The following is a 57,671-nucleotide window of genomic DNA, read 5'->3' as shown; positions in this document are numbered from 1 at the left end:
ATGGTCAAGGAGCTGGCCGACCTGGGCGTCAAGCTGATGGTGTCGATCTGGCCGACGGTGAGCCCCTACAGCGAGAACTACCGGCAGATGGAGGCCGAAGGGCTGCTCGTCGGCACCGAGAGCGGCGTGCCGCACCACGCGCCGTGGAAAGACAAGGGGTTCGAGGTCGAGATGCCGGTGGCGTTCTACGACGCCACCAACCCGCGGGCCCGCGAGTTCGTCTGGTCGCGCGTCAGGGAGAACTACTACAACCTCGGCGTGCGGGCATTCTGGATCGACGCGTGCGAGCCAGAGATCCGCCCGAACCACCCGGGAAACCTGGCCTTCCACGCCGGGCCGGGCAACGAGGTGTTCAACCTGTACTCGCGGGAGAGCGCGCGCACGTTCGCGGAAGGCTTCGCCGCCGAGGGCGACGACGAGTTGGTACTGCTCTGCCGGTCCGGCTGGGCGGGCGGTCAGCGGTACGGCGCGGCATTGTGGTCCGGTGACATCGGCGCGACGTTCGACTCGCTCCGGCGCCAGGTGCGCGCCGGCCTCAACGTGGCGATGTCCGGCGTGCCGTGGTGGACCACCGACATCGGCGGGTTCCACGGCGGCGACCCGGACGATCCCGAGTTCCGCGAGCTGATCGTGCGGTGGTTCCAGTTCAACGCCTTCTGCCCGCTGTTCCGGCTGCACGGATACCGCGACCCGAAAAAACCATTCGGCCCGGACATGACGGGCGGGCCCAACGAGGTCTGGTCGTTCGGCGACGAGGCGTACGAACACATCACGGCCGTGCTGGAGCTTCGCGAGCGACTGCGGCCCTATCTGGCCGCGCAGCTGACGGTGGCGCACGAAACCGGCGTTCCACCGATGCGGCCGCTCTTCGTTGACTTCCAGGACGACCCGCGCGCCTGGGAGATCGACGACCAGTTCCTGCTCGGTCCCGACGTGCTGGTCGCGCCGATCACCGAGTACGGCGCCCGCTCCCGTTCGGTGTACCTGCCGGCCGGCGCCGAGTGGATCGACCCGTGGACCGGCGCCAGCCACCCGGGTGGATCGACACTGGACGCCGACGCGCCGCTCGGGCGCATCCCGGTGTTCCTCCGAAATGGAGCCCAGGTCCCCGTGGCACCGTGACGCCACCCCGTTGCCGGCCAGCCGGTTGCGGGACCGTGCCAACCTGGCGGTAACAGCGCGGCTACGCAGCGCCGCACACCGCGGGAGGTCCCGTTGCCGACCAGGAGGCCGCACGCATCCGGATTCGAGTTGTACTACCGGCGGCTGTCCCGGTTGAGTCCGGCGTGGGAGGTCTGCAACGAGGCCATCCTGGATCTTCGGGCATTCGGCGGCATGTCGACGCTCACCGTTGTCGTCCCCGTGAACTGGGCGCCAAAGCCGGACGAGCGAGCGGTGGTCTGCGTTCTGCAGTCGACATGGCGGCACGGAGACCCCCTGACCATCGGATCCGGCGACACGGCCCCGATGACGCTGCGGATCGTCAGCCACTCGGAGAACCTTGCCGATGCCGAGTTGCGCCGGACAGATGCGGGCATCGAGCTTTCTGTGCGATTCAACGCCTCACCCGGGGGCAGCGTGGGCAGTATTCGGGTTGAGATCGAGGCGACCGATCTCATGATGCCCATGCCGGAAAGAACGCCGGTGAACCGGGCAGCTTGCGGCCTGAGAATCCGTTGGTACGAAAGGTTCCGACACCGCACGCGCCTCATGATCCACCGCTCTGCTGGCGGCATTACGTGCTTCACCAAGGGCAACTACGCCATGTCCTTCCCAAGTCGTCCAGCGACAGACGGTATGAAGACCCTGATCCTGTACGCGGACCCGCGGACCGTGGAGCTCCTTTATGGATTCGTCCGTGATCCGTCGACCGCACTGCTCCGATCGGCGTCCAGCCTGGTCTTCGCGGGCCTGGGGTTTCTCGCCGCCTGGCTCATGGCACAAGCGGTCGTCGCCGGTACCGAACCTGAGGTGGCCCAGTACCTGGCCATGCTCGGTGGACTCGCGATTCCGACGGTCACCGCGTTTGGCGAAATCGTCGCCCACGACCGCCATTCGCTGTACGCCAGACGGCGCGACCTTGGCTTCACTGTCACGCTGATAGCAATCACGGCCGGTGTCGCCGGCATCGCCGGCGCCGCATACCTCAGCCTCGCGTCCGACTTCGGCTCGTCCGACGTACCCGAACATCTGTCGCCGTTGCCAAGGTGCTTCGCCGTCACCGGCGTGCTACTCCTGGCCGGCGGCGTCGTCCTGCTGACCGCCTACCGGAGCGGTTTACTAATTCCATACGTCTGCGACAACGCCGCCTGCATCAACCGCTTGTACCTGCGCTACCGCCGGCGCGACTGCTACGCGACCGGCCGAATCCTCTGCGGGTCCTGCGAGTCGACGGTCTGCATGCCGTGTCCCCGTAATTTCTGGCAGCGAGGTCTCGCGGTCATCGACGACGTCGGACGCGACCCGGTCGAACGCTGGCAGTACAGGTGCCTCGACGGAGGAGATCGTGCTCAAACTGGCGCTCCACGATGATCTTCTGGTCATATTGACCGACTCGGTTGCGGTCCCCGGTGCTGACACCACCTGCCTGGCCGCATACTCGGATCGGATCGCATGCCGGGACACGCTCGTAGTCGGATGTGGAGCCGGCCTCCTGGCCCTTCGCCTGGCCCGGCGCGGGGTACGCGTGCATGCGATCGACATAAACCCAGAGGCGGTCCGGCTGTGTCAACGCAACGCGGTTGTCAACGACCTGTCCGACCGCGTCATGGCTACCGTGACGGACGCCACGACGGCTGCCGATCTTGGGCCGTTCGACCTCGTGATCTCGAACCCACCGCAGTTGCCTACCGCGTATCCGGCAGGCGGGGCGTCTTGGGTCCGACTGGCGAATGATGGGGGCCCTGGAGGCAGGGATTTCATCGAATGGCTCTGCCGAAGCGCCGCTGGGCTCCTTCGCCCAGCCGGTGTACTTCTGTTCACCCACTTCGGCTTCCTCGAACCCGAAGCCACCGCGGAACTGCTGCGCCGCGACGGCTTCGAGGTTCGGGTCGAGTACGCCTTGACGAAGTCCGCGGGCATCCTGTCGGGCGAACGGCTGGCTCGGCTCGGCACACCGATCACGGAGTATGGCGTATACATAGTTGAAGCTCGCAGGCTCGCACTTCCACAGGAGACGAAAGAGTGGACCACGACCGACGCATCGACAAAGTAGATTTGATTCTGGCCGAGGAGTTCGAAGAACTGGGCACGGAGGTCAGGCGCCGAGTCGAGACCATGCATGGGCTGTCCGCCTTGAGGACCAAAATCGACGGCGACACCACTCACGCCTTCGACACAATGGCTGAACAGCGGATAGTCCGGGCGCTCGAACGCTCCGGTATCAGCGCCGTGGTGAGCAGCGAGGAGTCAGACGATTTTGTGATCGGGGGCGGCGATGATTACCTGGTCATCGTCGACCCGATCGATGGCTCGGACATGGTCGCGCGAGGCTATCCGCTCGCGTCGACAGCCATTTCGCTCATCGATCGGAGCAGAGGTGTTCCGATCTACTCGCGGATCTACGAGATTTTTACCGGATGTCATTTCGTCGCGAAGAACGGCGCGGCGACTCGGAACGGCCGCGTCATGGCTCCCTCGAAGATCGACGACCTCGCGTCAGCCTTCATAGTGTCCTATTCCGCGACGTTCACACGCCGAACCACTTCTGCCATGCAACGGATTCTGGGCACCCGGTCAAGCCTTTTCCTCAACTACGGTGGTCCGCTCGACATCGCAAAGGTCGGCTCTGGTCAGTGCGAGGCGGTGGTCGAGTCGATCAAGGGCTTTCCGCCCCGTGATCTGATACCCGGGCTCCACATCGCTACGTGCGCCGGCGCCGTCGCTACCGACCTGGACGGCGACCCGCTCCCCCTCTCGTTCGACCGCGATAGTCGCATCACCTTCGTCGCCGCCGCCAACACCGCGCTGTTGGATCAGTTGCTCGCTGCCGTGACCGTGGCACCGTGACGCCAAACGGGTACACGTGTTGACGGGCTCGCGGCACAGGAAAATACTCCGTGTATGGGCACGGACACTGAGGGAGAACCCTTCTCGTCGTTCGGCCCGGTATCTTTCCGTACGTCCGACGTGGACGAGACGCGCGCCCTCTGTCACGAGTTCTTTCACCCGCTGACCCTCGACGTGCCGGCCGGCGGCACGGGGTTCACGTTCGACATCACCGTGACCCGGCTCGGCCCGGTGACGGTGGGCGACGTCGGCTTCGGCACCGAGGTGTCGATGGCGTGCGAGCACCGCCAGTCGTACCACCTCAACGTGCCGATTCTCGGCTTCCTGGAGAGCGAGCACGGCGGCCGGGCGTTTACGGCGGGCCCGGAGCGCGGCTCGCTCTACCAGCCGGAAGGTTTGGTACGCCTGCCATGGATGAGCGCCGGCCTGCGGCTGCTCGCCGTCAAGATTGACACCCGGGCGCTGGAGGCGGAACTGGAGAGCATGCTGGGCCGCGCGATCCAGGGTCCCCTGCGACTCGGACCGGAGGTCGACCTCACGACCGGGCCGGGCCGGAGCCTGGCGCGGCTGCTCACCCTGGTGCGGGCGGAGATGGACAACCCCGATGGGTTGATCAGTCAGCCACAGGTCGCCAGCCAGCTCACCCGCAGCGTGCTGGCCGGGCTGCTGATGACCGCCGACCATCCGTACCGCGAGGAGCTGTGCCGGCCGGCGCCGCCGCCCCGGCCACCGAGCGTCCAGCGGGCGGTCGACGCGATCGAGGCGACGCCGGACGCGCCGTTCACGGTGAACGATCTTGCCAAGGTCGCGGGCGTGAGCGTGCGCAGCCTCCAGGAGGGATTCCGGGAGTACATGGGTATGCCGCCGATGGCGTATCTGCGCCGGGTGCGGTTGGAGCGGGTACACGCCGACATGTCCGCCGCCGGTCGCGGGCCCGCGACCGTCGCCAGCGTGGCGCACCGGTGGGGGTTCACGCATCTGGGTCGCTTCGCGCGGGCGTACCGCGCGCAGTATGGCGATCTCCCCTTCCAGACGCTGCGCCGCAGGACCGGATGATCGAGGCGCAGTCGTACCGCGGGTCCACCGTGGAGGAGACCAACTTGCCGCTCGCTACTCCCCCGGGTCGCCTTGGGAGGTAAGGGCCAGTGGGCGCACCGGTAGGCCCTCGATGCCCTCGACTTCGCCCACCAGCGCCCGGACGTACGCGGCGACTCGGGCGATCGCCAGCCGGCCGTCGCGCACCGTCAGCGTCAGTGGTGAATCCCAGCCTGGCGCCATGCCGAGCAGCGCGGCATGCGCCTCGTCGTAGCGGTCGAGGAACTGCTCGGCCCGCTCCAGCGCCAGCGTGGCCCGGGAGAGGTCACGCTGCAGTTCCATTTCGTCAATCATCCCTTAACGCCCCCTTACTAGGAACGTTAGGCAGGTGACGCCTGGCGGTCGAGCCGGTCCGCGCGGAGCATGTCCACATTGCGCAGCGGGGCTGGGTCTACCCTAGGCCGGCTGCCTTGCCTGGCGCGGACATCCGGAAAACCACGTCGGCGGTGAGGGCACGCAGGCCGTCCGCGAGCTCAGGGTGGTACCGGAGCGCGTCGTCGAGACGGGCGCGCCACTTGGCTGTCTCGAGGAACGGCGCGTCCTCGCGCTCCGCCAACCGGACCAGCCACCGCGATTCACTGAGCGCTTCGCGGTACGCCGGCCCGAGCAGTGTCGCGAGCCGGCGACCCAACCACGGGTACAGGTGGTCGGTGTCGGCAGCGGCGACGAACGCGCGGGCGCCATCCCACGCCAGCCGCGGCTGATGAATGATCTCGTGCCCCATAGCGGCCTCCCGTGACAGCCATGCGCCTGTGAGCCATGACCGTGCTAGCTGGCGCTCGCTCCGCCCGCACGGGTCATGCGCCTTGCGGCGGCTCATAACCATCATCGATTGCCGCCGCCACGACCACAACCTGACCGATTGGCCGGATCGTCCCCAAAAACCCGTCGAGACAGTAAACTCACGGCGGCATGCGTTCACGCTATGTATAGCTCTGCTTCGTGGTGAACCGGCGGGGGCGCCGCAGCGTAAGGCGGCACAGGGGGTCCTGAACTTCGCACAGGAGGAACGGAACAGATCGTGGTCGGTGCGTCACACCGCGCGTGGCTGTCCGTCTTGGCCGGTGGCCTCGCCCTGGTGCTCGTCGCGTGGTGGCTTCCCGGCCGCTGGGCCGCCCCGACCTGGACCCTGACCCAGTTGGTGGCGCTGGCGCTGGCGACGTACGCGCTGACCCGCCGCGACGCCCGGCACCGCTCCGGCTGGTGGGTCGTGCTCACGAGCTCGGGCCTCGGCATGGCGAGCGCGGCGCTGCACATCGTGCCCGCCGCCGACCTGTCCGAGTGGGCGTGGGTGATCGCGCTGGCCACGCGGTACGCGTTGTTCCTCGTGGGGCTCATCCTGCTCTTCGGGGTACGCCGTGCCCAGCCCACCGAGCAGAACTTTCTCGACGCCGGCATCGTCGCGGCCGGGCTCGCGATCGTGGCGTGGGCGTTCCTGATCGAGCCGTCCCTGGGTGAGCGGACGCCCAACTCGGCAGAGGCCGGGGTCGCGGTCTCGTTCGCGGTGCTCGACCTGCTGATGCTGAGCTGCGTGGTCCGTGTCGTGTCGGCCGCCCGTTCGCGCACCGGCAGTATGTACCTGCTCGCCGCAGCCGGGGTCACGGTGCTCGTGGCCGACCTTTTCTCGATCACCCGGCTCGGCAGCGATGGCTTCGACGCCTTCCAGCCGGGAGGCCTGATCCACGTCGCGTGGCAGGTGGTCGGCGTGCTCGTGGCGGCCGCCGCGCTGCACCCGTCGTACGGCGAGGGGTATCGGGCGCTGGACACCGACCTTCCCGAAGACGGCCTGCCGCGCATCCGGTTCGTCACCTTCGTCCTGCTCGCGCTGCTCGCTCCCGTAGTGCCCCTCATCGGCCTGCTCACCTCCGGCGGCCTGGTATCGCCAGACGCGGTGCCCGCGCTCGTCGGCGCGTCGGTACTTACCTGCCTGCTACTTGTGCTGCTCGTGGTGCGGCTGGGGCTGTTCGCCAGGCTCGCGAGCCGCCGGGCGGACGCGATGAACGTCCAGTCCGCCGCGCTCGTGGTGCAGTCGAACGCGCTCCAGCAGGCGCTCGAAGAGCAGCAGTCGCTCCAGCGCGAGCTGGCCCACCGGGCGCACCACGACCCGCTCACCGGCCTCGCCAACCGGGCGGTCCTCGCCGAGCGGTTGGAACGCCTGATGCTCGAACCCGACCGGCCGCCCGCCGGCCTGCTGCTCGTCGACCTCGACGGCTTCAAACACGTCAACGACACGCTCGGCCACCCCGTCGGCGACGAGCTTCTGGTACGGGTGGCGCAGCGCCTGCACGCCGCCGCTGGCATCGTCGACACGATCGCCCGGCTGGGCGGCGACGAGTTCGCACTGCTGTTCGTCGACGTCACGCCGGCGGCCTGTCACCGCGCCGCCGCCCGCGTCATTGAGTCGATCCGCGAGGCGTACCCGCTCGCCGGCCGCCAGATCTACCTGGCCGCGAGCGGCGGGCTGCTCGTCCTCGGCCCGGAGCGCACCGACCCCGCCGAGGCGCTCCGCGACGCCGACCTCGCGCTCTACGCGGCGAAGGAGGCCGGCAAGAACCAGGTTGTGCAGTTCTGCCCGGCGATGCTGGAGGCCCGCCTCCAGTACGCCGAGCTGGCCGCCGGCCTGCGCGCGGCGCTCGCTGGCGACGCGCTCACCGTGGTGTACCAGCCGATCGTCGACCTGGTCAGCGGCCAGCCGGTGGCTCTGGAGGCGCTGCTGCGATGGTCCACAGCGGACGGACGTCAGGTGCCACCCAGCCAGTTCATCTCGGTGGCCGAAGACGTCGGGCTGGTCGTCGAGGTCGGCGCCAAGGTGATGCGAGACGCGTGCGCGCACGCCAGTCGATGGCATACGCGCCACGCGGTCGCGGTCAGCGTCAACGTGTCGGGCCGGCAGCTCGCGGCACCCGGGTTCGCACCGGATGTGCTGGCGATGCTCCGCGAGCAGGACGTCCCGCCCGAGGCCCTGATCGTCGAGATCACCGAGACCGTGCTGGTGGGCGCCTCGAGCACGACCGGCCAGCTCGCCCAGCAGAGCCTTACTCAGCTGCGGGAGCACGGCGTGCGGATCGCGGTCGACGACTTCGGCACCGGGTACTCGTCGCTGTCGTACCTCCAGCGGCTGCCGATCGACATCTTGAAGATCGACCACACGTTCACCGCCGCTCTGGAGGCCGGCGGCGAGCGCGGCGCGATGTTCGTCGGCGCCATCCTCGGCCTGGGGTCGAGCCTCGGTGTGCCGACGGTCGCCGAGGGCGTCGAGACGCCCCGCCAGGCGGCCCTGCTGCGAGAGCTGGGCTGCCAACTCGCGCAGGGGTACCACTTCGCGCCGCCTGGCCAGCCCGACGAGGTGGGCGACTATCTCGCGACCCCGCGGCGGCTGCGCTCGGGCTCCATCACGGGCTCGATCACAGGTCCTTGAAATACCAGCGGCGCGGGCTGGCGCGCGTGGCTCGCGGTGATGTCGACGTCGCGGGTCTCCCGCGACAGCGCGAACGCGACGAGCGACACCAGCGCCGTCAGCACGATCCAGCCAGCCACCAGCCAGGGCGAGCCGCCGCCGGCTGCGAGCAGCGCCGCGGCCACCAGCGGCGAGAAGCCGGAAACCGCGGCGCCGACCTCGCGGGAGGCGGCGAAGCCCGTGTATCGCACACCGGCACCGAACAGCTCGGCGTAGAAGATCGGCTGTACCGCGATCATCGGCGCGAAGCCCAGCGCGGTCGCCACGATCAGCGCCAGCCAGATGACCACTGGCTGCCCGGTATCGACCAGCAGGAAGAGCGGAAACGCGAATGCCGCCGTGAAGAGCACGCTGAAGATGTTGAGCGGGCGCCGGCCGATGCGGTCGGCGAGCGCGCCGTACACGGGCTGAAGCGCGATCACCACCAGGCTGAACAGGATCACGCCGGTGAGCGCGACCGTGCGGCTGACACCGATCTCGGTGGTCAGATACGTGATCATGAAGGCGCTGTAGATGTAGACGACCGCCGTGTCGCAGATGTGCGCGCCGACGCCGATCAGGAAGCTGCGCGGGTAGTGGCGCAGCGTGTCGCGCACCGGGGTCTCGACGACCGTGCGGTCACGCTCCATCTCCAGGAACACCGGAGACTCCGCGACCCGCAGTCGCACGTACAGCGAGACGAACACCATCAGGAAGCTGGCCAGGAACGGGATGCGCCAGCCCCAGGCCAGCATGGCCGGCTCGCCCAGCAGCCCGACCAGCAGGAACGCCACCGTGCCGGTGAGCAGGCCGACCTGTACGCCGGTCTGCACGAAGGAGGCGTAGTAGGCCCGGCGCCCGCGTGGCGCGTGCTCGGCCAGCAGCGTGGACGCGCCGCCGAACTCCGCGCCCGCGCCGAGGCCCTGGCATATCCGGGCCAGCACCAGCAGCACCGCGGCCCAGATGCCGATCTCCTCGTACGTCGGCAGCAGCCCGATCAGACCGGTCGCGAACCCCATCAGCAGCGTGGTCAGGACCAGGGTGGAGCGCCGGCCGAGCCGGTCGCCGAGCCGGCCAAAGAAGAAGCCACCTAACGGGCGGAACAGGAACGCCACGCCGAACGTCGCGAACGACGCCAGCACGGCCACCGAGTCGTCGTACGAGGGGAAGAAGATCTTCCCGAAGACCAGCGCGGCGGCGGTGCCGTAGATGAAGAAGTCGTACCACTCTAGGGCGGTGCCGACCAGCGACGCCGCCACCACTCGGCGCAGCTCGACGCTGGCCGGTACAGGCTCGACGGTGGCGGTAAGGGCGGTCAATCCAGGGCGCTCCGGCGGGGCAAGGGGTGGTTGCAAACAGGGTGCCAGGTTTGGGGCCCGTATACGCCCCTTCCCGGGCGTGTCAGTTCCGTTGCGTCGGCGAGCGGTTGTATCCCGGCGGTGACCGGCACCCACGCAGTCGATGGAGGATGATGCGGGCATGGCTATCGACGCTGCTCTTGCGATTACAGGTGCAACCGGGCGGCTCGGCGGGCGCGTGGCCCGCCAGCTGGCCGAACGCGGGGTCAACCAGCGGCTGGTGGTGCGCGACCCAGACCGTGCGCCCGCGCTCGACGGCGCCGAGGTCGTCCGGGCCAGCTACGACGACGCCGGCGCGGTGCGGCGGGCGCTGGAGGGCGTGGAGACGGTGTTCATGGTTTCCGGCGCCGAGCAGCCCGACCGGGTCGCCCAGCACCGGACGTTCGTCGACGCGGCGGCCGCCGCCGGGGTCACCAGGCTCGTGTACACGTCGTTCTTCGGCGCCGCGCCGGACGCCACGTTTACGCTTGCGCGCGATCACTGGGCCACCGAGCAGCACATCCGCGCCAGCGGGCTGGCCTTCACGTTCCTGCGCGACAACCTGTACATGGACTTCGTACCGATGATGGCCGGTGACGACGGAGTGATCCGCGGGCCGGCCAGTAATGGGCGCGCCGCCGTGGTGGCGCAGGACGACATCGCCGACGTGGCCGTGGCGGTACTCCTGGCCCCCCAAGCGCACGAGGGCGTCACGTACGACCTCACCGGCCCGGAGGCGCTGAGCATGGCCGAGATGGCCGCCGCGCTCACCGAGGCGACCGGACGGCAGGTGACTTTCCAGGACGAGAGCATCGACGAGGCGTACACCTCGCGCGCCTCCTACGGTGCGCCGAAGTGGCAGGTCGACGCCTGGGTCAGCACCTACCTGGCGATCGCGTCCGGGGAGTTCCTGCCGGTCAGCGACGCGGTGGCCAAGGTGGCCGGGCACCCGGCGACCAGCCTCGCCGAGCTGCTCGCCCGGCCCGCATGAGCCGGCCGCGCATCCAGCCGGTGGTGTGGTCACCACCGGCGGCCCCGCCGCGGGCGCGTCAGGCGGCCAGCGAGCCACCGATGCCGGCGCCGCGCCTGCTCCCGGTCGACGGCGCAGGCCCCGAAGACGTCGCCATCCACCCCGACGGCACGGTCTACACCGGCGTCGAAGACGGCCGCATCCTCGCGCTGCCCGCGGACGGCGGCGCACCCCGGCGGGTAGCCGAAACGGGTGGGCGACCGCTCGGCGTCGAGATCGCCGCCGACGGCGCGCTGCTGGTCTGCGACGCGTACCGCGGGCTGCTGCGCGTCGATCCGCGGTCGGGCCGGGTCGAGGCCCTGATACCGGCCGGCGACGCGCTCACCGTGTGCAACAACGCCGCGATCGCCACCGACGGCACGGTGTACTTCAGCGACTCCACGCGCCGCTTCCCGCTCGCGTACTGGCGGGCCGACCTGCTGGAGCACTCCGGCACCGGCCGGCTGCTGCGCCGCACGCCCGACGGGGCGGTCGACGTGCTGCTGGACGGGCTGCACTTCGCCAACGGCGTGGCGCTGGCCGCCGACGAGTCCTATGTGGTCGTTGCCGAGACCGGCGCGTACCGGCTCAGTCGACTGTGGTTGACAGGGTCGCGGGCGGGGCAGCGCGACACGCTCGTCGACAACCTGCCGGGGTTTCCCGACAACCTGAGCACGGGGTCAGACGGCCGGATCTGGATCGCCATCGGCAGCCCGCGCAACCGGCTGCTCGACTGGGCACACGCCCGCACACCGCTGATCCGCCGCACGGTCTGGGCGCTGCCGGAACGCCTGCAACCCGGCCCGGAACGCACGGCGTGGGCGATGGCGGTCGACGGCACCGGCCGGGTGGTCGCCGACCTACAGGGCACCGGCGACCGGTACCACTTCGTTACTGGGGTCCGCGAGCACGGCGGACTGCTCTACCTCGGCAGCCTGGTGGAGAGAACGATAGCTGTCGTCGACCTTTTGTGAACCCCTTGAATATGGGTCCTGATTAATGTTAGGAAGGGTGCGGAGTTGTCGGGCTATGTTCGGGTCTGTGTGATCCGGTTTGGGGAGGCTGTCGATGTCGCGCCGTGCTGTGCTGGCTTCCCTAGCGATCACCGTCCTGCTGTGGCCCGGCGGCGCACCCGCCAGCGCCGCGCCGCCACCGGCCACCGGCCCAGCCACAGTGGACGACGTCTACCGGTACCTCGACGACCCCGGCATGACCGGCGAGGGGCAGCAGCCGCCACACGCGCTCCTGCGGCCGTACGCGGACGCCCGAACCGCCGCCGCTGACATCACCGACCACAGTGCACGGTCGCGGTGGACCGCCTCGCTCAACGGCGACTGGAAGCTCACCATCGCCGACCGCCCCGGCGACGTGCCCGCCGGCTTCCACGGCGAGGAGTACGACGTCTCCGGCTGGCCCACCGCCACCGTGCCACACACCTGGCAGTCCGACTTCGTCGACCACCCGATGTTCCGCAACATCCCCGAGGAGATCTGGCCCGACGACCCGCCGAGGGTGCCGCGCGATGTCAACCCCACCGGCGCGTACGTGCGCTCCTTCCAGGTGGCGCCGTCGTGGTCGGGCCGGCGGAGTTTCCTGCGCTTCGAGGGCGTCACCAGCGGGTACTTCGTGTGGGTCAACGGGCGGTACGTCGGATACGACCAGGGCGGATACACGCCGGCCGAGTTCGACGTCACCGACTTCACGCACGCCGGCACCAACCGCGTCGCCGTGCAGGTGCACCGCTGGGGCTCCGGCGCCTACCTGGAAGACGTCGACCAGTGGCGCTACAGCGGCATCTTCCGGGACGTCTGGCTGTACAGCACGCCGCAGACGTACCTGCGCGACGCGTACATCACCACCGACCTCGACCAGTCTTATGTGGACGCTTTGCTGACGGCGCGGGTGTCGGTGGCCGGCCCGTCGGATGGATACACCGTGCGGGGCACGCTGCTCGACGCCCGAGGCCGCAAGGTGACCACGATGACCGGCACCGGCACGCTGACCGCCACCGTCGCCGACCCGGCCAAGTGGAGCGCCGACGCGCCCAACCTGTACGCCCTGGTGCTGGAGCTGCTCGGGCCCGACGGCCGGGTCACGCACACCACCGCGCAGGCCGTCGGCTTCCGCGAGGTCGAGGTACGTTCGGGTACAGCCGGAACGGCGCAGATGCTCGTCAACGGCCAGCGAGTGCTCATCAAGGGCACCAACCGCGCCGAGACCGAACCGGACACCGGACGGCACGTCACCCGGGCGGCGCAGCGCCGCGACGTCGCGCTGATGAAGAAGCTGCACATCAACGCGGTACGCACCTCGCACTACCCGTCCGACCCGTACTTCTACGACCTCGCCAACCGCGAAGGGCTGTGGGTCGCCGACGAGGTCGACATCGAGACGCACTCGCACGAGAACTGCCCCAACGACTGCCTGGCCTCCCGGCCGGAGTGGCAGGCGGCGTTCGCTGACCGGTTCCAGGCGATGGTTGCCCGCGACAAGAACCACCCGAGCGTCATCATCTGGGACACCGGCAACGAGGCGGGGCTCGGCACCGCGCACTTCGCGATGGCCACGTGGGCTGACGCCAACGAGCCGACCCGGCTGCTGTACCACCAGTCCAACAGCCCCAACGGCGACGCGCCGTTCGCCGACGTCTGGGGGCCGCGCTACCCGACCCCCGGATACGTCGAGTCGATCGGCCGCACCGCCACCCGCCCGATCGTCTTCGGCGAGTACGCCCACGCGATGGGCAACAGCGTCGGCAACTTCGACCGCTTCTGGGCGCTGGTCCGGCAGTACCCGTCGTTGCAGGGCGGGTTCATCTGGGACTGGGCGGAGGCCAACCTGCGGCAGCCGCTGTACCTCACGCCGGACTCGTCTCCGGGCGGCATCCAGGCGTTCCTCGTCGGCAAGCCCACCGTGGCGTCCGGCCAGCTTGAACTGTCCAGTCTGGACGACTTCGTCAGCACATTCCGCGATCCGCGACTGGATTTCACGGGGACCGCGGTGACGCTGGACGCGCGGGTGCGACCCGGCGAGTGGGCTGGCAGCTTCCCGATCGTCACCAAGGGCCGCGCGTACGCCCTCCAGATGCGCGACCGGACCACGCTGGAGTTCGGCGTTACCACGGACGCTGGCTTCGCCACGGTCACCGCGCCGGTGCCCGCCGACTGGTACGACGCGTGGCACCGGGTCACCGGCGTGTACGACGGGGCCGCGCTGCGGCTGTACGTCGACGGTACCGAGGTGGCCACCGCCGCCCGCACCGGCCCCCTGGACCCCGGCCTCTACGAGGTCAACGTCGGGCGTAACGCCGAGACCCAGCAGGACGACCTGCGCACCCGGCTCGCCCGTGGCTCGGTCGACTGGGTCCGGGTGTACGGCGCGGCGGTCCCACCCACGGCCTCGCCACCATCACCGGCGCTGGCCCTCGACTTCGACCGCGTCGAGCGGCAGGGCGACTTCGACAGCCTCGGCATCAGCCTGTCCGGCACCGATGGCCTGGTCGGCACCGACCGGTACCTCCAGCCTGAGACCGTCGAGGTGGCATGGGCGCACGCCCCGATCCGGTTCAGCCGCGCCGCCGGCGGCCGTATCAGCGTCCACAATGAACAGACGGCTGGCGCGCTCGACACGACACTGCGCTGGAAGCTCCTCGAGGTCGACCGCACCCTGCGCGAGGGCGGCCGGCGCGTGCGCCTCTCCCCCGGCGAGACCGTGACGCTGGACATCCCCACGCCGTCGACCAACCGGCACGACCGCGCCCGCCGGCTCCAGATCGAGGCCGTCGGCGACGACGGGCTCCGGTACGGCTGGGACGAGTTTGACGCGGGCGGGCGCGTGGTGCCCGGCGTCTCGCGCCCCGCTCCGGCGGCCGGTCCCCGGCTCGCCAGCGACGCCTCGGCGATCGTGGTCTCCGGCAAGGGCTGGACGTACCGATTCGACACCGCCACCGGCACGCTCCACTCGATGACCTCGGGCGGCCGCGAGCTGCTGCGCGCCGGCCCGCAGCTCGATGTGTACCGGCCACCGACGAGCAACGAGACGTACGGCTGGGGCACCGCCGACCGGGAGATCTGGCACCAGCTCGGCCTCGACCGGCTCCAGACCTCGGTCACAGGCGTGACATCGTCCACGGTGGACAACTCAGCCGTCGTGGAGGTGAAGAGCGTCGCTCGCGGCTCGGCCACCTTCGAGATCGAACAGGTGATGCGGTACCGGATCGACGGCCGCGGCACGATCACACTGGACCACCGGGTCACGCCGCGCGGATCGGGCGCGAGCCGGCTGCCGTACCTGCCCCGGGTCGGCGTGCAGATCCAAGTGCCCGACACGATGCGCCAGTTCGCGTACTACGGTAAGGGTCCACATGAGACGTACAACGACCGGTCGAGCGGCGCGTTCACCGGCGTCTGGCGCACCACCGTCGACAAGGAGTACGTGCGGTACTCGCGGCCGCAGGCGTACGGCAACCACACCGGCGCGCGGTGGGCGACCCTACACAACGGGCGCGGCGGCCTCCTCGTCGGTGGCGACATCGACGTGAGCGTGACACCGTACGACGAGCTGGCCCGCGCCGAGTACGACTTCCAGCTCCCGCTGGTGCGCAACGACGGCTGGGTCACTTTGCACGCGGCGGCCGGCGAGACGGGCATGGGTGAGACACCCAACTCGGTGCTCAGCGAGTACCGGGTGTCGCCGACCCGCACGCACGCGTACACCTTGGTGTTGCGGCCCTTGACGCGCGACGAGGTGCGGGCCGACGGCGTGGTCGACTCCCGCGCGCCGGCGCCCTGCCCGCCGGACGTCGCCGTGACGACGGACGGGCAGATCCGCCCCGGCGTGCCGCACCCCGTCACCGTCACCGTCACCGAGCGCTGCTCCCTCGATGACGTGGCGGTCGCGCTGGCCGCGCCGGAGGGTTGGGCCGTCACGCGCGTTGGCCAAACGGAATTCACGGTGACCGCCCCTTCGTCCACCGACTTCGGGTCCTATAGCCTCACCGCCACCGTCACCGCGCGGTCGAACGGCTTCCCGGTGAGCGTCGACGCGACCGCGACCGTGCGCGCCCCGCTACCGGCGGGCGGGCAGTGGGTGAGCGACCTGCCGTTCCTGGTCGCCGAGAACGGCTGGGGCCCGGTCGAACGCGACCAGAGCAACGCCGAGCAGCCCGCCGGCGATGGCCGGCCGCTCACCATCGGCGGCGTCGTGTACGAGAAGGGCATCGGCGCGCACGCGACCTCCCGCGTCGTGGTCGACATCCCGGCCGGCTGCACGTCGTTCCGCGCCGACGTGGGCGTCGACGACGAGATGGGCAACAGCGGCTCGGTCGGGTTCGAGGTATGGGTCGACGGCGAGCGGCGCGCCGCGAGCAGCGTGCTGACCGGCTCGGCAGGCGCGGAGCCCATCGTCGCGGACGTGACCGGTGGCAGCCATCTGGAGCTGCGGGTGACCGACGGCGGCAACGGCAACGGCGCCGACCACGCCGACTGGGCCGCCGCCCGCCTGCTCTGCACGCCCTAGCGGGCGGCATCCCGCGCGGGCTTTAGATCGGGCGTTTACGGTGGCGCGGTGGAGTACGCGCGGACGCTGGCCGCCGCGACCCTGGCCAACACCGTCGGCCTCGGGCTGTGGTTGGCCGGGTCCGCGATGTTTCTCACGCGCGGCGTCGGCCTCTCCCCCGCGGAGGTGGGGCTGGGGCTGACCATCGCCGGGTTCGCCGGGCTGTGCGCCACCGTGCCACTGGGGCACCTCGCCGACCGGCGCGATCCGCGAACCCTGCGGATCGTCGTGCAGGTGCTCCAGGCCGCAGTCGCCGCGTCGTACCTGCTGGTCCGATCGTTCCCCGCGTTCCTGGTGGTCGCGATCGTCGACGCGCTGCTGGTCGCGGGCAGCCTCACGCTCCGGGCGGCGCTGATCGCCGCGGTCGCCGGCCCGGCTGACCGGGTGCGGGTCTTCGCCATGCTGCGGGCCGTCGCCAACGTCGGCATCAGTGTCGGCGCCGCGCTGGCGGCGCTCGCGCTCGTCGCGGACACCCGCACCGGGTACGCCCTGCTGGTCGCCGGGAACGCGACGACGTACCTGATCTCGGCCGCTCTCCTCCTGCGGCTACCGGCTCAAGTTCCCGCCCCGGAGGCGCCGCGCGCCCGGCGCTGGGAAGCCCTGCGGGACCGGCCGTTTCTGGCGGTGACCGCCGCGTCGGCCGTCATGTCGCTGCACGAGGTGGTGTTGAGGCTCGTCCTGCCACTGTGGATAGCGACGCAGACGCAGGCGCCCCGAGTCGCCATCTCCGCGGTGCTCGTCGTGAACACCGCCCTGACGATCCTGCTCGCCGTGCGCGCGAGCCGCGCCGTGGGCAGCGCCGTCCACGCTGGACAAGCGATGCGCCGCGCGGGCTTCCTGCTCGCCGCCGCGATGCTGCTCTACGCGGCCACCGGCGGCATGTCGACCGGTACAGCCGTCGTGGTGCTCCTGTTGACGACCGCGCTCTACACGATCGGTGACCTGCTGCACGCGACCGCCGCGGCCGGGCTGTCGTACGAGTTGGCCGCGCCACACGCGATCGGGCAGTACCAGGGCGTGAGCCAGCTCATGACAGGGCTGGCGCGCGCGGCGGGCCCGGCGCTGCTGACCGTCGCGGTGCTCGACGGCGGCCTGCTCGGCTGGGCCGCACTGGCGAGTGTTTTCGCGCTGGCGGGCATCACCGTGCCACTCCTCACGCCCCAATCGGCACCACGCCCGGACGCGGTGCGGCATTTGCCCTGAATATGCCGGCAGGGCCATGCGGATCACGAGCCTGGCCTCAGTAGTATCCGCAGGGAGAGCGGGAGGTTGGGGAGATGCAGCCAGACAGTCCATACCGGCTGATCGAGGCGCTCGGGTCGTCTCAGGTCGGCAGTGTCTGGTCGGCCGTCGACGCGGAGGGCCGGTCGCTGACCGTCGCCGTGCTCGACGCCTCCGTGGCCCTCGACCAGCGCTGGCGTGACGCGTTCGCCGCCGCGGCGAACGGGTTTGCCCAGCCGCAGGCCGGCGGGCCCCGGGTGCTGTACACGGACTTCGCGGCGCCGGCGCCCTGGGTGGCCTGCGCCTCGGAGGGCGGGCCGGGCGCCGAGCACGTGTTCCTCGCGCTGGGCGTCACCTACCAGCCGGTGCCGCCAGATTTTGGCGCGCCCGCCGCGCCGGTGACCCCGACGGCGCAGCAGCCGGCCGAGCTGGCAGAGCAACCGCCCTTCGAGGAGCCCACGACAGTCCTACAGTCGCCGAACGGCGCCGAACCGCATGCGGTCGAGTTTCCCGACCCCGAGACCACCCAGCCCACCCCGCATCTCAGCCAGCCCTCGGCCATTCCGATCAACCCGTGGGCCGCGGGCCCACCCCAGCCGGCGTCGGTTCCGGCGCAGCCGATCTCGGGTCCGCCGCAGCCGATCTCCGTGCCGCCCGACCTGCCACCGGACTCGATCTCTGGGCCTCCGCACTCCGTTTCGGTGCCTCCGCACTCCGTTTCGGTGCCTCCGCACTCCGTTTCGGTGCCTCCGAATTCGGTATCGGTGCCGCCGCACTCCGTCTCGGGCGTGCCGCAGTCGCCGGTACTCGGGCCGATGTCGCCCGTCGCCGACCTGATCTCCCCCGCTGGCGGGCAGGCGTCCCCCGCGCTCGGACCCCTGCCGCCCACCACCGGCCGGTCCCCGTACGACACCTACTACCCGGGGCCCGGTGCGGCGCCTCCCGCTCCGCGCCGCCGGCGAACGGGCCTATGGGTCGGGCTCGCGGTGGTCATCGTGCTGCTGCTCGCCGGTGGTGGCACGTTGGCCGCGCTCCAGTTGGGCGGCGGCGATCCGGAGGCCTCGCCGACAAAGAGCACGGCGCCCGCGCCCATGCCCGCCTCGTCGCCGCTCAGCCCCGGCGTCGAGCCGCCCAACCCCGGTAACTGGAACACCGACTGGCCGAAGTTCACCGGCGTCGACAAGGTGCAGCGGCTGAGCCTTCCGGGCATCGGCTTCGACTTCACCGCCCCCGACAACTGGCAATGCGTGCGCAACGGCACCGGCGAGGGCTTCGCCAAGTACGACTGCGGGGTGTCTCCGGGCACGAACCCGCAGATCGGCGGCGAGGTGGTCGTCCGCGCCTGCCCGGCGTCCTGCGACGAAAGCCAGCGGATCGAGATGCGCAAGGCTGAGGAGGCCTGGGGCCTGCGGTGGAACCGCGCGTCCCGGCTCGCCGCGTACGCCGAGACCGACCAGATCGACGGCGCGGCCCGCTACGGCCTGGTCATCGTCGCGTACTGGCGCAGCACTCCGGACGGAGCCGTTGACCGCCAGCTCGTCTTCCGCATGACATCGCCGGTCGACCAGGCCGACGTGCTGCGCAAGGTCGCCAACTCGGTCCGGGTGGGCGCGCTCTTCTAGGGCTGCGAGACGCGCACGACCTGGAATTCCAACGTGCCCGGGCGGTTGAAGCCCAACCGCTTGTAGTGGAAGCCGTCGAACGGTGCCGCCCAGCCCAGTTCCGTCGGAAACGACACCATGAGCGGCCCGGTCGCCAGCGCCTCCGGTACCCGGAAGCGACCTTGCTCGGTCGTGGCCAAAAGCGGCGTCCAGTCCTTGAGCACGGCGTTGCCCAGCGCCATTAGCAGGCCGTCCGGCTCTGGCGTGAACCGCGCCACGAGGATCTCGCCCTCCCCCACGGTCGGTGTGGAGACGACCTCACCGGCCGCGACCTCGCGGGTCTCGACGGTGCTCGGCGCCGCGCACCGGTCGGCGCCGTGGTGCAGCGTCGACCAGCGGCCGGCGCTCGTGCCCGGCGTGTAGTTGCAGGCCAGCGCGAGCAGGTAGCGCGGCGTCTCCCAGCGCGCGTTGCGACCGTCGAAAGCCTCCCGGTCTTCGCGCAGCACGATCTGGTCGGCGGGTGCGGCCACAATCGCGCGGGCGTTCAGCTCGTCGAGTTCCGGCGTGTAGGCCGAGTACGCCTGGAAGACGGGCACCGGGCGCCAGTCCATCGAGTACGTCCACGGCAGCGTCGCCTCCCATGGGTCGACGCTGACTGGGTGCCCGACGGTGGCGGCCACCATGCTCTCCGGCAGCTGGTACTGGGCTCGGGTGCCCCGCTTGGCGCTGGCGAGCAGATCGGCCCGGTACTCGTCGTTGAGCAGCGCCTCGACCGAGGTGCGCCACCGGTCGCGGGCGGCGAGCGGGTCGAACTGCTGGATATCGCGCGGCACCAGCGCGAACGCGAGCGCGCCGGTGACGAGCACCGCGACCGGCCGCCTGGCGTGGCTGGCGAGCGCGAGCAGCAGGAAACCCGTGATGACGAAGAATGTCGCCTCGTGGCCGACGTCGTGCCGGGTGAACCCGTGCTTGAACCCGAACTCCAGCAGTGCCACCACGAAGAGCATCGAGCCGGCGGCGGCCACGCCCCGGTGCCTGGCCGCGCGCACGCCGACCACGATCGCGACCAGCGCCAGCACCGCCGCGAGCACGTAGCCGAGCACGTTGTCCGGTTGCTCGCGGGTCATCGCCTCCTGGTACCCGCTCGCCACCCGCCACGAGTCGCGCAGCCACGGCCCGAGATTGCCCAGCGGCTGGCCGGCGGCGAGCCATCCGAGCAGCAGCACGACGAGGAAAGCCCCCACTCCCGCGCCGGCCTGCCAGGCCAGCGCTCGCCACGAGCGCACCGTGATCGCGACGATCCCGGCGAGAGCGAGGATCGCCACTCCCTCGGAGAACTTCACCTGTGTCATCAGCGCCGCGAAACCGGCGAGCGCCGCCGTGGGCCAGGCATCGCGCCATCCGGCGGACCGCGTCGCGAGCGCCGCCTGGCGCTCGATCGCCAGCGCGGCGAACACCAGGCTCGCGCACAGCAGGCGCAGGCCGGGGTCGCTCGATGGCGTGCAGAGGGTCAGGGCGAAGGCCACCGGCGCGGCCACCGCAGGGCGCCAGGTCCGGCGCAGGCAGATGTACCCGGCGACGTACATCGCCGCGGTGGCGGCCGCCACGAAGAGCAACCCCAGCGTGTACTGGGGCGCGTCGACGATCAGCGGACGCTCCACGAAGCCCCACGGCCCGTACGTGAACAGCACGTCCTCGCCGAACCGCCAGTTGTCCAGGGCGGCGATGTTGATCGCGGTGATCCAGCTCCCGTCAAGGCCGGCGCGCGGCACACTGGCGCCCTGGGAACCGCCGAGCGCGACGGCGGCGGCGAGCCCCGCGAGCGCGGGCCACGGCGGCCGGACGGGACGCGGCAGGCGCAGCCGAACCCGAGCCTTCGGCTCCGGCCGCCCTTCGTCGACCGTGACGGGTGGATCGGTCGGCTTGGTCATGGTCATCTGTGGGCTCCGGTGGCGGTCACCGGGGTCGCGGTGACCGGCGTGCCGACGAGCCGCGCCGCGAGCGCGTGCCGGCGCCGCGCGGGCGGCAACCCCACCAGGAACTCCGGGAACATGCCGAAGAACGTACGCGCCGCCCTGACCTCCAGCGTGTGCGCCCTCGACCAGCGCAGCGAGTTGGTCGCGCGCGCCCAGTCGTGGGTCCACCGGACGTCGCCGAGCACCGCCACCGGCTGGCCGTGACGCCAGGCGCGCAGCCCCACCTCGTGGTCCTCGTAGTAGAGGAAGAACCGCTCGTTCCAGCCGCCGATCGCCAGGAAGTCGGCCCGCCGCGCCGCCACGGCCGCGCCCATCACCCAGGCCACCCAGACTGCCTCGCCCGGTGCGGCGGTCAGCCGGTATCCGGCGTGCAGTTTCGACAGGGGCCACATCTTGCGGTTGCCGAGCTTGGCGGTGGCGTACGGGAAGCCGCGACCGTTCGGCTGTACGGCACCGGTCGACGAGAGCAGTTGCGGTGCGACCAGCCCGCCGTGCAGGTCGAGGTGGGCCGCCAGCGGGCCCATCCCGTCCGGGCGCACCCGCAGGTCGGGGTTGGCGAAGAGCACGTAGTCGCTTGTGGACTCCCGCAGGCCGGCGTTGTTGGCCTTGGAGAAGCCGACATTTTCGGGCAGCCGGATGACCCGCGCCCCGAGTTCCTCGGCGGCCTCGGCGGAACCGTCCACAGAGGCGTTGTCGACGACGATCCAGTCGTACGGCTTGCTCGGGTCGCCCCAGCACCGCCGCAGCGTGTCCGCGGAGTTGTACGTGACCGTGACGACGCTCCACCGTGGCTGGGTCATCGCGCGCTCCTGGTGCGTAGGTAGCCGGCGAGGGTACGGATGCCGAACCGTGCGCCGCGCCACTGCCGGCGGGCGCGCGGCGCCTCCAGCAGCCCTCGGCCCACGCCGCGCAGGAACGGCCGCAGCAGCCCTTGGCGGGCCCGCCGCAGGGCCAGCGCGAGATGTGCGAGCGCTATGAGCGGTACGGCGAAGACGGTCAGCGGGCCCGAGAACGTCCGCGCCGCCACGAGGAGGCGGTTGCGGGCGAGCAGGAAGGCTCGGAAGCCCAGCAGGGCCGGGTCGGCGCCGACGCTGTGGCCGCCGTGATGCGGCAGCGCCAAGGGCAGCACCCGGGTGCGAACACCGGCGGCGTACAGGCGGTAGGCCAGGTCGGCGTCCTCGCCCCAGGCGAAGAGGTGGGCGAAGAGCCCGTCGAACCGCCGGTACAACTCGACGGGGAACACCGCGGCGCCACCCGAAGGTCCGAGCGGGCCCCGGTTCGCCGCCGCGAGCCGGTCGATGAAGAGCGATATCGGGTGCACGTCGATGCCGGCGTACTTGTTTCCGTGCATCGCCAGGCCGACCGCGATCGGCGCGTCCGGCGCCTCGCGGATGGCGGACAGGATCCGGTCCAGCGAGCCGTCGGGCAGCCACACGTCTGGGTTCAGCAACAGCACGTGGCTGGCCTCCACGACGTCGACCGCTCGGTTGCAGGCGGCGGCGAAACCCGGGTTCGAGGCGTCGGGCAGGTAGGCGTAAGCACTCTCGTCGAGGCAGTCCGCGACGACCTTGTCGCAGCCGTCCGCGGGCCCGTTGTCGGCGAAGACGAACCGCACCGGCAGCCCCTCGGCGGCGCGGACCCAGGTCGGCAGCGTCTCGGCGAGCATCTCGCTCGACCGGTACAGCACCGTGACGATAGCCAACTCGATCACGTAGCCGCCCTCCCCAGCCGGTGCAGCACCCAAAGCCCAGGTATCAGGCTCAGCCACGTCGGATAGATGAACGGGTACAGCTCGTACACGCCGAACACCGCGAAGTACACGACAAACGCGCGGCCGAGTTGGGCCGCCGGGCTCGCGGAGAACTCCAGCCGCCGCTCGGCGAACCCGACGCCGAGGCCGAGCAGGACGAGGAACGCGGCGGCACCCACCGGCCCCCAGTCGAGCACCGGGATCGCCGCGAAGGTTGCCGTGTTCATGTAGTACGGCAGGCTCAGCTGCGACGTGGCGCCGTACAGGTCGACCGTTCCGACGATCGGCTCGACGCGCGAGCCGAGAAACAGCAGGGAGTACCCGCCGTACTCGGGGTCCATCGTGGAGCGTTGTGCCCAGAGCCGCCCGAACGTCTCCACAGACGAGCTGAGCGACAGGTCGAGCGAGCCGACGCTGCTGGAGACGACGTTGTCGCCGTACTTGCTGCGGAACTCGTCCTCGAACGTGCCGGAGCCCGCCAGCGTCCGCTGCCCGCCGAGAAACACCGCCGTGCCGACCGCCGCGACACCGAGCAGGAGCACCGCGACGACCGGCGCCTTCGGGATCGTCCGCAGCACGCGCGGTCGATTCCGGCGCACGGACAGGGCCGCGACGAGTGCCGGCACGACGCCCACGAGCACGGAGTTCTTGCTGGCACCGAGCGCGGCTCCGCAGGTGAACACGGCCGCGAGCGCGAGGAAGAACAACAGTCGCGGGCCGCGCGTGGTCAGGGCGCGCAGCAGCGAGATCGCCATGCCGAGCGTCCACGCCTCGGAGAGCAGGCCGACGAAGATGTTGGCGCGCTCGCGCAGCACCTGCCTGGCGGCGTCGGGGTTGGCGTCGAACAGTGGCGGGGTCACGCCACGGAAGCGCAGGAACGCGGCCACCACCCCGACGGCGAGCAGCAGTGCCAGGTAGGCGAGGACCCGCCGGTCACTGGGCCAGCCCAGTAGGGGCCGTTCCTCGGTCGAACGGGCCGCCAGCCGGCGGCCCACCACCCACGCGATGAGAAACGCGCCGACGTACAGCCCCAGTACGGGGACGGCCGCCCGGCCCGCCCAGGAGTCGTACGGCCCGGGCAGCACGTACACAGCGACGAACACCGCCGTCCACGCCGCCGCGCACATGGCCACGCCCCACATCCGCGCTCGCGCCGCGAAGACCGCCCCCGCCGCGAGGGCGAGCGTCATCGCCGCGCCGACGTCCACAGTGCACAGGGCCAGGAACGCGGCCGCGGTGAGGGGAGCGACCGCTGGCCAGAACCGCTCAGCCCGGGTCATGACCGACTCCGCGGTAGAGGTCGAGCCAGCTTTCAGCACATCGAGCAAAGGAGAACTCCTGCGAATACCACCGCGCCACCGAGCGCCGCTGTATGGGGGATGCGCCGCTGCCGGTCGCCTTCTGGATGGCCGCCGCCATGGCCGCCGGTGACAGGGCCGCCTCGTACGCCAGGCAGCCGTCACCGTGCCGCGTGATCTCGGCCAGTCCACCGGCACCCGAGTGCACGACAGGCACGCCGAGCGACATGGCTTCGAGCGCGCTGCGGCCGAACGACTCCACACGGGACGGTACGAGCAGGCAGTCGATGCCGCGCAGGAACTCGGCGGCGTCGACCCGGCCTACCGCAGTGACATTCGGAGCCGCGGGTGCTGGGATCGACCCACCGCCCGCGACGAGGAACGACACGTCGGGCAGCGCCGCGGCGATGTCGCCCAGCAGGTCGGCGCCCTTTTCCCGCTCCAGCCGGCCCAGGAAGCCCACCCGCACCGGGCCGGACACCGGCTGGTCGGGCACCTCGGCCGCTGGCCACACCGCCGGCAGCGGGTTGGGTATCACGTGGACGTTGCCGACGTTGCCGCGCTCCCGCAGTTCCCGCGCCTCGAACGCGGAGACAGCGACCGTCGTGTGTGGACGGACGCGACGCATCAGCAGGTCGAGGGTGATGTTCACCTGTACCGCCGCCTTGGCGCGTGCCGACGCGGCCGTGTCCCGGTACTGCCACAGGCTGTTGTGCAGCGCCACCACGAGCGGCAGCCGTCGCCGCGGGCCGCGCAGTGCCGCCCGCGCGTGCATCGCGGCGGAGAGCAGGTGTGCGCTGACCACGCTCGGCCGCACCTCGGCGACCACCCGACGGATCTCGCGCACGTAGTTCAGGTCGATCCGGCTCGTCGCGCCCATCCGCAGCCACGGCACGCCCGACTCGCGCAGCGCGGCGGCCACCTCGTCGTCCGGGGTACCCGCGACGACGTCGACGCCGCGCGCCGCGAGCGCGGGCAGCATCTCAACGAGGAACCGCTCGGCGCCACCGAGTTGCCGGCGCCCCGATCCTCCCGTGGTACAGACGAACAAGACCTTCATCGCGCCCGCATCCCCTCGACGGCGCCCTTGGCGATGGCCCGGCGCAGGGCGTTGCGCCCGATCGCCGCGCGCCACAGCACGCCCGTGACGTAGGCGGCGCTCGCCATCTCGCCGCGCCAGCCGGCCAGCTCGCGGCTGGCCCGGATGAACTCGCGGGTCTGCCGCCGGGAGATCTCCTCGGAGCTCCAGCGGCGCTTGGCGCTCGCGTCGTCCTCGTGGGTGACGACCGCCTCCGGCACGTACGCGAGGCGCTTGCCGAGCTTGCGGACCGCCCAGCACAGGCGCAGATCCTCGGAGTAGAAGAACGACGACTCGTCGACGCCGCCGATCGCGTCGAGCGTCTCCCGCCGGATCGCCACGAACGGGCCGGAGAGCCAGTCGGCGCGCTCCGGTGTCGCCACGATGCGAAGGCTCGGCGCGAGCAGGCTCAGCCCGGTGGCGTGGGCGAGCCCGGCGGGTACGGTCAGGAACCGGCCAGCGGCGGTCTGGTCGGCGCCCGACACGTCCAGGACGCGCGGAAACGCGGCGCCCACAGCGGGGTCGTCCAGCTCGCCGGCGAGAATCGACAGGGCGTCCGGGTGCACGACGATGTCGTTGTTCGACAGGATCACCGTCGACCGCGTGCAGTGCCGCACGCCGAGGTTCATGCCCTTGGCGTATCCGAGGTTGGTGTCGGCCCGCACGTACTTCGCGCCTGTCTCGTCGCACAGCGCACGCAGCGCGGCGCCGACCTCCGGAGCGCTGCCGTTGTCGACGACGATCACCTCGGCGCCGGCGGGCATCGACCGCACGCACGCGGTGGTGCGCTCGTGGTCCTCCCACGTCAGCACGACGACCGACACGTCCACTTGCTACACCGCCCGGTTCGCTAGCAGGTCAGGGGCGCGGCGCAGGCCCACCCGGGTGCGGTACGCGTACACCAGGTAGGCGCCGGTCGAGGCGAGCGCGGCGCCGTACGCGCCGGCCGACGGGATCAGCACCGCGTAGAGCACGGCGGCGACCACCATGGTGAGCAGGGCGACCGCCGTGGTGGCCTGCTCACCGGCGCGCTTGAGCAGCAGGGCGCTCCACGTCTTGCCCGTCGCCACGGCCAGCGTGCCGGGTATCAGGCACAGGCCGAGCAGCCACGCCTCGTCGTACTCGGGCCGCAGCCACCCGAGCACCGCGAGCCCGGCGACGGCGGCCGCCGCGATCGGCAACGCCGCCCGCGCCACGGTGGCGGTGCGCTCCGGCGGTGCGTCCTCGCCCCGGTGCGCGAGGATGCGCTGGGACCGCACGACGGCGCCCGCCTGCGCGAATTCCAGTGCCGCCACGGCGAGGGCGTAGACGCCGAGCGCGCCGCTGCCGGCGAACCGGGCGAGCAGGATCTGGTCGATCCGGTACGTCACCATCTGCGCGCATACTCCGATGTGGAGCTTGCCGAGCGCGGTCATGTCGGCGCGGTACTCGGCTCGGGTGGCCGACGCGGCGGGCATCGGCCGCATCCGCCAGGCCCAGCTCAGCACGACGGCGCCGAGCACGGTGGCCGCGCCCGCCTGCACACCGAACCACACCGTGCTCCAGGCTCCACCGTCGAGCCGCCCGCCCGCGTACAGCAGCGCGTACCCGCCGACCAGCACCGCGCCGCTCGCGGCCCGCATCGAGTACACGAACAGGAACCGCTTGAGCCGCAGCGCGAGAGACGCGGCCGCGTTGAAGATGGTCAGCGCGCACGCCGTGCCCACGGCGACGAGCGGGCTGCCAACGCCGGCGAGCGCCGTGAGCAGCGCGGCCGCGACAGCGGACAGGATCAGGCAGCCCGCCAGCAGGCCGGGGATCCAGCGCGCGCCACGGGATACCACCCAGCCGGCGGGCCGCGAGAGCAGGAACGTGTCGATCGAGAGGCCGCCGACCGCCGCGCCGAGGGTGGCGCTGGCGATGCACGCGGCGAGCTCACCGCGCTCCGCCGGGGGCAGGGCGACCGAGACCAGCGCCGCACAGCCGGAGAAGCCCAGTGCGGCGAGGTAGACGCGTTCGGGTGTGACGAGCCGCCGGTGCAGGTTCAGCACCGCCGTTTACCCGGATTGCGATTCACCGGTCCCCCAGCCCTCGGTCGCTGGACCTTCCTACCCGACGGTCCGGCAACGTCGCAAGGCCAGGCGCGTTACCCTCATCGCGACCTTCCCGAGCGAACGCCGTGCAGCACCGTGGAGCCGAATGCACACCGCCCTCTATGTCCGTGTATTGCGAGCAAATTGGCTATTAATTGCGCTTTTTGCTCTGCTGGGTGGCGTTGTACTGGGCGTCCTGGCGTGCCAGAAGGAGCCGGTCTACCGCTCCGAAGCGAGCCTGCTGGTCGAGTACACGCCCGAGGTCGCGGACGCGTCGAAGGAGACGCGGCTGCTGATGCAACGGCGAGTGAAGACCTATAACCGGATGGTGACCAGCACGCGAATCACCGAGCCGGTGGTGAAGTCGCTGAGGCTGCCGTATTCGCCGGCCGAGCTCGCGGAACGCGTCACGGCCTCCTCGCCGGTCGACACATACGCGATCAACATCACTGTCACGGCCTCGACGCCCCGAGGGGCGACCGACATCGCCGACGCGATCGCCGCCGAACTCGCCAAGGTGGCAGCCCGCGAAAAGTCGGTGCCGGCGCTGCCAGTGAGCACCGAGGTCACGGTCACGAAGGCGCCATCGGTACCGGATGCGCCGGAGCCATCACTGTGGTGGCTCAAGGCCGGAGCGGGCGCGCTCGCCGGAGCCGCTTTCGGCCTCGTGCTGGGGATCCTGCGCCAGGGTATGTTCCCTGCATGAATGACGTCGCGCTGCTTCTGCGCCGGGCCGGGTTCGGTCCTACGGCGGCGGAGCTGGCGGCCGCCAAGCAGGCGGGCTACGCGACGACTCTGTCGGCTCTGCTCTCGCCGCCAGGACCCGACATCGGGTCCACCACCGCACCGGTGCCGCGGCTCGGCCTCGACTCGTACGCCAACCAGCCGAAGAACGACAAGCAGAAGATCGCCGCCAACCAGAAGCGCGACGCCCAGACCTGGCAGATCACCCGCTGGTGGCTCGACCGCATGGCCGTCGCGGGCCACCAGGCCCTGGAGAAGCTGCTCTTCTTCTGGCACGGGCACTGGGCCACCTCGATCGACAAGGTGCGCAGCCCGCAGCTCATGCTGCGGCAGCTCCAGACGCTGCGGGATTCGCGTGACTTCGCCGACATGGCGCGGCGCATGGCCGTCGACCCGGCGCTGGTGTACTGGCTGGACGGTCAGGCCAACACCAAGGAGTCTCCGAACGAAAACCTCGCCCGCGAGCTGATGGAGCTGTTCATGCTCGGCATCGGGCAGTACAGCGAGAAGGACGTGAAGGAGGCGGGCCGGGCGCTGACCGGCTGGCGGGTGAGCGTCGGCTCGGAGCGATGCGTCTTCGAGCCGAAGAATCACGACGCCGGACAGAAGACGATTCTCGGCGTCACCGACACCTTCGACACCCGGGGCCTCGTCGACCTGCTGCTGCGGCGAGAGTCCTGCCCGCAGTTCATCGCGGCGCGGTTGTGGTATCGGTACGCGTCGTCGACCGAGCCGATCCCGAAAGCCACCAGCGAGCGCATGGTGGCCGCGTTTCCGGCGCCGGCCGCGATGCTGCGCGCGCTCTTCGAAGACGAGGCGTTCGCCGCCGGTGCGGGCGCGCTGGTCAAGCAGCCCGTGGAGTGGTTGGTCGGCGCCATGCGACAGCTCGGCATCCGGGTCGGCGGGCTGCCCGACGAGACCGCGACGGTGATTCTCGACGGCCTCAAGAGCCTGGGTCAGCTGCCATTCGCTCCCCCGAGCGTCGGTGGCTGGGCGGCTGGCACGGTCTGGCTGACGTCCGCTGCGGCCCAGGTACGGCTGGGGCTCGCTGGTACGCTCGCAACCCTGGCGAATACCGACAAGTTGACGCCCGAATCGGTGGCATACCTGCTCTGCCTCGACGGCTGGAGCAACCGGACGTACGCGGTGCTGCGGGACGTCCGTGATCCGCGTCACCTGTTGACGCTCGGACTGGCTAGCCCGGAGTACCTGGTGACCTGATGGACGCTCTCACCCGCCGCCGCTTTCTGATCGCCTCCGGCGTCGCCGGAGGCGGTGCGCTGGCCGCCGGTGCTGGCGTGCTCGGCCTCGCCGAGTTGCTGAAACTCGCCACCCGTGACGACAGCGGCGACCACCGCAAACGCAACAAGCTCGTCCTGGTCACCCTGTACGGGGGCAACGACGGGCTCAACACCGTCATCCCGTACGCCGACTCCGCGTACTACTCGGCCCGTCCCGAGCTGGCGTACGCGCCGGAGAGCGTGCTGCGTCTCGACGACGCGCTGGGGCTCAACCCGAGGCTGCCGGGATTCAAGCGACTCTGGGACGCCAAGCGGCTCGCGGTCGTCCTCGGCGTCGGCTACCCGCGGCCCGACCGCAGCCACTTCAGGTCCATGGACATCTGGCAGACCGGTTCGCCGCTGACGCCCGTCCACACCGGGTGGATCGGCCGGTGGCTCGACGGCACCAAGGCGCCGCCCGAGTCTGCGGTCAGCTTCGAGCCGGTACTCCCACCGCTGCTCGCCGGTGAGAGCCGGTCGGGTGCCTGCGTCAGCATCGGCGGGCTGACCCTGCCCGACGGCATCTCCACCGAGATGGTGGCCGCGTTGGGGCGACCCGAGCAGGACGAGCCACTCGCGCAGGCGCGGGCCGCGACCTCATACGCCGACATGCTCCAGGTCGAGCGCCTCGTGCGGCAGGCCGGCCCGGCCGAAGGCACGGCGGACGACGCCGACCACCTGGAGCTGCCGGCGACCGGCACCGGCGGCGCCGTCTCGCTCGCCGCGCAGCTGTCGCTGGTGGCCAGGTGCGTCGAGGCCGGCGTGCCGACGCAGGTGTACTCGGTCAGCCTGGGCGGGTTCGACACGCACGCGCAGGAGCGGGTTGGCCACGAGAGCCTGTTGAAGCAGCTCGACCAGGCGCTCACCGGGTTCGTCGACCGGATGACGACGACGGAGACCGGTCGCCGCGTGACGGTCGTGGTCTACAGCGAGTTCGGCCGGCGGGTACGCGCCAACGCCTCGGACGGCACCGACCACGGCACCGCTGGACCGGTGCTCGTGATGGGTTCCCGAGTGGCCGGCGGGATGTACGGCGAGCAGCCCAGCCTCGGCGACCTGGACGACGGCGATCTCAAGGCCACGATGGACTTCCGGCAGCTCTACGGCACGCTGGTCGAGTCGGTGCTGCGCGCGGACCCCGCGCGCTACATCGACGGATACCAGGGCGTGCGGTTGCCGATCTTCCCGGACGACTGAGCGCTCTACCGACCGCCGCCGCGGAAAACCTCGGCGATGGTCCGCAGCAGCACCTTCGTGTCGAGCCAGAGCGACCAGTTCTCGATGTAGTAGTTGTCGAAACGGGCCCGGTCGGAGATCGGGGTGTCGCCGCGCAGGCCGCTGACCTGCGCGAGCCCGGTCAGCCCGACGGGCACCCGGTGCCGCATCGCATAGTCGGGGTGCTCGGCCGAGAACTTCTCCACGAAGTACGGGCGCTCCGGCCGGGGCCCGACCACGGTCATGTCGCCCCGCAGGATGTTCCACAGCTGGGGCAGCTCGTCGAGCGACGTGCGACGCATGAACCGGCCGACCGGCCCGACCCGCCGGTCGTCGGCGATGGACCAGTTGGTCTGCGACTCGTGCTCGTCGACCGGCCGCATCGACCGGAACTTGATGACCTGGAACGGCTGGCCGTACCGCCCGATCCGCTCCTGCCGGAAGAAGATGCCGCGCCCGCCTTCCAGGAACGTCGCGATAGCGCACAGCACGAAGAGCGGGCTCAGCAGCACCAACGCCATCGAGGCGAACATGATGTCGGAGGCGCGCTTCATCGCCCAGCGCGGGCCGGAGAGCGTGGTGTCGCGGATCTGGACGACCGGGATCGCGCCGATGTGGTCGGGCAACCGGCCCTGCGACCCCGAGCCCCACAGCCGCGGCACCACCCACAGGTCGCACGCGGCGTAGGCGGGCCGCCGCAGGATCTCCATCAGCGCCGCCTCGGACAGCCGCGGCTCGGCGACGATCAGCACGTCGCACTCGACGAGCCGCAGGGTGTCTTCGAGGTCGTCGAGCGTGCCGAGCAGCGGCGCCCCGGAGACCTCCCCGTTCGGCTCGGCGTCGACGCAGCCCGCGAACCGGAGCCCGTATCGGGGGTACCGGCGCAGCAGCCTGGCCAGCTCGACCGCGACCTGGCCGCTGCCGATGATGATGGCGTTGTGCTCCACCCAGCGCCGCTTGCGCGCCACCACGGTGGCCGTACGTGTCACCGCCCTGCCGAGGATCACGAGGCCACCGGAGAGCGCGACGCAGCGCATGAAGCCGGCGACGTAGTCGACCGAGTCGTGCCGCATGGCGGCGATGATGGCCACGACGGCGGCGGACGCCAGCAGCCGCCCGAAGAGGCTGGGCAGCTCGTCGAGGAGGCTCACGTGCCGGCGTGCCCGATACAGGCCGCCGGCCGCGAAGATGACCACCGTCAACATGGCCATGAAGATCGTGCCGCGCCAGTAGCGCTGGGTGAACAGAAGCGGCACCAGCAGCGCGGCCAGGTCTACCGGAGCCGTAATCATCCAGGCGCGTAGTGCCCTGGTGCGTTTCGACGCGTACGAGCCCGCGTACGGCAGGACCGTGGTCGAAGCGATATTGATGATCGGCAACTCGGTAGTTACTTCATGACCGACCGCCGACGCACTCCCCGTGTTCATGACCTCCCCCTGTGGCCGGACCCCCGGCCTGGTCCTACTCCTTCGCGATGCTCAAGATCTCCGGTACCGCGTCGCGGCGTACCGCGTCGTACAGCGTCTTGGCTTTGGCGGTGTCAGCGAACACTACGCTCTCGCTGCCGACCTGGCCTGTCCCCTTCGAGGGGCTCGTGAAGAACGTCAGGTTGCCGCCGCGCAGGTGGCGATTCTCCATACCCATGTCGAGCACCGAGAACGTCTCGTCGACCGCCACCGCGTCGGTGGTCGCGCGCAGGAACGAGTTGAGCCGGCCGGGGTTCGTGAGCAGCCCGCCGGACGCCGCCTTGTCGAGCACCGCCTTGATGAGTTCCTGCTGGTGGCGGATGCGCGCGAAGTCACCGTCAGCGAACGCGTACCGCTCACGGGCGTAGTCGAGCGCCGCCGCACCGTCGACCTTCATCGTGCCCTCGGTGAACTTGCGGTGCGGCTTGTGGATGGACGTGAAGCTCTTCTCCACGTTGATCTCGACGCCGCCGAGCGCGTCGATGATGTCCTGGAATCCGGCGAAGTCGACGATCGCCACGTGGTCGATGCGTACCCCGGTGAACTTCTCGACCGTCTGCACCATCAACGGAATGCCACCCCACGCGTACGCGGCGTTGATTTTGGCGTCTCGGCCGCCGCGCTTGCCGTCCTTGGACTTCGGCACGAACGTCCAGGTGTCGCGGGGGATCGAGATGAGCTGCGCGCTCGACCGGTCTTTCGGCAGGTGCGCGACGATGATCGTGTCGCTGCGGGAACCGCCGGTGCTCTCGGGGTCGCGCGAGTCGCTGCCGAGAATCAGCATGTTTTTGGCGTCTTGCACCACCTTCTCCGGACGAGCCTCTTCAGGCACATCCTGGAATGCGTCGACCCGGTCGATGTTGCCCTCCACAGACCGGTAGTACAGCCCGCCGGCCGCCACACCGCCGCCAGCGAGCACCGCCAGCACCAGCAGGCTGATCAGAACGATTCGCCGGGCGCGGCGCCGCTTGCGCGGCTTCGCCGGCGGCGCGGCGCCGGGCGGCTCCAGCACCTGGGTCGCGTCCGGGCCGAAGGGTGGTTGGGTCGACATGCGCCCGATCGTACTGACAAGCACAACCCGCTAGCTGGGAGGTTCCTCGCCGAGCGCCTCCAACACGGTGTTCATCGGCCTAACATCTCGCGGACCCAGGCGCCGTCTTCGTCGAGGCGGGGCGGTGCCAGCCGGTACTGGGGTGGGGCGGCGTCCAGGCGGATCGGGTTCGCCACCTGGGGTACCGGCGCGTCCCGGCGCGGGTCGGCGATCTCGATGACCGGGTCCAGCCCCAGCGCCCCGGCGAGCGCGAACGCGGCGGCCACGTCGTTGATGGGACCGCAGGGCACACCAGCCGCCGTCAGGGCCTCGAACCAGTCGTCGGCGGTACCCGATGACAACGTCTCGGAAAGCGAAGCCGCCAGCGCGCCGCGGGCGGCGACCCGCGACGTGTTCGTCGCGTAGCGCGGGTCGGCGGCGAGGTCCGGGCGGCCGAGCACCGCGCACAGCGACTGGAACTGGCGGTCGTTGCCGACCGCGACGGCGATGGGCCGGTCGCGGGTATCGAAGACCTCGTACGGCGCGATGCTGGGGTGGCGGTTGCCCATGCGGCTCGGCACGACGCCCGCCGACACGTAGCCCGCCCCCTGGTTGACGAGCGCGGACAGCAGCGACGACAGCAGCGACACCTCGACGTGCTGGCCCTCGCCGGTCTGGTCGCGGTGCCGGAGGGCGGCGAGCACGCCGATCGCCGCGTGCAGTCCGGTGATGACGTCGACCACCGCCACGCCCGTCTTCGTGCCCGGCCCGTCCGGCTCGCCGGTGACGCTCATGAGCCCACCGACCGCCTGCACCAGCAGGTCGTAGCCGGGCAGCCCGGCACCCGCGCCGCTGCCGAACCCGGTGATCGAGCAGTAGACCAGCCGCGGGTTGCGCTCTTTCAGGGCGGAGTAGCCGAGCCCGAGCCGTTCCATCGTGCCGGGGCGGAAGTTCTCCACGAGCACGTCGGCGCGGGCCGCGAGGCCACGCGCGATGTCCACATCGGACGTGTCGGTGAGGTCGAGCGCGATGGAACGCTTGTTGCGGTTGACGCCGAGGTAGTAGGTGGCCTCGCCGTCCGCGTGCGGCGGCCCCCAGGCGCGAGTGTCGTCACCGGCGCCCGGACGCTCCACTTTGACCACCTCGGCGCCGAGGTCGGCAAGGAGCATGGTCGCGTACGGCCCGGCCAGCACCCGGCTGAAGTCCGCGACCAGCACCCCGGCGAGGCTGCTCACCCCCGCGCTCCGAGGTAGACGGTGACGGTGTGCGTGACAAGCGCGTCCGGGCCGTCGATCCAGTGCCCGGCGAGAAGGTTGAACAGGTCCATAGCGCCCTAACGGTATCGCCCCCAGGCAGGGCAAGGGGCGATACAGGCCCTTAACGCACGGCTACCATCTGAGCCGTGCGCGCAGCCGAACCGGTCACCCTTCTCGCCGTCGCCCAGCAGGCCGGCGTGTCCAAGACGACCGCGTCCGACGCGCTGCGCGGCTCCGGCAGGGTGTCCGAGGAGACGCGCGTCCGCGTGCTGCGGATCGCCGACGAGCTCGGGTACGTGCCGAACGGCTCCGCCCAGCACCTGCGCAAGGCGAGCACCGGCGCCATCGGCCTGCACCTGCCCGCCGTGCTCACCAGGTCGAACTACTACATGTCGTTCGTCTTCGGCGTCGTCGAGAAGGCCGCGGAATTCCACTACGACGTCACGCTGATCACCTCGGACGCGCCGAGCCGGCGCGCGCCCCGCGTCGACGGCCTCGTGCTCGGCGACCCGCTCGGGGGCGACCCGGTCGTCGAGCGGCTCATGAACGCCGGCGTACCGACGGTGACCTGCGAACGCTTCCCCGGCGGTGCGCGCGCCGACGGCGTGGTGCGCTCAGAACACCCCGCCGTCGTGGGCGACCTGCTCGACCACGTCCGGTCCGCGGGCGCGAGCAGGCCCGCGCTCATCGTCGCCGGCGACGAGAGCGACTGGGCCGCGGGCGTGCATCGGGGGTACCGCGAGTGGTGCGCCCGGCGTGGCGTGGCGCCGATGGTGCGCACCGTCGAGTTCGACACCTCGGGCGAGGAGCTGCACCTCGCGGCGCGCGACCTGCTCAAGACCGAGCCGGCACTGGACGCCCTGGTCTGCGCACCGGCCGCCGCGACCGAGCTGCTCCCGGTGATCCGCGAATGCGGCCGCACGATCGGCGGTGACCTGCTGCTCGCCTCCTGTGTAGACGGTCCGAGCCTGCGCTCAGCCGATCCACCCGTGACGGCCATCGACCTCCGCCCTCGCGAGGCCGGCGCCGCCTGCGCCGAGTTGCTCTTCGACCTGCTAGCTGGCACCGCCGCCGAGGGCACCGAGCGCCTGCACGAGATAGAGCTGATCCCGCGCGCCTCGACTACACGGGCAACTCCAGCCCCGGCTCCGCCCCGGTAGGACCCGCCCCCCTCGCCTGCCACGCCGCTGCCAGGCCGGCCACCGCGCGGTCCAGCAGCTCGGGCGTCAGGGCGAAGCTGATTCGCAGGTGGTCGCGGTACCCGCGGTCCGGGGAGAAGAGCGGCCCGGGGGCCACTGCCACGCCGTGGGCTCGGGCCAGTTCCGCGTAGCGCCCGGCGTCGGCGCCCGGAAGGCGTACCCACAGGGAGAGGCCGCCGTCGGGCTGCCGCCAGGTCGAGTTGCTGACGCCACCGGCCAGCGCGGGCGCGCTCGAAGGCATCACCCAGGACACGATCCGGCGGCTCGCCGCCGACCTCGGCCTGCCGGTGCACACCCGCGCGCTGGTGCGCTCCGACCTGTACACGGCCGACGAGATCTTCATCTGCGGCACGGCCGCCGAGGTGATCCCGGTGCGCTCGGTCGACAACCGCGAGATCGGCGAGCCCGGCCCGGTGACCCGGAAGCTCCAGGACGCCTTCGCGGCGGCGGTCCGCGGCGAAGACGAGCGCTACCGGGCCTGGCTCACCCTCCCGTCGTAGTGCCTACGACGCCGCGCAGACGATGACGATCGACGGAAGAGTGGCGTTAGTTCGCGTCGTCGTCCGGGGTGTCCGGGTCGACCAGGCCCAGCAGGCGGGGGCGGCGGGCCTTGCGGGCCGCCAGCCGCTCGGCGGCCGACGCCCGGTTCGACTTCTCCTCAAGGCGGATGTCGGTGCCGCGCGGCCCGGACACGTACTCCCCCGCGGTCGGGTGCCAGTCGAACTCGCGGTCGCCGATCCGCACCGGGTCTCCCGGCTCGGCACCGCTCTTGGCGAGCGCGTCTTCGACACCGAGCCGATCCAGCCGGTCGGCGAGGAAGCCGACCGCCTCGTCGTTGTCGAAGTTGGTTTGCCGCACCCAGCGCTCGGGCCTCGGCCCGCGCACCACGTACACACCGTCTTCCTCGGTGACCGTGAAGCCGGCGTCGTCGACCGCGGTGGGCCGTATCACGATGCGGGTGGCCTCGGGTGGCGGCGCCAGGAGCCGCGACTCCTCCACGCGCGCCGCGAGGGCGTACGTCAGCTCGCGCAGCCCCTCTCGGGTGGCGGAGCTGACCTCGAAGACGGGCAACCCGCGCGCCTCTATGTCGGGGCGGACGATGTCGGCGAGGTCGCGGCCGTCCGGTACGTCGATCTTGTTGAGGACCACCATGCGTGGCCGGTCGGCCAGCCCGCCGTACTCCTCCAGCTCCGCCTCGATCGCGTCGATGTCGGCCAGCGGGTCGCGGCCCGGCTCCATCGTGGCGGTGTCGACGACGTGCACGAGCACCGCGCACCGCTCGATGTGCCGCAGGAACTCCAGCCCGAGCCCCTTGCCCTGGGCAGCGCCCGGGATGAGGCCCGGCACGTCGGCGATCGTGAACGTGTGGTCGTCGACGCGCACCACGCCGAGGTTGGGCACGAGCGTGGTGAACGGGTAGTCGGCGATCTTCGGCTTGGCGGCCGACAGTACGGCGATCAGGGACGACTTCCCCGCCGACGGAAACCCGACCAGCCCGACGTCGGCGACGCTCTTGAGCTCCAGGACGACCTCGCGCCGCTCCCCGGGCTCACCGAGCTCGGCGAAGCCGGGCGCCTTGCGCTTGGTGTTCGCCAGCGAGGCGTTGCCGCGGCCGCCGCGGCCGCCGCGGGCGATCTCCAGCGTGGTGCCGGCGCCGACCAGGTCGGCGATCACCTCACCGTCGACGGTCTGCACCACGGTGCCGTCGGGCACCTTCAGCACCAGGTCGCCGCCGTTGGCGCCGTCCTTGTTGGAACCCTGCCCGCCCTTGCCGCTCTCGGCCTTGATGTGCGGGCGGAAGTGGAAGTCGAGCAGCGTGTGCACCTGCGGGTCGACGACCAGCGTGACGCTGCCGCCGTGGCCGCCGTTACCGCCGTCCGGCCCGCCGAACGGCTTGAATTTCTCGCGGTGGATGGAGACACAACCGTGCCCGCCGTCACCCGCCTGGAGGTGCAGCACGACCCGGTCGACGAACGTCGCCACGTCTCCATCCTCTCGAAAAAGACAGCGAAACGGGCCGGGACACCAGGTCCACGGCCCGCTTCGTAGGTCTGGTTACTGCTGTGCCTGCGCCGGCACGATGTTGACGACCTTGCGGCCGCGCTTGGAGCCGAACTGCACCGAGCCCGTGGCCAGCGCGAACAGCGTGTCGTCGCTGCCCCGCCCGACCAGGTCGCCGGGGTGGAACTTGGTGCCGCGCTGCCGGATCAGGATCTCGCCGGCGCTGACGACCTGCCCGCCGAACCGCTTGACGCCGAGGCGCTTTGCCCCGGAGTCGCGGCCGTTGCGCGAGCTGGAAGCACCCTTCTTGTGAGCCATTCTCTGGTCGCCTACTTCCCGGTGGAGATGCCGGTCACCTTGACCTGGGTCAGCGGCTGACGGTGACCCTGGCGCTTGTGGTAGCCGGTCTTGTTCTTGAACTTGTGGATCCGGATCTTGGGTCCCTTGGTGTGCGCGGCAATCTCGCCGGACACCGAAACCTTGGCCAGCTTGGCCGCGTCGGTGACCAGGTCTTCACCGTCGACGAGGAGCACCGCGGAGAGCGTCACCGCATCGCCGGGCTCGCCGGCGAGCTTCTCGACCTCGATCACGTCGCCCTCGGCAACCTTGTACTGCTTGCCGCCGGTCTTGACGATCGCGTACATCGGACGCGTTCTCCTAGTCGCTAGGTGGTCGTTAAGTGGGCACACGAAAGGCGGGCGCATGAAATGCGCCGCAGGCAAGAGTACGCCATGGGGCCGGCGAAACCCAAATTGAGCGGGGAGCTCAGGGTCGGGTCCGGCGACGGCGAGACCTGCGGCGAGCCCCCGTGCCCGCGGGCTCGTCGTCATCGTCGATGGCGTCGGGGTCGTCGGCACCAGCGAGGCGCATCGGCTCCGAGTCGTCACCGGCGAGACCGTTCACGAGGCCGTTGCCGCTGACCTCCGGGAGCGCGTCCGGACCAGGGTCCGCGTACGCGTTCTCGTACCGCGACAGGTCGTACCCCATCGTGTCGTCCTCGTCCTCCGTCCCGACCGTGACCGGCGCCTCGGGCGCGATCTCGCCGGACGTGGCAGGCGCGCTCTTACGGCCTCGACGGCGCGAGGACGCACTCGGTGCGGGCTCGGTCTTGGCCGCCGCCGCGACCGCCTTGACCCTGTCACCCGCACCGGAGGACGACGCGCCCGAGGACCGCGCCGCCACCGGCTCGGTGTGGATGGTCAGGCCGCGCCCCTTGCAGTGCTCACAGGTCTCGCTGAACGCCTCCAGCAGCCCCGCGCCGATCCGCTTGCGCGTCATCTGCACCAGGCCGAGCGAGGTGATCTCGGTGACCTGGTGCTTGGTGCGGTCGCGCCCGAGGCACTCGGTGAGCCGCCGCAGCACCAGCTCGCGGTTCGACTCCAGCACCATGTCGATGAAGTCGATCACCACGATGCCGCCGAGGTCGCGCAGCCGGAGCTGGCGCACGATCTCCTCGGCCGCTTCGAGGTTGTTGCGGGTCACGGTCTCTTCGAGGTTGCCGCCCGCGCCGGTGTACTTGCCGGTGTTGACGTCGACCACGGTCATCGCCTCGGTGCGGTCGATGACGAGGTGGCCACCCGAGGGCAGGAAGACCTTGCGGTCCAGCCCCTTGAGGATCTGCTCGTCGATCCGCTTCTCCGCGAACACGTCGACCGCTCCGGCGTGCCGCCGCAGCCGCGGCACCAGGTCGGGCGAGACGTGCGCGAGATACGACTCGACCATGTCGTAGGCGCCGTCGCCCTGCACGACCAGCTCGCGGAAGTCTTCGTTGAACAGGTCGCGGACGACCCGGATGACCAGGTCGGGCTCCTCGTAGAGGAGCGCCGGCGCGCCGCCCTCGGCGGCCCGGGCCTGGATCTCCTCCCACTGCGCCTGGAGCCGCTTGACGTCGCGGGCCAGCTCGTCTTCGCTGGCACCCTCGGCGGCGGTGCGCACGATCACGCCCGCGCCGTCCGGGATCAGCTTCTTCAACACGTCACGGAGCCGCTTGCGCTCGTTGTCGGGCAGCTTGCGGCTGATGCCCGAGGCGTTGCCGTGCGGCACGTAGACGAGGTGCCGGCCGGAGAGCGCGATATGGCTGGTCAGCCGGGCACCCTTGTGCCCGATCGGGTCCTTGGTGACCTGCACGAGCACCGAGTCGCCGGACTTGAGCGCCTGCTCGATCGAGCGCGCCCGTCCTTCCAGCCCGCTGCTGTCCCAGTTGACCTCGCCGGCGTAGAGCACCGCGTTGCGGCCACGCCCGACGTCGACGAACGCCGCCTCCATGCTGGGCAGCACGTTCTGGACCTTGCCGAGGTAGACGTTGCCGGCCATGGTGCCCGCCGACGCCCTGGTCACGTAGTGCTCGACCAGCACGCCGTCTTCGAGTACCGCGATCTGGGTGCGGTCGCCGCGCTGGCGTACGACCATCACCCTGTCGACGGCCTCGCGCCGCGCCAGGAACTCGGACTCGGTCAGGATCGGCGGCCTGGTCCGGCGCTGCTCGCGGCCGTCGCGGCGGCGCTGGCGCTTGGCCTCCAGCCGCGTCGAGCCGGATACGCCCTGCACCTCGTCGGCGCCGCGCCGCGGCTCCCTGATCTTGACGACCGTCGGCACGCCGTCATCGTCGCCGGCCTCGGCGTCGTCGCTGCCCTTGCGCCGGCGCCGGCGGCGCCGGCGGGTCAGCGTCTCGCCGTCGTCGCCCTCGGCCTCGTCGGACTCGGCCTCAGCGGCCTCCTCCTCGTCGGCGTCGTCGTCGGCCGGGCCCTTGCCGCGACCGCGGCCACGGCGCCCGCGACGGCGCCTGCGCCGGGCGTTGGCCTCGTCGTCGTCGCCGTCGTCGTCATCGTCCGCCTCGTCGACGGCGGCCTCATCCTCGACCTCCGCCGCGGTGCTCTCCTCGGGAGCCTCGGCCGCCGCTTCCACGACTTCGGGTGTACGCCGTCCGCGCCGCCGCCGGCGCGATGCCTGATCCTGCTCGGCGGGCTCTTCCGTGGCGACCGCCGCCGCGGCCGGCTCCGTCACCGGCGTCACCGGCGTCACCTGCGCGGGCCGGGCTGCCGGTGCCTCTTCCGGCTCGGGCGCCATGAAGAGCACGGTGGGGGTGAACAGGGCGGCCTTGCGGCGCGCGCGGGCCGGCGCCTTCTCCACCACGGCGTCTTCCGCGGCCGCCTCGACCACGGGCGGTGGTTCTTCGGTGACCGCGGGCGGGACCGCCTTCTTGCGACGGGTACGGGTTGCCTTGACCGGTGCGTCCCCTTCGGCCGCTGGCGTACTCGCGGCGGCGCGGCGGCGCCGGGTTGGGGCGGGCGCGTCCTCTGTGGCCGTTTCGACCGGCTCGACCGGCTCGGCCGCTTTGCGCCTCGTCCGGGTGCGCTTGACCGGTGTGGTGCCTTCTGCGGCGGTATCGCCGGCCGGCTCGGAGCCGGTCCGGTCACCGCCCTCTGGCTCGTTGTCGAGCATGGGCGTTCTCCAGTTCTGGCCGCCCCGGGCGCGGGTGAGCGCTGCCACGCAGGGTCGCCTAAGTGTTTCCGGCGGCGCGCCCGCGAGGAGCGGGCCACCGAAGTCTGCCTAACTGAGCGCCAGCCAGAACCCAGCTAGCGTTCACCGATGGGTATTCCGTCGCGATCCGCCTCCAACGGATCGACGATCTCCCCCTGCGCGGTCAGCGTGCCCTGCGCCAGCCGGGTCGCCCTCGGCGGGACCGGCGGCTCCAGGTCGGCCACCACGCGGAGGCCGGAAAGGACGTCATCGGGTCGCACAGCCGGGGTGACCTGCCGTACGACTAGGTCGAGTATCGCACACGGTACGCCCGTGACCTCGTTAGGTGCCGCAATCTCGGCGCCGACCCCGATCTTCACCACCGCGCCGCGCGCGTCGAAGGTGCGGCGTCCCTGCTTGGTAAGGCGCTCCACGAGCACCTCCTCGGCGGCCTCGAACGCGTCGACGGCGTGCCGCAACGTGTCGGATTCCACACCTGGCAGCTCGATGCGCCATACCGAAGCGTCGATGCGGTCGGCGAGGCTGCCGCCGTGCGCCTCGACCGCGTCGATCACGTCCAGCCCCGGGGAGAGGGCCGCGTCGAGCGCCGCGCGCAGGTCGACCGGGTCGACGGTCGCCCGGAGGCCGATCTCCAGGTACTCGGCCTCGCTGGCCACGCCGGTGGGCGCCGCGCTGGCGTACGAGATTTTCGGGTGGGGGGTGAAACCCTGTGAGTACGCGATGGGCACCCCAGCCCGGTTGAGGGCGCGCTCGAAGGCCCGGGCGAAGTCCCGGTGCGACGTGAACCGGAGCGGCCCACGCTTGGCGTACCTGATCCGGACGCGCTGGACGACCGGCGCCTGGCCGCCTTCCGGCTGCGGTTTCCTACTGATCGTCATGCTCCCTGTCGACTGGAGCTGGCGGCGGGCACCTTGAGGCCGGTGTTCACCGGCGTGAGGGGCAGCAGCTTCCTACCTGTGGGACCAATCTGGATCTCGGTGTCCATCGACGGGCACACGCCGCAGTCGAAGCACGGCGTCCACCGGCAGTCGTCCTGCTCGTACTCGGACAGCGAGTCCTGCCAGTCCTGCCAGAGCCAGTCCTTGTCGAGCCCGGAATCCAGGTGATCCCAGGGCAGTACTTCCAGCTCGTCCCGCTCGCGGGTGGTGTACCAGGCCAGGTCGACGCCGAACCCGGGCAGCACCGCCGCGGCGGCGTCGACCCAGCGCTGGTACGAGAAGTGCTCGCTCCAGCCGTCGAACCGGCCGCCGTCTTCCCAGACCCGCCGGATAACCGCGCCGACCCGCCGGTCGCCCCGGGACAGCAGGCCCTCGATCAGCGACGGCTCGCCGTCGTGGTACCGGAAGCCGATGGCACGGCCGAGCGACCGGTCTGAGTTGATCTCGGCCTTGAGCTTGCGCAGCCGGGAGTCGATCACCTCTGGCGAGGACATGGACGCCCACTGGAACGGCGTGTGCGGCTTTGGCACGAACCCACCGATCGACACCGTGCACCGGATGTCTTTGGAACCGGTCGCGGCTCGGCCGGCCCGGATCACCTCGTGGGCGAGCCGGGCGATCTGGAGGACGTCGTCGTCGGTCTCGGTGGGGAGGCCGCACATGAAGTACAACTTCACCTGGCGCCAGCCGTTGGTGTAGGCGGTGACGACGGTGCGGATCAGGTCTTCCTCCGACACCATCTTGTTGATCACCTTGCGGATGCGCTCGGACCCGCCCTCGGGTGCGAAGGTGAGGCCGGTGCGCCGCCCGTTTCGCGACAGCTCCTGTGCCAGCGTGATGTTGAAGGCGTCGACCCGCGTGGAGGGCAGCGACAGTGAGACGTTCGTGCCCTCGTACTGCTCGGCCAGGCCGGAGCAGATGTCACCGATCTCCGAGTGGTCGGCCGACGACAGTGAGAGCAGGCCGACCTCGGAGAAGCCGGAGTACTCCAGCCCCTCTTTCACCATCTGCCCGACGGTTGTGATCGACCGCTCGCGCACCGGACGGGTGATCATGCCCGCCTGGCAGAACCGGCAGCCGCGGGTGCAGCCCCGGAAGATCTCGACCGCGTACCGCTCGTGCACCGTCTCGGCCAGCGGCACGATGGGCTTCTTCGGGTACGGCCAGGCGTCGAGGTCCATGGTCGTGCGCTTGTGTACCCGGAACGGAACGTCCGCCCTGTTTGGCACGACGCGCTGGATCCGCCCGTCGGGCAGATAGTCGACGTCGTAGAAGCGCGGCACGTACACGCTCTCGGTGCGGGCGAGGCGCAGCAGAAGCTCGTCGCGCCCGCCGGGGCTGCCCTCGGACTTCCACTGCCGGACGATCGCGGTGATCTCGAGGACGGCTTCCTCGCCGTCGCCGAGCACCGCCGCGTCGACGAAGTCGGCGATCGGCTCGGGGTTGAACGCCGCGTGACCGCCGGCCACCACGACCGGGTGGGACTCGTCGCGGTCGCGCGCCTCCAGCGGGATGCCGGCGAGGCTGAGCGCGGTCAACAGGTTGGTGTAGCCGAGCTCGGTCGCGAACGACAGGCCAAAGAGGTCGAATGCGCCCACCGGGCGGTGCGCGTCGACCGTGAACTGGGGCACGCCGTGCTCGCGCATCAACTGCTCCAGGTCGGGCCAGACCGCGTACGTGCGCTCGGCCAGCACGTCGGGCAGCTCGTTGAGCACCTCGTAGAGGATCTGGACGCCCTGGTTGGGCAGGCCCACCTCGTACGCGTCGGGGTACATCAGCGCCCACCGGACGGTCGCCGAGTCCCAGTCCTTGACGACAGCGCCCAGCTCGCCGCCCACGTACTGGATGGGCTTGCTCACCTGGGGCAGCAGCAGCTCGAGCTGCGGAAATACGGACTGGACGCTCACGAAACCTCCACCGGACGGGTCAACCGACCAGAATACGCGCTGTAAGAGCACTGGCGTGGCGTGGCTAACCTCGGAAGGGCCCGAAGGGAGTCATGGACATGCCGGGATCGGACCCGGACGACACGCGGCCCGCCGCGCCCGATGAGCCGGACGAAGAGGTCACCCCCGCCCACCCCACGGCGCCAGTGAAGTGGACCGGCGCGGCCCCCGTGCCGCCGCGCGCTGAGAAGAGACGCCGGCGCTGGCTCGGCGGCGCCGGGCAGCCGGACCCTACCCTTCAGGTGCCTGACGACGAGATTCCGACGCCGGTCGACCCGTGGGCGCACGCCGACCCGCTCGACCAGCCGTACCCGTCGACCGCCCTGGACCTGGTGTACCCGCCCACGCTGGTCGAATCCGCCCCGCCGCCCGCGAATCGGGCGCCGGCGACGCGACCGCCGGTACAGCCACGCGCGGCGCCGCCCGCGCTGCCACCCGCTCCTCCCCCGCAGGCTTTGGCACCGGCCCCGCAGGCTTTGGCACCCGCACGGAAGGTGTCGAAACCGCCAAAGCCTCCCAAGGGGCGCAAAACACCACCGCCTCCACCGCTGGCGCCGCCCGGGTACCCGCCGGGCTACCCGCCACCACCACCCGCGTTCCGCCGGCGCCGCCGCAAGTGGCCCTGGCTACTCCTGCTCACGCTCGCCTGCTGCTGCGGCTGCCCCGGCTACTTCGGCAAGCCGATGTGGGAGCAGTACCCGGCCTCCGCCGCCATGCCCGTCCAGGTGGCCGACCTGCGGCTGCGCGAAGACAGCGCCACCAAGCGCACCACCGACCGGCTGCAGGCCGAGCTGCGGACGGCGCACTGGCTCGCGGAAGACACGTTCGCCGGCGTGTACGCCGACCGGGCCGGCAAGAAGGTGACCGTTTTCGGCACCACCGGCTTCCGCTTCTCCCCCGAGGGCGATCTCAAGACCGAGATGACCCGCCTCACCGAGCGGTACCGCATCCGCGACGTCGAGACGGTCGAGACCGGCACCCGCGGCGAGTACCTGAGCTGCGGCGTCGGCAAAGACGGCAACGCCACCGTCGCGGTGTGCGGCTGGGCAGATCACGGCAGCCTCGCCACCGCGATCTTCACCCGCCGCTCGGCGACCGACAGCGCGGGCCTGCTCGAAGATCTGCGCGAGGCGATCGTCAGCCGGGAGTAGTCAGCCCGGAGTGGTACGCGATGGCCCTGACGAGCATTTCCGGGCACAATCTGGACATGCGGCGGCGGTGGCTTTTCGCTGACCAACTCGGCCCTCACTTTCTGGACGCCCCGCACCAACAGGTCCTACTGATCGAGTCGAAGGCGGTGTTCCGGCGCCGCGCCTTCCACCGGCAGAAGGCCCATTTGGTGCTCTCCGCACTGCGGCACCGCGCCGCCGAGCTCGGTGACACGGTCGTACACGTGAAGGCCGAGACGTATCGGCACGCGCTGCGCCGCCTCGGTGAGCCGCTCGACGTCTGCCACCCCACGTCCCGGCGGGCCCGCGACTTCGTACGCGCCCAGCCGGACGTGGCCATGCTGCCGCCGCGCGGCTTCGTCACCAGCCCCGAGGACTTCGCGTCCTGGGCCGACGGCCAGCGCGGCACGATGCGCCTGGACAACTTCTACCGGCACGCCCGGCAACGGCACCGGGTGCTCATGGACGGCGACGAGCCGACCGGCGGCCGCTGGCGGGTGACGCCCGGCAGCAGCGGCCCCGACCTGCCGCCGCCACCGGCACCCGTCGAAGACGACATCGACGCCGAGGTGCGCGACGACCTGAACCGCTGGCAGACGGAGGGGATCGAATTCGTCGGACGGGACGGGCCACGGCTGTTTCCCGCGACCCGGCGCGAGGCGATGGACCGCCGCGACCACTTCATCGCCCACCGGCTGCCGTTCTACGGCGCCCGCGAAGAGGCGATCCGCGCCACCGACCCGTGGGTGTCGCACAGTGGACTGTCCACATCGTTCAACCTCGGGCTGCTGCACCCTCTGGAGGCGGTGCGGCCCGCCGAGGCGGCGTACCGGGCGGGCACGGCGCCGCTGTCCAGCGTCGAGGGCTTCGCGCGCGGCATCCTCGGCTGGCGCGACTACATCTGGCACCTGTACTGGTACCTGGAAGCCGGGTCACCCGCGGGCCGGCGGCCGCGGGGCGTGGGAACCGTGCCGCCGTGGTTCGCTCGGCTCGACGCCGACGCGGTGCGGGCCCGGTGCCTGTCCGACACGCTGGCGCAGGTGCGCGACCGCGGGTGGGTGCACCACGCGCAGCGGCTGATGGTGCTGGCGAACTACGCCCTGCACCGGGGCTGGCGCCCGTCCGACATGGTCGACTGGTTCCACCGCTCGTTCGTCGACGGGTTCGAGTGGGCCATGGTCGGCAACGTCGTCGGCATGCCCCCATACGCCGACCCGGGCACGATGACCACGAAGCCGTACGCGGCCGGCGGAGCACACCTGGACAAGGTCAGCGACTACTGCGCCGGCTGCCGGTACGACTTCACCAAGCGGCGGGGTCCGGACGCGTGCCCGTTCACGGCCGGGTACTGGGCGTTTCTCGACCGTTCCCGGGAACGACTGCACGGCAACGTCCGGATGACCCGCGCGCTGCGCCAGCTCGACCACATTCCCGACCTGCCCGACGTGATCGAGCAGGAACGGGAACGCGGCGAGACTCCTCCCTAGGACGTGGCCACCGCCACGGTCACCTGCTCCCCGTCGCCCACCTCACCGGCGAAGCCGCCTTCGACCGGTGCGAGCGCCAGCGACGTGGCCAGCACCTCGCGCATCAGGAAGTCGCGGTGCGCCTCGACGGCCGCCGCCACCTCCGGCGCCCCGTCGAGCGTGACCGCGATCCGGTCGGACACGTCGAGCTGCGCCTCGCGGCGGGCCTGCTGCACGACGCGTACGACGTCGCGGGCCAGCCCTTCGGCGGCCAGCTCGGCCGTCACGGTCGTGTCGAGCACCACCACGCCCTCGCCGCCCGGCAGCGGCGCCGAGTGGTCGGCGTCAGCGGCAACCAACCGAAGCTCGAACTCCCCGGGAAGGAGCGTCACCCCGGCGGCGACTGGCTGGCCGTCTACAAGCGACCAGTCGCCGGCCTTGACCGCCCGGATCACCTGCTGCACCGCGCCGCCGACTCGCGGGCCGAGCGCTCGCGGCACCACCGTGAGCACCTGCTCGCAGTACGTCGACACCTCGCCAGTGAACACCACCGACTTGACGTTGACCTCGTCGGCGACCATGTCGGCGAACGGCCGCAGGGACTCAGCGGCCGGCGTGGCCACGGTGAGCGCCGGCAGCGGCAGCCGCACCCGCAGCCCGCGCGCCTTGCGCAGCGACAGCGCCGCCGAGCAGACGTCGCGGACGGCGTCCATCGCGGCGACCAGGTCGTGGTCGGCCGGGAAGTCCCTTTCGGACGGCCAGTCGACCAGGTGCACCGAACGCTCGCCGGTGAGCCCCCGCCAGATCTCCTCCGCAGTCAGCGGCGCCAGCGGCGCGACCACCCGGGCGAGCGTCTCCAGCACCGTGTAGAGCGTGTCGAAGGCGTCCCGGTCGCCGCTCCAGAACCGGTCGCGCGACCGCCGCACATACCAGTTCGTGAGCGCGTCCAGATAGGACCGCACCGAGCCGCACGCACCGGAGATGTCGTACTCGTCCATCTGCCGCCGCACCGTCGACACCAGCTCACCGGTCTTCGCCAGCACGTACCTGTCGAGCAGGTGGTCGCTGTCCGAACGGCGCCGAGCGTCGTGACCGGACGCGTTGGCATAGAGCGTGAAGAAGTACCAGACATTCCACAGCGGAAGCAGCACCTGGCGTACCGCATCGCGGATCGCGCCCTCGGTGACCGGCATGTCGCCGCCGCGCAGGACCGGCGACGACATCAGCATCCACCGCATCGCGTCGGAGCCGTGCGAGTTGAAGACGTGGTACACGTCGGGGTAGTTGCGCAGGCTCTTGGACATCTTGCGGCCATCCTCGCCCAGCAGGATGCCGTGGCTGAGGCAGTTGCGGAACGCCGGGCGGTCGAAGAGCGCGGTCGCCAGCACGTGCATGGTGTAGAACCACCCACGCGTCTGTCCGATGTACTCGACGATGAAGTCACCCGGGTAGTGGTGCTCGAACCAGTCGCGGTTTTCGAACGGGTAGTGCACCTGGGCGAACGGCATCGAGCCCGACTCGAACCAGCAGTCGAGCACCTCGGGCACCCGGCGCATCGTCGACTGACCGGTCGGATCGTCGGGGTTCGGCCGCACCAGCTCGTCGATGCCGGGCCGGTGCAGGTCGGTCACCCGCACCCCGAAGTCGCGCTCCAGCTCTTCCAGCGACCCGTACACGTCGACCCGCGGGTACTCCGGGTTGTCCGACTTCCACACCGGGATCGGCGAGCCCCAGAACCGGTTTCGACTGATCGACCAGTCGCGGGCATTGGCCAGCCACTTGCCGAACGACCCGTCCTTGACGTGCCCCGGCGTCCAGTTGATCTGCTGGTTCAACTCGACCATCCGGTCCTTGAACCGCGTCACCGCCACGAACCACGACGACACCGCCTTGTAGACCAACGGCGTGTCACACCGCCAGCAGTGCGGGTACGAGTGGGTGTAGGTGTCCTGGCGCAGCACGACGCCCCGGTCGCGCAGCTCGCGGATGATCGGCTTGTTGACGTCGAAGACCTGCTCGCCCTGGTACGGCGGCACCAGCGACGTGAACCGGGTGTGCTCGTCGACGGTCACGACGGTCGGGATGCCGGCCGCGTTGCAGGCGTTCTGGTCGTCTTCACCGAATGCGGGTGCCAGGTGCACGACCCCGGTGCCGTCCTCTGTGGTCACGAAGTCGGCACCCAGTACCTGGAAGGCGTTGGGAGTGTCGGCGAGGAAGTCGAACAGCGGCGTGTAGCGGCGCCCGACCAGGTCTGCGCCGCGGACGACGCCGACGTGGGCGAGATCCCCCAGCTCCTTCTGGTACGCGGACACGCGCGCCGCCCCGACGAGGTACTTCTGCCCGCTGGCGTCAGCCAGTACGGCGTACTCGATGTCGGGACCGACGGCGAGCGCGAGGTTCGACGGCAGCGTCCACGGCGTAGTCGTCCAGACCGCGAGCTTCTCGCCGGTGTCCAATGTGAACCAGACGGTGACCGAGGGGTCCTGGCGGTCGCGATAGACGTCGTCCATCCGGGTTTCGGTGTTCGACAGCGGCGTCTCGCACCGCCAGCAGTACGCGAGCACCCGGAAGCCCTCGTAGACCAGGCCCTTGTCGTGCAGGGTCTTGAAGGCCCACATGACGCTTTCCATGTAGTCCAGGTCGAGCGTCTTGTAGTCGTTGGCGAAGTCGACCCAGCGCGCCTGCCGCGTGACGTACCGCTCCCAGTCCTGCGTGTACGTCAGCACCGATGTGCGGCACACGTCGTTGAACCGGGCCATGCCCAGGTCGATGATCTCGGCCTTCGTGGAGATGCCAAGCTGCTTCTCGGCCTCTACCTCGGCCGGCAGGCCGTGACAGTCCCAGCCGAAGCGGCGCTCCACCCGCCGTCCCCGCATCGTCTGGTACCGCGGCACCACGTCCTTGACGTAGCCGGTGAACAGATGGCCGTAGTGCGGCAGCCCGTTGGCGAACGGCGGCCCGTCGTAGAAGACGTATTCGTTCGAGCCTTGAGGGCCGGCGTCGCGCTGGTCGACCGACGCCTCGAACGTCTTGTCGGACGCCCAGTACTCCAGGACCCGGCGCTCGACGGCCGGCAGGTCCGGGCTCGCCGGCACCCCGGCCGTGGGATCGGTCTTCGGGTACACCGTAGGTCTCCTCGCAGGTCACTCGTTCGTGTCCGCGAGGACGAGCCAAATGGCCCGCGGTACCACCCCGCTTGGCGGCTCCTTGGTGGGGAACCACCCGCTCGTTGGCCGGCTGTGACGGGCCGGACCCGTCCGGTTCTACTAGGGCTCACGCCCGTTCTTCCGGAGGCTCACCGGTGATGGCCGGGTCAACGCCTTTACGACCGTCAAGACTACCCGACCGCTGTATGACGGGCTCGGCAATAACCCGGCGGCGGCATGGCGCAGCTCACAGCCCACGTCCGTCACGTCCGCACCCACCCCCGCCGTCGTTTGGGTGACTCGTCTCGCGCCGTCGCCCACCTGGCGCTCGACCGCCGCCGCGCCGACCCTCGCCGCCGATCAAGGGCAAACGCACGTAGTTTGATCTCAAATCCGCGTGCATTCGCCCTTGATCCATGCAGATCTCCTTGATCGACGACGCGGCGCGCCGCACCCGCTGGGCCCGGACGGCGCGGCGATCCGGCCGCAAGTCGCCAAGCAGCGCAAGTTCAGCGCGGAGCGCAAGCAGACGTGAGCGGGGCGCGGCGAGCAGGGTGAGGGGCTGGCCGGACACTAGCGCGGGATGCGAGGGGCCGCTGAGGTCGGACCGTCACGACGCCCGCCCCCGGCGTGCCGCGAGCTACGCGCCACTCGGCTTCCGCGTCTAGATCTAGTGCTTCCGGTGTCGAGGTCCGTCCGTCCACATTGGCCCACAACCGGGATTCAGGGATTTCGAGCTGCCGCGACGCACGTCGCGGGCCATGCCGTCGCTCCCGCGGCCTCACCCTGCGCGTTCCCACGCCCCATCCCGATCCTCAGCCACCCGGCTACCAAGACCGGACCGGACCGGACACCGCCCGGGGTTGACTGTGAATCGCGGAGAGTGAGGCTGCGGGAGCAGCGGCATGGCCCGCGACGGGCGCCGCGGCAGCCCAAAAGATCCCGAACCTGACCTCGATCAAGGAGATCTTTATCGATCAAGGGCGAATGCACGCGGATTTGAGATCAAACCACGTGCGTTTGCCCTTGATCGACGGTTAGGGGCGCGCGGCGCGGCCGGCGGCCGGTCAGCCGAGGTCCGGGAACCAGAGGCTGATCTCGCGCTTGGCGCTGTCGGTGGAGTCGGAGGCGTGTACCAGGTTCTCGCGGTTCGACAGCGACAGGTCGCCGCGGATCGTGCCCGGCGCAGCCTTCCGCCCGTCGGTGGCGCCCGTCAGGGTCCGCACCACCTCGATCGCCTGGTCGCCGGAGAGCACCGCCGCGACCAGCGGCCCACCGGTCATGAAGTCCTTCAGCGGCGGGTAGAACCCCTTGTCGACGTGCTCTGCGTAGTGCTGGTCGGCGAGCGTCGCGTCCATGCCGCGCAGGACCATCGCCTCGATCGTCAGCCCCTTGCGCTCGAAGCGGCCAAGGATCTCACCGACGAGGCCACGCCGCACTGCGTCTGGCTTGATGAGGACGAGCGTGCGCTCGACCGGGGTGCTGGTGGTCACGCGGCTAGCCTATCGAGTCTTCCCATGGGTGGCCGGACCGGCCTAGCCTGGCGGGGAACCCCCTGGGAGGTCCACTGTGGCTGACGCACGTCGCCGACCTGTAGCGCCGGTACGCAAGATTGTCGCGGGCGTGCTGGCGACCTTCGCGGCGTTCATCGTGCTCTTCGGCGCCGGCATGCAGAGCTGGGCGATCGTCGCACTCGGCGTCGCCGTGATCATCCTGGCGATCGGCCTGGTCGCGGTCACTACGATCCGCGGCGGTGCTCGCGCGTGGGTCGCCGGCACGGCACATGTGGTCAGCGCGTCCGAGCCGCCGGCCAGTTCCGCGTACGGCCGCTGCGAGCTCCAGATCGTGATCGACGCCCCCGGCCTGCCGGGCGCCGCGATCAAGGTCCGCGATCCCCGGGTACCGGTGGCGAAGTGGCCCGACCACGGCGCGACCCTGCCGATCATGGTGGCGGTCGACGACATCCGGCACGTCCGCATCCTGTGGGACGACGTGTTGACCCACGCCGAGGCGGCCGCCAGCGGGTTCGGCCACCCCAGCAACGCCGGCCTCAACGACCCCGACCTGCTCGGCGACGACCTCTTCCCCGACGAAGAGCCGCCGTGGTCGCGCCGGCCCGAAGAGCCGTTCTCCGACCTCGACGGCGCCGAGCCGGTCACCGCCGACCTCACTGACGACCTGGGCGGCGGCATCCGCGAGGAGCCGGTCGTCGTGCACCAGATGCCGGGTGGCCCGATCGTCCTCGAAGGCACCCTGGTCGAACCCTCCGCCGAGCCACGCTCGGTGCCGTTGCCCCGCAGGGCGAAGGCGGCACCGCACGAGCAGAACGGCGGCGATGCCGGCGGCGCCACCACCGCGGTCGCCGACCCGCCGGACGACGCGGCCAGCCCGTACCCGAGCGCCCACCCCAGCCCTGCCGGCTCGATCCACGGGGTGGGCGTGACCGTGCTGGTCACCGATCTTGACCGGTCGATCGCGTTCTACCGCGACATGCTCGGCTTCTACGAGGTCGACAGCGGCGACGGCAATGCCGTGCTGGCGTCCGGTGAGACCCGGCTGGTGCTGCGGTCCATCTCCGACATCGAGCCGGCCGGCCCGCGCACGGTGCACGTCAACCTGGAGGTCGGCGACGTCACGGCGATGTACGAGGAGCTCAAGGAGAAGGGCGTCCGGTTCACGTACGCCCCGCGGGTGGTCAACCGGGGCGCGAAGCTCGACCTGTGGGCCGCGGCCTTCCGCGACCCCGACGGCCACGGCATCGCCCTGACCCAGTGGCGCAACCGCCCCGCCCCCGATTAGCTGAGAATCGTCTTTCGGACGTGGAGGACGTATAGCCAGACCAGGCCGAAGACCAGACCCAGCGCCGCCAGTGACCAGTGCAGAAAGCCGCCCAGCATCAGCAGCCCCTGCAGCACCGCGACCGCACCCCAGGCCCAGCGGTGCTTGAGCAGCCCGGCGAGCACCACGCAGGCGACGGCCGCCCCGATGATCGCCCCGATCGCCGCGCCGCTCAGGTCGCCGCCGAGCACCCGCAGCGGCTGGATGCCCAGTACCAGGACGAGCGTCTCGATGATCAGCGTGCCGGCTCCCAGGCCGCGCGCGGCGGCCTGGGGGTTGCGCAGCCCGGAGCTCATGCGGCGTACTTCATCGTTTGAGCAGCTTGCGGGCGTCGGCGACGGTGACGATCGAGCCGGTGATGAGCACGCCGACGCCGCTCAGCTCGCCATCCACATCGGACTCCGCCAGGGCGACGGCGGCCTCGATCGCGTCGGGCAGGTCGGCGGCGACGGTCACCCGCTCCTCGCCGAACACCTCCTCGGCGATCGCGGCCAGACGGTCGGCCGGCAACGCCCGCGGCGAGGTGTTGCGGGTGACGACGAGCTCGTCGGCCACCGGCTCCAGCAGCTCCAGTACGCCGGCGGCGTCTTTGTCGTCGAGCATCGCCACGACTGCCACCAGCCGACCGAACGCGAACTCCTCCTGCAGCGCGGTCACGGTCGCCGCCATGCCGTGCGGGTTGTGCGCGCCGTCGAGCAGGATCGTCGGCGCGTTGCGTACCCGCTCAAGCCGGCCCGGAGAGCTGGCACCCGCGAAGCCCTCGCGGACCACCTCGGGGTCGAGCTGGCGGTTGGCGCCCGCGCCGAGGAACGCCTCGACCGCGGCGAGCGCCACGGCGGCGTTCTGCGCCTGGTGCGCGCCGTGCAGCGGCAGGAAGATCTCGTCGTACACGCCGCCGAGGCCCTGGATGCTGAGCACCTGGCCGCCGACCGCGACCGCGCGCTGCACCACTCCGAACTCACTGCCCTCGCGCGCGATGGCGGCCTCGACCTCGGCGCAGCGCTCCAAAATCGGTCGCGCGGCGTCTTCCTCCTGGGCGGCGGTGATCACCGTGGCGCCCTTGTGGATGATGCCGGACTTCGCGAATGCGATCTCCTCGATCGTGTCGCCGAGCCACTCGGTGTGGTCCAGGCCGATCGGCGTGATCACGCAGACGCCGGCGTTGAGCACGTTCGTGGAGTCTTCCGCACCGCCGAGGCCCACCTCGATGATCGCCACGTCGACCGGGGCGTCCGCGAACGCCGCGAACGCCAGCGCCGTGGTCATGTCGAAGTAGGTCAGCGACTCGTCGGCCCGCTCGTCGACGAGCGCGGCCAGCGGGGCCACCTCCTGGTAAGCGGACACGAACCGGCGCTCGGTGATCGGCTCGCCGTCGAAGCTGATCCGCTCGCGCACGGTGTTCAGATGCGGGCTCGTGTATCGGCCGGTGTGCAGGCCATGCGCGCGCAGCAGCGAGTCGATCATCCGGGCGGTCGAGGTCTTGCCGTTGGTGCCGGTGAGGTGGATGGCCGGGTATGCCCGCTGCGGGCTGCCCAGCAGGTCGAGCAGCTGTGTGATGCGGTCGAGGTCGAAGACCATGCGCGTGTAGCCACGGCGGGACAGCTCCGCTTCGACCGCTTCGTACTCAGTCCTACTACTCATGAGGCTGGCAACGCCCCCAAAGCCGCGGCGATGCGCGCCAGGTCGGCCTCGGCGGCGGCCAGTCGGTCTTTGATCTTGTTGACCACCGGCTCGGGCGCCTTGTCGACGAAGGCCGGGTTGCCGAGTTTGGCCCGGCACTGGCCGGCTTCCTTCTGCGCGGCGGCGCGATCCTTCTCCAGCCGGGCCCGCTCCGCCGCGACGTCGATCGCGCCGCGGGTGTCGAGCTCGACGCCGATCGCGCCGGTCACCGCGAGTGTCGCGGTGGCCGCGAAGCCGTCGCCCGGCTCGTCGAGCCGGACCAGTGAGCGGATCAGTGGCTCGTGTGCGGCGATGCCGGCACCGGCGAGCCCGCCCAGCCGCGCGGTCACCCGCTGGCCGGGGCGCAGGCCCTGGTCGGAGCGGAAGCGGCGGATCTCGGTGACCACCCGCTGCACGGTCGCCAGCTCGGCCTCGGCCGCGTCGTCGACCAGCGCGGAGTCGGTCACCGGCCACGCGGCGGTCACCACGGTCTGGCCCGGGGTCAGCGCCGTCCACAGCTCGTCGGTCACGAACGGCATCACCGGGTGCAGCAGCCGCAGCAGTTGGTCGAGCACGTGGCCCAGGACGCGGCGGCTGGCGTCACCCGCCTCGCCGCCCGCGGCCAGCACCGGCTTGACCAGCTCGACGTACCAGTCGCAGACGTCGTCCCAGGCGAAGTGGTAAAGGGTGTCGCACGCCTTGGCGATCTCGAAGCCTTCGAGCTGCTGGTCGACCTCGGTCACCACGTGCTGGAGGCGCGAGAGGATCCACTTGTCGACGGTGGACAGCGTCGCCGGCAGCTCGCCCTCGGTATGCGCGCCGTTCATCAGCGCGAAGCGGGTGGCGTTCCACAGCTTGTTGCAGAAGTTGCGCGAACCCTGCACCCACTCTTCGCTGACCGCCACGTCGGAGCCGGGGTTGGCGCCCCGGGCCAGGGTGAACCGGGTGGCGTCGGCGCCGAACCGGTCGATCCAGTCGAGCGGGTCGACGACGTTGCCGAAGGACTTCGACATCTTCTTGCCGTGCTGGTCGCGCACGATGCCGTGCAACGCCACCACCCTGAAAGGCACAGCATGGCTGTCAGGTTGCTCTTTCATGGCGTACAGGCCGAACATCATCATCCGGGCGACCCAGAAGAACAGGATGTCGTAACCGGTGACCAGGACCGACGTCGGATAGAACTTCGCCAGGTCGGGCGTGGCGTCGGGCCAGCCCAGCGTCGAGAACGGCCACAGCGCGCTGGAGAACCAGGTGTCGAGCACGTCTTCGTCCTGGCGCCAGCCGTCACCGCTCGGCGGCTGCTCGTCGGGACCGACGCAGACCACCTCGCCATCCGGCCCGTACCAGACCGGGATGCGGTGGCCCCACCACAGCTGGCGCGAGATGCACCAGTCGTGCATGTTGTCGACCCAGCCGAAGTAGCGCTTGGCCAGCTCAGGCGGCTCGATGCGGGTGCGGCCGTCGCGCACCGCGTCGCCGGCGGCCTTGGCCAGCGGGCCCGTGTTGACGAACCACTGGAGCGACAGCCGCGGCTCCACCGTTGTCTTGCAGCGCGAGCAATGCCCGACCGCGTGCACGTATGGGCGCTTCTCCGCGACGATCAGGCCCTGCGCCCGCAGCGCGGCCACGATCGCCGGGCGCGCCTCGAACCGGTCGAGCCCCTGGAACGGACCGTGCGCGGTGATCACGCCACGCTCGTCCATGATCGTGAGGCTCGGCAGGCCGTGCCGCTGGCCGATCTCGAAGTCGTTGGGGTCGTGCGCCGGAGTTACCTTGACCATGCCGGTGCCGAAGCTCGGGTCGACGTGCTCGTCAGCGACGATCGGGATGCGCCGGCCCGTCAGCGGCAGCTCGACCTCGGTGCCGATCAGATGCTTGCAGCGCTCGTCGTCGGGGCTTACGGCCACCGCGGTGTCGCCGAGCATCGTCTCGGCGCGGGTGGTCGCCACGACCACGTCGTCGCTGTATCGGATCGACACGAGCTCGCCGTCGTCTTCGGTGTGGTCGACCTCGATGTCGGAGAGTGCGGTGAGGCAGCGCGGGCACCAGTTGATGATCCGCTCGGCCCGGTAGATCAGGCCGCCGTCGTACAGCCGCTTGAAGATGGTCTGGACGGCCCGCGACAGGCCATCGTCCATGGTGAAGCGCTCGCGGTCCCAGTCGACGGAGTCGCCGAGCCGGCGCATCTGCCCTAGGATCGCGCCACCGGACTCGGCCTTCCACTGCCAGACCCGCTCGACGAACTTCTCCCGGCCCAGGTCGTGCCGCGACAGGCCCTCGGCGGCGAGCTGCCGCTCGACCACGTTTTGCGTGGCGATGCCGGCGTGGTCCATGCCCGGAAGCCACAACGCCTCGTATCCCTGCATCCGCCGCCGGCGCACCAGCGTGTCCTGGATCGTGTGGTCCAGTGCGTGGCCGACGTGCAGAGAACCGGTCACGTTGGGCGGGGGAATGACGATCGAGAACGGGGGCCGGTCGCTGCTCGCGTCGGCCCGGAAGTGACCCGCCGATACCCAGCCCTCGTACCGCCGCCGCTCTACCTCGCCCGGCTGATATTGGGCGGACAACGTCGGTGCATCGGTGCGGGTCTGCGGTGTCTCGGTCACCCTGAGAGTCTACGGAGTGGCCCGTGCCGCGTGGCGTGCACCACCCTCCGTTTCGGTACGGTGGCCGCTATGCATCCCGAGCCTATCGACGTCACACCGCCAGCCTCGTCACCAGAGGAAGCGGCGGCGCCAAAGAGCAAGCGGACTAGAAACATCGTCCTTGGCTCATTGCTCGCCGTGGCCGTCGCCGGCGGGGCCGTCGCGGGCATCGCTGGATGGCGGATCCTCCAGCAAAAAGACGCCAAACTTATGACCCCTGACGAGGTCGCGGGGCTGCGGCTCGACCGCAGCGAACGCGCCGCTTCCACAGCCGACTATCTGCGTACCGCCATAGGCGCCCAGATCGACCTGGACGAGAGCATGGGAGCCGTGTACGCCGATCCGGCCGCGGCCGATCGCAGCGTGCTCATCTTCGGGGGTACGACGCTGTTGCTCTCGCCCGAGCGAGACCTCGACAGCCTCTTCGAGCTGCTCTCCGACGACACCGGAAAGGTGAACGGGGTCAAGGCCGTCGAAGCCGGCGACCTGGGCGGCGTGATGAAGTGCGGCACCAGCGCGTCGCCGGAAGGTGACATGCCGGTGTGCGGCTGGGCCGACCACGGCAGCGTCGCCATCGCGATGTTCCCCGGTCGCTCGGTCGACGACTCGGCCACGCTGCTGCGCGACATTCGCGACGGCATCCTGAAGCGCTGAAACGCGTTGAGGCCACCCCTGAAGGGGTGGCCTCAACGTGAAAGATGTCCGGCGGTGTCCTACTCTCCCACACCCTCCCGAGTGCAGTACCATCGGCGCTGG

General features: G+C 70.7%; 45 protein-coding genes (1 of these 45 running past the window's edge). 20 read left to right on the top strand and 25 right to left on the bottom strand.

Annotation, left to right across the window (positions count from 1 at the left end; genetic code table 11):
• The 5 genes from V6V89_RS22880 to V6V89_RS22860 form a co-directional block, all read left to right on the top strand.
• Window positions 1-1,122, top strand: partial view of a glycoside hydrolase family 31 protein gene (locus tag V6V89_RS22880; protein WP_334621291.1) — the 3' portion only. The gene continues 882 nt to the left of window position 1, outside the view; 1,122 of the gene's 2,004 nt are visible here — the last part of the coding sequence; its start codon lies beyond the left edge, outside the window; it ends in the stop codon at window positions 1,120-1,122.
• A gap of 345 nt (window positions 1,123-1,467) precedes the next feature.
• The gene (locus tag V6V89_RS22875; RefSeq protein ID WP_334621290.1) at window positions 1,468-2,532 is read left to right on the top strand and encodes a hypothetical protein; all 1,065 of its coding nucleotides are present in this window, start codon (window positions 1,468-1,470) and stop codon (window positions 2,530-2,532) included.
• Window positions 2,507-3,214 carry a methyltransferase gene (locus V6V89_RS22870; RefSeq protein ID WP_334621288.1) on the top strand — a complete coding sequence of 236 codons (708 nt, stop codon included), beginning with the start codon at window positions 2,507-2,509 and terminating at the stop codon, window positions 3,212-3,214. The genes V6V89_RS22875 and V6V89_RS22870 overlap by 26 nt, the downstream gene beginning before the upstream one ends.
• Window positions 3,184-4,008 (top strand): inositol monophosphatase family protein, encoded by an 825-nt coding sequence (locus V6V89_RS22865; protein ID WP_334621287.1) that lies wholly within the window; start codon window positions 3,184-3,186, stop codon window positions 4,006-4,008. Before V6V89_RS22870 ends, V6V89_RS22865 begins: the two co-directional genes overlap by 31 nt.
• A gap of 54 nt (window positions 4,009-4,062) precedes the next feature.
• On the top strand, window positions 4,063-5,064 hold the full coding sequence (locus V6V89_RS22860; protein WP_334621285.1) for an AraC family transcriptional regulator: 1,002 nt from the start codon (window positions 4,063-4,065) through the stop codon (window positions 5,062-5,064).
• A 54-nt stretch (window positions 5,065-5,118) separates the two neighbouring features.
• Here V6V89_RS22860 and V6V89_RS22855 read toward each other — a convergent pair whose 3' ends face one another.
• Both V6V89_RS22855 and V6V89_RS22850 read right to left on the bottom strand, forming a co-directional pair.
• The gene (locus V6V89_RS22855; RefSeq protein WP_334621284.1) at window positions 5,119-5,385 is read right to left on the bottom strand and encodes a hypothetical protein; all 267 of its coding nucleotides are present in this window, start codon (window positions 5,383-5,385) and stop codon (window positions 5,119-5,121) included.
• Window positions 5,386-5,494: 109 nt separating this feature from the next.
• The gene (locus V6V89_RS22850) at window positions 5,495-5,827 is read right to left on the bottom strand and encodes a hypothetical protein (RefSeq protein ID WP_334621282.1); all 333 of its coding nucleotides are present in this window, start codon (window positions 5,825-5,827) and stop codon (window positions 5,495-5,497) included.
• Between the two features lie 297 nt (window positions 5,828-6,124).
• Here V6V89_RS22850 and V6V89_RS22845 point away from each other — a divergent pair, with 297 nt between their 5' ends.
• On the top strand, window positions 6,125-8,521 hold the full coding sequence (locus V6V89_RS22845) for a putative bifunctional diguanylate cyclase/phosphodiesterase (protein WP_334621281.1): 2,397 nt from the start codon (window positions 6,125-6,127) through the stop codon (window positions 8,519-8,521).
• On the opposite strand, the gene V6V89_RS22840 is transcribed toward V6V89_RS22845, so the two are convergent.
• Complete coding sequence (locus tag V6V89_RS22840) at window positions 8,458-9,858, bottom strand: MFS transporter (RefSeq protein ID WP_334621280.1); 1,401 nt, start codon at window positions 9,856-9,858, stop codon at window positions 8,458-8,460. The two genes, V6V89_RS22845 and V6V89_RS22840, sit on opposite strands and share 64 nt — an antisense overlap.
• 160 nt (window positions 9,859-10,018) lie before the next feature.
• Here V6V89_RS22840 and V6V89_RS22835 point away from each other — a divergent pair, with 160 nt between their 5' ends.
• The 5 genes from V6V89_RS22835 (at window position 10,019) to V6V89_RS22815 (ending at window position 19,284) form a co-directional block, all read left to right on the top strand.
• Complete coding sequence (locus tag V6V89_RS22835; protein ID WP_334621279.1) at window positions 10,019-10,867, top strand: SDR family oxidoreductase; 849 nt, start codon at window positions 10,019-10,021, stop codon at window positions 10,865-10,867.
• 80 nt (window positions 10,868-10,947) lie between these two features.
• A complete protein-coding gene (locus V6V89_RS22830; protein ID WP_334621278.1) occupies window positions 10,948-11,859 on the top strand; it encodes an SMP-30/gluconolactonase/LRE family protein in 912 nt (303 codons plus the stop codon).
• Window positions 11,860-11,953: 94 nt separating this feature from the next.
• Window positions 11,954-16,402, top strand: coding sequence for a glycoside hydrolase family 2 TIM barrel-domain containing protein (locus V6V89_RS22825; RefSeq protein WP_334621277.1), 4,449 nt, complete (start codon window positions 11,954-11,956; stop codon window positions 16,400-16,402).
• Between the two features lie 48 nt (window positions 16,403-16,450).
• Window positions 16,451-17,644, top strand: coding sequence for an MFS transporter (locus V6V89_RS22820; RefSeq protein ID WP_334621275.1), 1,194 nt, complete (start codon window positions 16,451-16,453; stop codon window positions 17,642-17,644).
• Between the two features lie 74 nt (window positions 17,645-17,718).
• Window positions 17,719-19,284 carry a hypothetical protein gene (locus tag V6V89_RS22815; RefSeq protein ID WP_334621274.1) on the top strand — a complete coding sequence of 522 codons (1,566 nt, stop codon included), beginning with the start codon at window positions 17,719-17,721 and terminating at the stop codon, window positions 19,282-19,284.
• Here the strand turns inward: V6V89_RS22815 and V6V89_RS22810 are convergent.
• From V6V89_RS22810 to V6V89_RS22780, 7 genes are read right to left on the bottom strand one after another with little or no spacing between them, the layout of a single operon-like run.
• Window positions 19,281-21,200: a hypothetical protein gene (locus V6V89_RS22810; RefSeq protein ID WP_334621273.1), complete on the bottom strand. Its 1,920-nt coding sequence runs from the start codon at window positions 21,198-21,200 to the stop codon at window positions 19,281-19,283. The genes V6V89_RS22815 and V6V89_RS22810 overlap by 4 nt on opposite strands.
• A complete protein-coding gene (locus tag V6V89_RS22805; protein WP_334621272.1) occupies window positions 21,197-22,039 on the bottom strand; it encodes a glycosyltransferase family 2 protein in 843 nt (280 codons plus the stop codon). The genes V6V89_RS22810 and V6V89_RS22805 overlap by 4 nt, the downstream gene beginning before the upstream one ends.
• Window positions 22,036-22,950: a glycosyltransferase family 2 protein gene (locus tag V6V89_RS22800; protein ID WP_334621271.1), complete on the bottom strand. Its 915-nt coding sequence runs from the start codon at window positions 22,948-22,950 to the stop codon at window positions 22,036-22,038. The genes V6V89_RS22805 and V6V89_RS22800 overlap by 4 nt, the downstream gene beginning before the upstream one ends.
• On the bottom strand, window positions 22,947-24,269 hold the full coding sequence (locus V6V89_RS22795; RefSeq protein WP_334621270.1) for a hypothetical protein: 1,323 nt from the start codon (window positions 24,267-24,269) through the stop codon (window positions 22,947-22,949). Before V6V89_RS22795 ends, V6V89_RS22800 begins: the two co-directional genes overlap by 4 nt.
• Window positions 24,256-25,347, bottom strand: a complete 1,092-nt coding sequence (locus V6V89_RS22790) for a glycosyltransferase family 4 protein (protein ID WP_334621269.1) — start codon at window positions 25,345-25,347, stop codon at window positions 24,256-24,258. The genes V6V89_RS22795 and V6V89_RS22790 overlap by 14 nt, the downstream gene beginning before the upstream one ends.
• Entirely contained in the window at window positions 25,344-26,189 is an 846-nt protein-coding gene (locus V6V89_RS22785; protein WP_334621268.1) for a glycosyltransferase, read from the bottom strand. Before V6V89_RS22785 ends, V6V89_RS22790 begins: the two co-directional genes overlap by 4 nt.
• A gap of 9 nt (window positions 26,190-26,198) precedes the next feature.
• Window positions 26,199-27,395: a hypothetical protein gene (locus V6V89_RS22780; protein WP_334621267.1), complete on the bottom strand. Its 1,197-nt coding sequence runs from the start codon at window positions 27,393-27,395 to the stop codon at window positions 26,199-26,201.
• Window positions 27,396-27,543: 148 nt separating this feature from the next.
• Between V6V89_RS22780 and V6V89_RS22775 the strand changes: the two genes are divergently transcribed.
• Genes V6V89_RS22775 through V6V89_RS22765 form a run of 3 tightly spaced genes read left to right on the top strand, consistent with a single transcriptional unit; the run spans window position 27,544 to window position 30,658 of the window.
• Window positions 27,544-28,143 (top strand): Wzz/FepE/Etk N-terminal domain-containing protein, encoded by a 600-nt coding sequence (locus V6V89_RS22775; RefSeq protein ID WP_334621266.1) that lies wholly within the window; start codon window positions 27,544-27,546, stop codon window positions 28,141-28,143.
• Window positions 28,140-29,402 carry a DUF1800 domain-containing protein gene (locus V6V89_RS22770; protein WP_334621265.1) on the top strand — a complete coding sequence of 421 codons (1,263 nt, stop codon included), beginning with the start codon at window positions 28,140-28,142 and terminating at the stop codon, window positions 29,400-29,402. Before V6V89_RS22775 ends, V6V89_RS22770 begins: the two co-directional genes overlap by 4 nt.
• A complete protein-coding gene (locus V6V89_RS22765; RefSeq protein ID WP_334621264.1) occupies window positions 29,402-30,658 on the top strand; it encodes a DUF1501 domain-containing protein in 1,257 nt (418 codons plus the stop codon). Before V6V89_RS22770 ends, V6V89_RS22765 begins: the two co-directional genes overlap by 1 nt.
• Window positions 30,659-30,663: 5 nt before the next feature.
• Here the strand turns inward: V6V89_RS22765 and V6V89_RS22760 are convergent, their stop codons facing one another.
• The 3 genes from V6V89_RS22760 to V6V89_RS22750 all read right to left on the bottom strand — a co-directional run bounded on the left by V6V89_RS22760 (window position 30,664) and on the right by V6V89_RS22750 (window position 34,407).
• On the bottom strand, window positions 30,664-32,103 hold the full coding sequence (locus tag V6V89_RS22760) for a sugar transferase (RefSeq protein WP_334621263.1): 1,440 nt from the start codon (window positions 32,101-32,103) through the stop codon (window positions 30,664-30,666).
• A gap of 34 nt (window positions 32,104-32,137) precedes the next feature.
• Entirely contained in the window at window positions 32,138-33,193 is a 1,056-nt protein-coding gene (locus V6V89_RS22755; RefSeq protein WP_442935199.1) for an LCP family protein, read from the bottom strand.
• A gap of 71 nt (window positions 33,194-33,264) precedes the next feature.
• Window positions 33,265-34,407 carry a CaiB/BaiF CoA transferase family protein gene (locus tag V6V89_RS22750; protein ID WP_334621262.1) on the bottom strand — a complete coding sequence of 381 codons (1,143 nt, stop codon included), beginning with the start codon at window positions 34,405-34,407 and terminating at the stop codon, window positions 33,265-33,267.
• Between the two features lie 167 nt (window positions 34,408-34,574).
• On the opposite strand from V6V89_RS22750, the gene V6V89_RS22745 reads away from it, so the two are divergent.
• Entirely contained in the window at window positions 34,575-35,588 is a 1,014-nt protein-coding gene (locus tag V6V89_RS22745) for a LacI family DNA-binding transcriptional regulator (protein WP_334621261.1), read from the top strand.
• Here the strand turns inward: V6V89_RS22745 and V6V89_RS22740 are convergent.
• Window positions 35,551-35,868, bottom strand: a complete 318-nt coding sequence (locus V6V89_RS22740) for a hypothetical protein (protein ID WP_334621260.1) — start codon at window positions 35,866-35,868, stop codon at window positions 35,551-35,553. The two genes, V6V89_RS22745 and V6V89_RS22740, sit on opposite strands and share 38 nt — an antisense overlap.
• On the opposite strand from V6V89_RS22740, the gene V6V89_RS22735 reads away from it, so the two are divergent.
• The gene (locus V6V89_RS22735; protein ID WP_334621259.1) at window positions 35,828-36,127 is read left to right on the top strand and encodes an aminotransferase class IV; all 300 of its coding nucleotides are present in this window, start codon (window positions 35,828-35,830) and stop codon (window positions 36,125-36,127) included. The genes V6V89_RS22740 and V6V89_RS22735 overlap by 41 nt on opposite strands.
• Window positions 36,128-36,173: 46 nt before the next feature.
• Here V6V89_RS22735 and obgE read toward each other — a convergent pair whose 3' ends face one another.
• The 6 genes from obgE to V6V89_RS22705 all read right to left on the bottom strand — a co-directional run bounded on the left by obgE (window position 36,174) and on the right by V6V89_RS22705 (window position 43,953).
• Entirely contained in the window at window positions 36,174-37,610 is a 1,437-nt protein-coding gene (gene obgE / locus V6V89_RS22730; protein ID WP_334621258.1) for a GTPase ObgE, read from the bottom strand.
• 72 nt (window positions 37,611-37,682) lie between these two features.
• Window positions 37,683-37,946, bottom strand: a complete 264-nt coding sequence (gene rpmA / locus V6V89_RS22725; RefSeq protein ID WP_334621257.1) for a 50S ribosomal protein L27 — start codon at window positions 37,944-37,946, stop codon at window positions 37,683-37,685.
• Window positions 37,947-37,957: 11 nt separating this feature from the next.
• Window positions 37,958-38,272 carry a 50S ribosomal protein L21 gene (gene rplU, locus V6V89_RS22720; protein WP_334621256.1) on the bottom strand — a complete coding sequence of 105 codons (315 nt, stop codon included), beginning with the start codon at window positions 38,270-38,272 and terminating at the stop codon, window positions 37,958-37,960.
• A 121-nt stretch (window positions 38,273-38,393) separates the two neighbouring features.
• Window positions 38,394-41,069, bottom strand: coding sequence for an Rne/Rng family ribonuclease (locus tag V6V89_RS22715; RefSeq protein ID WP_334621319.1), 2,676 nt, complete (start codon window positions 41,067-41,069; stop codon window positions 38,394-38,396).
• 134 nt (window positions 41,070-41,203) lie between these two features.
• A complete protein-coding gene (locus tag V6V89_RS22710; RefSeq protein WP_334621255.1) occupies window positions 41,204-41,986 on the bottom strand; it encodes a TIGR03936 family radical SAM-associated protein in 783 nt (260 codons plus the stop codon).
• Window positions 41,983-43,953 carry a TIGR03960 family B12-binding radical SAM protein gene (locus V6V89_RS22705; RefSeq protein WP_334621254.1) on the bottom strand — a complete coding sequence of 657 codons (1,971 nt, stop codon included), beginning with the start codon at window positions 43,951-43,953 and terminating at the stop codon, window positions 41,983-41,985. Before V6V89_RS22705 ends, V6V89_RS22710 begins: the two co-directional genes overlap by 4 nt.
• A 98-nt stretch (window positions 43,954-44,051) precedes the next feature.
• Between V6V89_RS22705 and V6V89_RS22700 the strand changes: the two genes are divergently transcribed.
• Together V6V89_RS22700 and V6V89_RS22695 are read left to right on the top strand one after the other, a co-directional pair.
• Window positions 44,052-45,143, top strand: a complete 1,092-nt coding sequence (locus V6V89_RS22700) for a hypothetical protein (protein ID WP_334621253.1) — start codon at window positions 44,052-44,054, stop codon at window positions 45,141-45,143.
• Window positions 45,144-45,199: 56 nt separating this feature from the next.
• The gene (locus tag V6V89_RS22695) at window positions 45,200-46,648 is read left to right on the top strand and encodes a cryptochrome/photolyase family protein (RefSeq protein ID WP_334621251.1); all 1,449 of its coding nucleotides are present in this window, start codon (window positions 45,200-45,202) and stop codon (window positions 46,646-46,648) included.
• Here V6V89_RS22695 and ileS read toward each other — a convergent pair.
• Together ileS and ndk are read right to left on the bottom strand one after the other, a co-directional pair.
• Window positions 46,645-49,752, bottom strand: a complete 3,108-nt coding sequence (ileS, locus tag V6V89_RS22690; protein ID WP_334621250.1) for an isoleucine--tRNA ligase — start codon at window positions 49,750-49,752, stop codon at window positions 46,645-46,647. The two genes, V6V89_RS22695 and ileS, sit on opposite strands and share 4 nt — an antisense overlap.
• 1,088 nt (window positions 49,753-50,840) lie before the next feature.
• Entirely contained in the window at window positions 50,841-51,266 is a 426-nt protein-coding gene (gene ndk / locus V6V89_RS22685) for a nucleoside-diphosphate kinase (RefSeq protein WP_334621249.1), read from the bottom strand.
• Between the two features lie 76 nt (window positions 51,267-51,342).
• Between ndk and V6V89_RS22680 the strand changes: the two genes are divergently transcribed.
• Entirely contained in the window at window positions 51,343-52,572 is a 1,230-nt protein-coding gene (locus V6V89_RS22680; RefSeq protein WP_334621248.1) for a VOC family protein, read from the top strand.
• On the opposite strand, the gene V6V89_RS22675 is transcribed toward V6V89_RS22680, so the two are convergent.
• The 3 genes from V6V89_RS22675 to V6V89_RS22665 are packed head-to-tail and all read right to left on the bottom strand — an operon-like array spanning window position 52,569 to window position 56,876.
• Window positions 52,569-52,907 carry a DUF4233 domain-containing protein gene (locus V6V89_RS22675; protein WP_334621246.1) on the bottom strand — a complete coding sequence of 113 codons (339 nt, stop codon included), beginning with the start codon at window positions 52,905-52,907 and terminating at the stop codon, window positions 52,569-52,571. The two genes, V6V89_RS22680 and V6V89_RS22675, sit on opposite strands and share 4 nt — an antisense overlap.
• 10 nt (window positions 52,908-52,917) lie before the next feature.
• A complete protein-coding gene (locus V6V89_RS22670) occupies window positions 52,918-54,252 on the bottom strand; it encodes a bifunctional folylpolyglutamate synthase/dihydrofolate synthase (protein WP_334621245.1) in 1,335 nt (444 codons plus the stop codon).
• Window positions 54,249-56,876, bottom strand: a complete 2,628-nt coding sequence (locus V6V89_RS22665; protein WP_334621244.1) for a valine--tRNA ligase — start codon at window positions 56,874-56,876, stop codon at window positions 54,249-54,251. Before V6V89_RS22665 ends, V6V89_RS22670 begins: the two co-directional genes overlap by 4 nt.
• A 69-nt stretch (window positions 56,877-56,945) precedes the next feature.
• Between V6V89_RS22665 and V6V89_RS22660 the strand changes: the two genes are divergently transcribed.
• The gene (locus V6V89_RS22660) at window positions 56,946-57,569 is read left to right on the top strand and encodes a hypothetical protein (protein WP_334621243.1); all 624 of its coding nucleotides are present in this window, start codon (window positions 56,946-56,948) and stop codon (window positions 57,567-57,569) included.
• Window positions 57,570-57,671 lie beyond the last annotated feature (102 nt).

It is taken from the genome of Micromonospora sp. CPCC 206061 (assembly GCF_036906915.1).
Taxonomy (GTDB): Bacteria; Actinomycetota; Actinomycetes; order Mycobacteriales; family Micromonosporaceae; genus Phytohabitans.
The sequence above is the reverse complement of the archived record's forward strand: the minus strand, read 5'-3'. Positions and strand labels throughout refer to the sequence as shown.

What these genes read in the sequence shown, in the direction of transcription:
- V6V89_RS22770 (WP_334621265.1), top strand. Translation starts at nt 28,140, where the DNA reads ATGAATGACGTCGCGCTGCTTCTGCGCCGGGCCGGGTTCGGTCCTACG.
- V6V89_RS22710 (WP_334621255.1), bottom strand. Translation starts at nt 41,986, where the DNA reads ATGACGATCAGTAGGAAACCGCAGCCGGAAGGCGGCCAGGCGCCGGTC.
- V6V89_RS22825 (WP_334621277.1), top strand. Translation starts at nt 11,954, where the DNA reads ATGTCGCGCCGTGCTGTGCTGGCTTCCCTAGCGATCACCGTCCTGCTG.
- V6V89_RS22860 (WP_334621285.1), top strand. Translation starts at nt 4,063, where the DNA reads ATGGGCACGGACACTGAGGGAGAACCCTTCTCGTCGTTCGGCCCGGTA.
- V6V89_RS22660 (WP_334621243.1), top strand. Translation starts at nt 56,946, where the DNA reads ATGCATCCCGAGCCTATCGACGTCACACCGCCAGCCTCGTCACCAGAG.
- V6V89_RS22755 (WP_442935199.1), bottom strand. Translation starts at nt 33,193, where the DNA reads ATGTCGACCCAACCACCCTTCGGCCCGGACGCGACCCAGGTGCTGGAG.
- rpmA (WP_334621257.1), bottom strand. Translation starts at nt 37,946, where the DNA reads ATGGCTCACAAGAAGGGTGCTTCCAGCTCGCGCAACGGCCGCGACTCC.
- V6V89_RS22695 (WP_334621251.1), top strand. Translation starts at nt 45,200, where the DNA reads ATGCGGCGGCGGTGGCTTTTCGCTGACCAACTCGGCCCTCACTTTCTG.
- V6V89_RS22815 (WP_334621274.1), top strand. Translation starts at nt 17,719, where the DNA reads ATGCAGCCAGACAGTCCATACCGGCTGATCGAGGCGCTCGGGTCGTCT.
- V6V89_RS22775 (WP_334621266.1), top strand. Translation starts at nt 27,544, where the DNA reads ATGCACACCGCCCTCTATGTCCGTGTATTGCGAGCAAATTGGCTATTA.
- V6V89_RS22875 (WP_334621290.1), top strand. Translation starts at nt 1,468, where the DNA reads ATGACGCTGCGGATCGTCAGCCACTCGGAGAACCTTGCCGATGCCGAG.
- V6V89_RS22855 (WP_334621284.1), bottom strand. Translation starts at nt 5,385, where the DNA reads ATGGAACTGCAGCGTGACCTCTCCCGGGCCACGCTGGCGCTGGAGCGG.
- V6V89_RS22790 (WP_334621269.1), bottom strand. Translation starts at nt 25,347, where the DNA reads ATGAAGGTCTTGTTCGTCTGTACCACGGGAGGATCGGGGCGCCGGCAA.
- V6V89_RS22810 (WP_334621273.1), bottom strand. Translation starts at nt 21,200, where the DNA reads ATGACCATGACCAAGCCGACCGATCCACCCGTCACGGTCGACGAAGGG.
- V6V89_RS22760 (WP_334621263.1), bottom strand. Translation starts at nt 32,103, where the DNA reads ATGAACACGGGGAGTGCGTCGGCGGTCGGTCATGAAGTAACTACCGAG.
- V6V89_RS22830 (WP_334621278.1), top strand. Translation starts at nt 10,948, where the DNA reads ATGCCGGCGCCGCGCCTGCTCCCGGTCGACGGCGCAGGCCCCGAAGAC.
- V6V89_RS22850 (WP_334621282.1), bottom strand. Translation starts at nt 5,827, where the DNA reads ATGGGGCACGAGATCATTCATCAGCCGCGGCTGGCGTGGGATGGCGCC.
- V6V89_RS22670 (WP_334621245.1), bottom strand. Translation starts at nt 54,252, where the DNA reads ATGAGTAGTAGGACTGAGTACGAAGCGGTCGAAGCGGAGCTGTCCCGC.
- V6V89_RS22795 (WP_334621270.1), bottom strand. Translation starts at nt 24,269, where the DNA reads ATGACCCGGGCTGAGCGGTTCTGGCCAGCGGTCGCTCCCCTCACCGCG.
- V6V89_RS22740 (WP_334621260.1), bottom strand. Translation starts at nt 35,868, where the DNA reads ATGCCTTCGAGCGCGCCCGCGCTGGCCGGTGGCGTCAGCAACTCGACC.
- V6V89_RS22835 (WP_334621279.1), top strand. Translation starts at nt 10,019, where the DNA reads ATGGCTATCGACGCTGCTCTTGCGATTACAGGTGCAACCGGGCGGCTC.
- V6V89_RS22700 (WP_334621253.1), top strand. Translation starts at nt 44,052, where the DNA reads ATGCCGGGATCGGACCCGGACGACACGCGGCCCGCCGCGCCCGATGAG.
- V6V89_RS22805 (WP_334621272.1), bottom strand. Translation starts at nt 22,039, where the DNA reads ATGACCCAGCCACGGTGGAGCGTCGTCACGGTCACGTACAACTCCGCG.
- rplU (WP_334621256.1), bottom strand. Translation starts at nt 38,272, where the DNA reads ATGTACGCGATCGTCAAGACCGGCGGCAAGCAGTACAAGGTTGCCGAG.
- V6V89_RS22675 (WP_334621246.1), bottom strand. Translation starts at nt 52,907, where the DNA reads ATGAGCTCCGGGCTGCGCAACCCCCAGGCCGCCGCGCGCGGCCTGGGA.
- V6V89_RS22765 (WP_334621264.1), top strand. Translation starts at nt 29,402, where the DNA reads ATGGACGCTCTCACCCGCCGCCGCTTTCTGATCGCCTCCGGCGTCGCC.
- V6V89_RS22715 (WP_334621319.1), bottom strand. Translation starts at nt 41,069, where the DNA reads ATGCTCGACAACGAGCCAGAGGGCGGTGACCGGACCGGCTCCGAGCCG.